The 57,671-nt window shown below is 43.4% G+C and carries 50 protein-coding genes (2 of these 50 cut by a window edge); 24 read left to right on the top strand and 26 right to left on the bottom strand.

Going from position 1 to position 57,671, the window contains the following annotated elements:
• Positions 1 to 1,560, bottom strand: the 5' portion of a protein-coding gene (gspD, locus tag EK374_RS01045) for a type II secretion system secretin GspD (RefSeq protein WP_127019357.1). Its footprint begins 534 nt before the window's first position; 1,560 of the gene's 2,094 nt are visible here — the first part of the coding sequence; its start codon is at positions 1,558 to 1,560; its stop codon lies off the left edge, out of view.
• A 26-nt stretch (positions 1,561 to 1,586) separates the two neighbouring features.
• Complete coding sequence (gspC, locus tag EK374_RS01040) at positions 1,587 to 2,495, bottom strand: type II secretion system protein GspC (RefSeq protein ID WP_127019355.1); 909 nt, start codon at positions 2,493 to 2,495, stop codon at positions 1,587 to 1,589.
• Between the two features lie 144 nt (positions 2,496 to 2,639).
• On the opposite strand from gspC, the gene hslR reads away from it, so the two are divergent.
• The 3 genes from hslR to EK374_RS01025 all read left to right on the top strand — a co-directional run bounded on the left by hslR (position 2,640) and on the right by EK374_RS01025 (position 5,670).
• Positions 2,640 to 3,050 carry a ribosome-associated heat shock protein Hsp15 gene (gene hslR / locus EK374_RS01035; RefSeq protein ID WP_127019353.1) on the top strand — a complete coding sequence of 137 codons (411 nt, stop codon included), beginning with the start codon at positions 2,640 to 2,642 and terminating at the stop codon, positions 3,048 to 3,050.
• Positions 3,051 to 3,066: 16 nt separating this feature from the next.
• Positions 3,067 to 3,915, top strand: coding sequence for an Hsp33 family molecular chaperone HslO (gene hslO, locus EK374_RS01030; protein ID WP_127019351.1), 849 nt, complete (start codon positions 3,067 to 3,069; stop codon positions 3,913 to 3,915).
• A 213-nt stretch (positions 3,916 to 4,128) separates the two neighbouring features.
• A complete protein-coding gene (locus tag EK374_RS01025) occupies positions 4,129 to 5,670 on the top strand; it encodes a phosphoenolpyruvate carboxykinase (protein ID WP_127019349.1) in 1,542 nt (513 codons plus the stop codon).
• Between the two features lie 49 nt (positions 5,671 to 5,719).
• On the opposite strand, the gene envZ is transcribed toward EK374_RS01025, so the two are convergent.
• From envZ to EK374_RS01010, 3 genes are all read right to left on the bottom strand, one after another.
• Complete coding sequence (envZ, locus tag EK374_RS01020; RefSeq protein WP_127019347.1) at positions 5,720 to 7,036, bottom strand: two-component system sensor histidine kinase EnvZ; 1,317 nt, start codon at positions 7,034 to 7,036, stop codon at positions 5,720 to 5,722.
• On the bottom strand, positions 7,037 to 7,762 hold the full coding sequence (gene ompR / locus EK374_RS01015) for an osmolarity response regulator transcription factor OmpR (protein WP_053423316.1): 726 nt from the start codon (positions 7,760 to 7,762) through the stop codon (positions 7,037 to 7,039). It lies immediately after the preceding gene.
• Positions 7,763 to 7,857: 95 nt separating this feature from the next.
• A complete protein-coding gene (locus EK374_RS01010) occupies positions 7,858 to 8,070 on the bottom strand; it encodes a hypothetical protein (RefSeq protein ID WP_127019345.1) in 213 nt (70 codons plus the stop codon).
• 302 nt (positions 8,071 to 8,372) lie between these two features.
• Here EK374_RS01010 and EK374_RS01005 point away from each other — a divergent pair, with 302 nt between their 5' ends.
• The 5 genes from EK374_RS01005 (at position 8,373) to EK374_RS00985 (ending at position 13,819) form a co-directional block, all read left to right on the top strand.
• Positions 8,373 to 8,546, top strand: a complete 174-nt coding sequence (locus tag EK374_RS01005; RefSeq protein ID WP_233280306.1) for a hypothetical protein — start codon at positions 8,373 to 8,375, stop codon at positions 8,544 to 8,546.
• Between the two features lie 181 nt (positions 8,547 to 8,727).
• A complete protein-coding gene (locus tag EK374_RS01000; protein WP_127019343.1) occupies positions 8,728 to 10,077 on the top strand; it encodes a TIGR04141 family sporadically distributed protein in 1,350 nt (449 codons plus the stop codon).
• Positions 10,078 to 10,118: 41 nt separating this feature from the next.
• A protein-coding gene (locus tag EK374_RS00995) for an IS3 family transposase (RefSeq protein ID WP_127019341.1) occupies positions 10,119 to 11,266 on the top strand; the annotation gives its coding sequence in 2 pieces (ribosomal slippage) (positions 10,119 to 10,356 and positions 10,356 to 11,266; 1,149 coding nt in all).
• A gap of 248 nt (positions 11,267 to 11,514) precedes the next feature.
• On the top strand, positions 11,515 to 12,252 hold the full coding sequence (locus EK374_RS00990) for a Mov34/MPN/PAD-1 family protein (RefSeq protein WP_127019339.1): 738 nt from the start codon (positions 11,515 to 11,517) through the stop codon (positions 12,250 to 12,252).
• Positions 12,245 to 13,819 carry an SAVED domain-containing protein gene (locus tag EK374_RS00985; protein WP_127019337.1) on the top strand — a complete coding sequence of 525 codons (1,575 nt, stop codon included), beginning with the start codon at positions 12,245 to 12,247 and terminating at the stop codon, positions 13,817 to 13,819. The genes EK374_RS00990 and EK374_RS00985 overlap by 8 nt, the downstream gene beginning before the upstream one ends.
• Before the next feature lie 1,210 nt (positions 13,820 to 15,029).
• Here the strand turns inward: EK374_RS00985 and EK374_RS00980 are convergent.
• From EK374_RS00980 to EK374_RS00960, 5 genes are all read right to left on the bottom strand, one after another.
• Positions 15,030 to 15,707, bottom strand: a complete 678-nt coding sequence (locus EK374_RS00980; RefSeq protein ID WP_127019335.1) for a hypothetical protein — start codon at positions 15,705 to 15,707, stop codon at positions 15,030 to 15,032.
• Positions 15,708 to 15,977: 270 nt separating this feature from the next.
• Positions 15,978 to 19,805 (bottom strand): hypothetical protein, encoded by a 3,828-nt coding sequence (locus EK374_RS00975; protein ID WP_127019333.1) that lies wholly within the window; start codon positions 19,803 to 19,805, stop codon positions 15,978 to 15,980.
• Between the two features lie 90 nt (positions 19,806 to 19,895).
• Positions 19,896 to 21,046, bottom strand: a protein-coding gene (locus EK374_RS00970) for an IS3 family transposase (protein ID WP_127019331.1) whose coding sequence is annotated in 2 segments (ribosomal slippage) — positions 19,896 to 20,809 and positions 20,809 to 21,046 — 1,152 coding nt in all. Because the reading frame shifts where the segments join, the coding sequence is not laid out codon by codon here.
• A gap of 782 nt (positions 21,047 to 21,828) precedes the next feature.
• Positions 21,829 to 23,220, bottom strand: a complete 1,392-nt coding sequence (locus tag EK374_RS00965; protein WP_127019329.1) for a DEAD/DEAH box helicase — start codon at positions 23,218 to 23,220, stop codon at positions 21,829 to 21,831.
• Complete coding sequence (locus tag EK374_RS00960) at positions 23,217 to 23,732, bottom strand: hypothetical protein (RefSeq protein WP_127019327.1); 516 nt, start codon at positions 23,730 to 23,732, stop codon at positions 23,217 to 23,219. Before EK374_RS00960 ends, EK374_RS00965 begins: the two co-directional genes overlap by 4 nt.
• A 133-nt stretch (positions 23,733 to 23,865) precedes the next feature.
• Between EK374_RS00960 and EK374_RS00955 the strand changes: the two genes are divergently transcribed.
• Positions 23,866 to 24,186 (top strand): helix-turn-helix domain-containing protein, encoded by a 321-nt coding sequence (locus EK374_RS00955; protein WP_127019325.1) that lies wholly within the window; start codon positions 23,866 to 23,868, stop codon positions 24,184 to 24,186.
• A gap of 206 nt (positions 24,187 to 24,392) precedes the next feature.
• On the opposite strand, the gene EK374_RS00950 is transcribed toward EK374_RS00955, so the two are convergent.
• From EK374_RS00950 to EK374_RS00940, 3 genes are read right to left on the bottom strand one after another with little or no spacing between them, the layout of a single operon-like run.
• Positions 24,393 to 25,754, bottom strand: coding sequence for an ATP-binding protein (locus EK374_RS00950; RefSeq protein WP_233280305.1), 1,362 nt, complete (start codon positions 25,752 to 25,754; stop codon positions 24,393 to 24,395).
• 13 nt (positions 25,755 to 25,767) lie between these two features.
• Positions 25,768 to 26,436, bottom strand: a complete 669-nt coding sequence (locus tag EK374_RS00945; RefSeq protein WP_127019321.1) for a response regulator — start codon at positions 26,434 to 26,436, stop codon at positions 25,768 to 25,770.
• An 18-nt stretch (positions 26,437 to 26,454) separates the two neighbouring features.
• On the bottom strand, positions 26,455 to 26,811 hold the full coding sequence (locus tag EK374_RS00940) for a diacylglycerol kinase (protein WP_127019319.1): 357 nt from the start codon (positions 26,809 to 26,811) through the stop codon (positions 26,455 to 26,457).
• Positions 26,812 to 27,087: 276 nt separating this feature from the next.
• Here EK374_RS00940 and EK374_RS00935 point away from each other — a divergent pair, with 276 nt between their 5' ends.
• The 7 genes from EK374_RS00935 to EK374_RS00910 all read left to right on the top strand — a co-directional run bounded on the left by EK374_RS00935 (position 27,088) and on the right by EK374_RS00910 (position 35,538).
• Entirely contained in the window at positions 27,088 to 28,920 is a 1,833-nt protein-coding gene (locus tag EK374_RS00935; RefSeq protein WP_233280304.1) for an LTA synthase family protein, read from the top strand.
• A gap of 273 nt (positions 28,921 to 29,193) precedes the next feature.
• Positions 29,194 to 29,991 carry a phosphatase PAP2 family protein gene (locus EK374_RS00930; RefSeq protein WP_164731791.1) on the top strand — a complete coding sequence of 266 codons (798 nt, stop codon included), beginning with the start codon at positions 29,194 to 29,196 and terminating at the stop codon, positions 29,989 to 29,991.
• A complete protein-coding gene (locus tag EK374_RS00925) occupies positions 29,984 to 31,636 on the top strand; it encodes a phosphoethanolamine transferase (RefSeq protein ID WP_127019315.1) in 1,653 nt (550 codons plus the stop codon). Before EK374_RS00930 ends, EK374_RS00925 begins: the two co-directional genes overlap by 8 nt.
• A 42-nt stretch (positions 31,637 to 31,678) precedes the next feature.
• On the top strand, positions 31,679 to 33,427 hold the full coding sequence (locus EK374_RS00920; RefSeq protein ID WP_127019313.1) for a BamA/TamA family outer membrane protein: 1,749 nt from the start codon (positions 31,679 to 31,681) through the stop codon (positions 33,425 to 33,427).
• Between the two features lie 335 nt (positions 33,428 to 33,762).
• On the top strand, positions 33,763 to 33,930 hold the full coding sequence (locus tag EK374_RS20640) for a hypothetical protein (RefSeq protein ID WP_164731790.1): 168 nt from the start codon (positions 33,763 to 33,765) through the stop codon (positions 33,928 to 33,930).
• 485 nt (positions 33,931 to 34,415) lie between these two features.
• Positions 34,416 to 35,021, top strand: coding sequence for a tyrosine-type recombinase/integrase (locus tag EK374_RS00915; RefSeq protein ID WP_127019311.1), 606 nt, complete (start codon positions 34,416 to 34,418; stop codon positions 35,019 to 35,021).
• A gap of 10 nt (positions 35,022 to 35,031) precedes the next feature.
• Positions 35,032 to 35,538 carry a hypothetical protein gene (locus EK374_RS00910; protein ID WP_127019309.1) on the top strand — a complete coding sequence of 169 codons (507 nt, stop codon included), beginning with the start codon at positions 35,032 to 35,034 and terminating at the stop codon, positions 35,536 to 35,538.
• A 96-nt stretch (positions 35,539 to 35,634) separates the two neighbouring features.
• Here EK374_RS00910 and EK374_RS00905 read toward each other — a convergent pair whose 3' ends face one another.
• Positions 35,635 to 36,063, bottom strand: a complete 429-nt coding sequence (locus EK374_RS00905; RefSeq protein WP_206099260.1) for an aldo/keto reductase — start codon at positions 36,061 to 36,063, stop codon at positions 35,635 to 35,637.
• A 274-nt stretch (positions 36,064 to 36,337) separates the two neighbouring features.
• Complete coding sequence (locus EK374_RS00900) at positions 36,338 to 36,718, bottom strand: winged helix-turn-helix transcriptional regulator (RefSeq protein WP_127019307.1); 381 nt, start codon at positions 36,716 to 36,718, stop codon at positions 36,338 to 36,340.
• Between the two features lie 82 nt (positions 36,719 to 36,800).
• Here EK374_RS00900 and EK374_RS00895 point away from each other — a divergent pair, with 82 nt between their 5' ends.
• From EK374_RS00895 to EK374_RS00880, 4 genes are all read left to right on the top strand, one after another.
• Complete coding sequence (locus EK374_RS00895; RefSeq protein ID WP_325049694.1) at positions 36,801 to 37,226, top strand: DoxX family protein; 426 nt, start codon at positions 36,801 to 36,803, stop codon at positions 37,224 to 37,226.
• Entirely contained in the window at positions 37,219 to 37,962 is a 744-nt protein-coding gene (locus EK374_RS00890) for an SDR family NAD(P)-dependent oxidoreductase (RefSeq protein ID WP_127019303.1), read from the top strand. Before EK374_RS00895 ends, EK374_RS00890 begins: the two co-directional genes overlap by 8 nt.
• Positions 37,963 to 38,024: 62 nt before the next feature.
• A complete protein-coding gene (locus tag EK374_RS00885) occupies positions 38,025 to 38,669 on the top strand; it encodes an NAD(P)-dependent oxidoreductase (RefSeq protein ID WP_127019301.1) in 645 nt (214 codons plus the stop codon).
• An 86-nt stretch (positions 38,670 to 38,755) separates the two neighbouring features.
• The gene (locus tag EK374_RS00880; protein WP_127019299.1) at positions 38,756 to 39,511 is read left to right on the top strand and encodes a GNAT family N-acetyltransferase; all 756 of its coding nucleotides are present in this window, start codon (positions 38,756 to 38,758) and stop codon (positions 39,509 to 39,511) included.
• A 33-nt stretch (positions 39,512 to 39,544) separates the two neighbouring features.
• On the opposite strand, the gene EK374_RS00875 is transcribed toward EK374_RS00880, so the two are convergent.
• The 7 genes from EK374_RS00875 to EK374_RS00845 form a co-directional block, all read right to left on the bottom strand.
• On the bottom strand, positions 39,545 to 40,762 hold the full coding sequence (locus EK374_RS00875) for an MFS transporter (RefSeq protein WP_127019297.1): 1,218 nt from the start codon (positions 40,760 to 40,762) through the stop codon (positions 39,545 to 39,547).
• Between the two features lie 367 nt (positions 40,763 to 41,129).
• A complete protein-coding gene (locus tag EK374_RS00870) occupies positions 41,130 to 42,296 on the bottom strand; it encodes an MFS transporter (RefSeq protein ID WP_127019295.1) in 1,167 nt (388 codons plus the stop codon).
• Between the two features lie 315 nt (positions 42,297 to 42,611).
• On the bottom strand, positions 42,612 to 43,046 hold the full coding sequence (locus tag EK374_RS00865; protein WP_127019293.1) for a lipocalin-like domain-containing protein: 435 nt from the start codon (positions 43,044 to 43,046) through the stop codon (positions 42,612 to 42,614).
• A gap of 64 nt (positions 43,047 to 43,110) precedes the next feature.
• Positions 43,111 to 44,268: an iron-containing alcohol dehydrogenase gene (locus EK374_RS00860; RefSeq protein ID WP_127019291.1), complete on the bottom strand. Its 1,158-nt coding sequence runs from the start codon at positions 44,266 to 44,268 to the stop codon at positions 43,111 to 43,113.
• Between the two features lie 76 nt (positions 44,269 to 44,344).
• Complete coding sequence (locus EK374_RS00855; RefSeq protein WP_127019289.1) at positions 44,345 to 45,076, bottom strand: SDR family NAD(P)-dependent oxidoreductase; 732 nt, start codon at positions 45,074 to 45,076, stop codon at positions 44,345 to 44,347.
• A gap of 97 nt (positions 45,077 to 45,173) precedes the next feature.
• Positions 45,174 to 46,331, bottom strand: coding sequence for an iron-containing alcohol dehydrogenase (locus tag EK374_RS00850; RefSeq protein ID WP_127019287.1), 1,158 nt, complete (start codon positions 46,329 to 46,331; stop codon positions 45,174 to 45,176).
• A gap of 318 nt (positions 46,332 to 46,649) precedes the next feature.
• Complete coding sequence (locus tag EK374_RS00845) at positions 46,650 to 47,807, bottom strand: NAD(P)-dependent alcohol dehydrogenase (protein WP_127019285.1); 1,158 nt, start codon at positions 47,805 to 47,807, stop codon at positions 46,650 to 46,652.
• Between the two features lie 317 nt (positions 47,808 to 48,124).
• Here EK374_RS00845 and EK374_RS00840 point away from each other — a divergent pair, with 317 nt between their 5' ends.
• Positions 48,125 to 49,006: a LysR family transcriptional regulator gene (locus tag EK374_RS00840; RefSeq protein ID WP_127019283.1), complete on the top strand. Its 882-nt coding sequence runs from the start codon at positions 48,125 to 48,127 to the stop codon at positions 49,004 to 49,006.
• 279 nt (positions 49,007 to 49,285) lie between these two features.
• Positions 49,286 to 49,567, top strand: coding sequence for a hypothetical protein (locus EK374_RS00835; protein ID WP_127019281.1), 282 nt, complete (start codon positions 49,286 to 49,288; stop codon positions 49,565 to 49,567).
• 269 nt (positions 49,568 to 49,836) lie between these two features.
• On the opposite strand, the gene greB is transcribed toward EK374_RS00835, so the two are convergent.
• The 4 genes from greB to gmtY are packed head-to-tail and all read right to left on the bottom strand — an operon-like array spanning position 49,837 to position 56,572.
• Positions 49,837 to 50,322, bottom strand: a complete 486-nt coding sequence (gene greB, locus EK374_RS00830; protein WP_233280302.1) for a transcription elongation factor GreB — start codon at positions 50,320 to 50,322, stop codon at positions 49,837 to 49,839.
• Between the two features lie 15 nt (positions 50,323 to 50,337).
• Entirely contained in the window at positions 50,338 to 50,961 is a 624-nt protein-coding gene (gene gmtX / locus EK374_RS00825; RefSeq protein WP_127019277.1) for a gamma-mobile-trio protein GmtX, read from the bottom strand.
• A complete protein-coding gene (gene gmtZ, locus EK374_RS00820) occupies positions 50,958 to 55,277 on the bottom strand; it encodes a gamma-mobile-trio integrase GmtZ (protein ID WP_206099259.1) in 4,320 nt (1,439 codons plus the stop codon). The genes gmtX and gmtZ overlap by 4 nt, the downstream gene beginning before the upstream one ends.
• On the bottom strand, positions 55,271 to 56,572 hold the full coding sequence (gene gmtY, locus EK374_RS00815; protein ID WP_127019275.1) for a gamma-mobile-trio recombinase GmtY: 1,302 nt from the start codon (positions 56,570 to 56,572) through the stop codon (positions 55,271 to 55,273). Before gmtY ends, gmtZ begins: the two co-directional genes overlap by 7 nt.
• A gap of 223 nt (positions 56,573 to 56,795) precedes the next feature.
• Here gmtY and EK374_RS00810 point away from each other — a divergent pair, with 223 nt between their 5' ends.
• Positions 56,796 to 57,056 carry a GreA/GreB family elongation factor gene (locus tag EK374_RS00810; RefSeq protein ID WP_233280301.1) on the top strand — a complete coding sequence of 87 codons (261 nt, stop codon included), beginning with the start codon at positions 56,796 to 56,798 and terminating at the stop codon, positions 57,054 to 57,056.
• A gap of 8 nt (positions 57,057 to 57,064) precedes the next feature.
• Positions 57,065 to 57,671: the beginning of an aldehyde dehydrogenase family protein gene (locus EK374_RS00805; protein WP_127019273.1), read on the top strand. 758 nt of this gene lie beyond the right edge of the window; 607 of the gene's 1,365 nt are visible here — the first part of the coding sequence; the start codon lies at positions 57,065 to 57,067; the stop codon falls past the right edge of the window.

Genomic DNA, 57,671 nt, shown 5'->3' with positions numbered 1-57,671 from the left:
AGGTGTTACTTTCAGCTTAATACCCACTTCTATCCGGTCTAAAGTGGTAAAAGGGTTAGTGCCACCCGAGCCTGGGCTAGTGGTGGTTTTAACAGGCACTTCTTCACCGACAATAAAAGAGGATTCCTGATTATCCAGAGTAGTCAGAGAAGGTGTGGCGAGGATATTGGAATTACTGTCACTGGTCACGGCCTGTAAAATAGCACCCCAATCGTTTTTCACTACGCCCAGCATCATACCGGTTACGCCACCTAAGGCTTCCCCCAGCTTGGTGTAATCACCATTCTGGTCAGGATTCACTGTGGTGACATTTGTTTCAATATTCGTAGTTGAAGTGCCTTTTATTGTTCTGGCAGCAGCAGCGCCGGCTGCAATCTGACTGATAGGCACTACGCCATTATTAAACTGAGTCATACCACCTTGGGCACTGATCCACTGCACGCCTAAATTGGCGCCTGAGTTATCCGCCACTTCGACAATAATGGCTTCAACCAACACCTGAGCACGACGGATATCCACCTGACGAATCACATCTTCCAGCGAACGTAAGACGTCCGGCTGAGCGGTAATAACTAAAGAGTTACTTTCAGAATGAGCTTCGATGCTGACATCCCTGCCCTTGCCTGCAGAGCGGGCTCCTTGCGCCTGAGTCGCTGCGCCCTGAGTTTCTGCCGCTATAGTGGCGCTAACACCCTGTAATACTTTCACTAAATCTTCGGCTTTGGCGTACTTCAGGTAATAAACTCTGGTATTGCCCTGACTTTCCAGTTCTGCGTCAAGGCGCTGCACTAAAGCAACCACTCGCTCACGGGCCTGACGTTCACCACTGACAATCACACTGTTTGTACGTTCATCGGCAACAATTTTTGGAATTAAAAATTCAGGTTGTTCAGATTTCCCCTGATTTTTATAGATATTTTCCAGAATTCTCACCACTTCAGCAGACGAAGCGTAACTTAATTTAATGATTTCCAAATCCTGATCACCGGCTTTATCGACCCGGGAAATAATGTCGACTAAACGGTTTACTGTCTCTGCCTGCCCCGTCATCATAATGACGTTTGAAGGGTCATAGTTCACCACACTACCGCCACCACTTTGATCGACAAACTGGCGTAATAGCGGCGCTAACTCACGCACCGAGACGTTTTTCACCTGCACTACACGAGTGACCATTTCGTCACCCAAAGCACCAGCGTTGTCACTGACAACCGGGATATTGGATGTTTTTGCGTCTTTTTGCCGAACAACTTTCAGCACGCCGCTTTGCATTTCAACCACAGAGAAGTCATAGACTTCCAGCACGTTTAAGAAGAATTGGTAATACTGTTTTTCGTTCAGCATTTCATAGCTGCGAACGTTAATGCGTCCACGGACCTGAGGGTCAACAATGATGGTTTTGTTCAGGTTTTTACCAACAATATTAATAAATTCGTTGATATCTGTGCCTTTAAAGTTCGGCTGATATTCAGTTGCTGTTGCAAAAAAACTCAGCAGCGCAATTGCACTCAAACCAAACCAACGGGAAATGTGCAGACGAGAAGATGTCACTGACTTCATTAGAGTTTAACCATCTTAATTAATTATTATTGTGACAGACTAAAGACGATGTCTCTGGTCTGGCCGTCACGTTCAACCTTTATAGAAGCTTGCGTTGCTTCACGTAATTCATTCATGACCATCATGGCCTGTTGCATATCATTCAATGGCGTACCGTTAATCTCAACTGCTACGTCATTGGCTTTTAAACCCATGCGTTCAAACAATTCAGGATCTTTACCCGGCATTACACGGTACCCATACAACTGCCCATTGCGGTATTGAGGCGAAGCACGAATATAGTCGAAAAACTTCATTGGCTCCGACAGCATTTCTTTGCGCACATCCGCTAATTCTTCGATCGGGGGCTGAGGGCCGTCCATCATAGGCTCAGGTTGCGGTCGATAATCAACTTCCTTTAAGCCACTATTTTCAGCAGCCATCTGCTGGTATTCGATACCATCCAGCATCAGAGTTTCAAAACGGGACGACACTTTCAGTAATACCCTGTCTTCAAACACCTGACTGAGACTGGCGCTGGTGCCTTCAATTTTGTCATCCACACCATAAGTCTGCTCAGAACCTTGACTTTCGATCACTGCAGCACCCTGTTCAGGCTTACCTGAAATAGCCACAATCCCGGTCAGTTTAACGTTAAGACTTGTTTTAGGTGCAGAGGAAGGCACTGCAACTGGAGCAACCTCTGGTTGTTCTGACGCTTTACCGAATAAACTGGCCGCCAATAAAGCCTTCAAATCAGGGGCAGCCTGACCTGCTGCAGTGACAGCAGAGTTAATAGGAGCTGCTTGCGGCACAGGCAGCAGTTGCCAGCTCAATTTTGCCAATAACCAACAAAATAACAGCGCAAAAAATCCGGTCAGCCAGAAATTCAGGCGCTGTTGCGGCAAACGTGTAAGCCAATCAATGGCTGGTCGGGTGGAAGCGAGCCAATTCATTCTTTAATAATTCTGTTACAACACTCATTGCATCTTACCCAGTTGTTTTGTACTCAACAAGCCTACATATCACAATTCAGAACCCTTACAGTACCCAAAGGGTGTCAGACTATACTTAATGATCATGTGCATTGGAGAACAGGCATGGATAAATCGGTGAACCAGCCTACCACAGTTATATTACGTTTAGATAAATGGCTATGGGCTTGCCGCTTCTACAAAACAAGAGCGCTGGCAAAAGACATGATCGAAGGCGGAAAAGTTCATTATAATGGCCAGCGTTGTAAAGCCAGCAAAACGGTTGAAGTCGGAGCGACGATAAAACTGACCCAAGGCACGGACGAACGAACTGTGATAGTGCAGGCATTGTCTGACAAAAGACTGGCTGCGCCATTGGCTCAGACTCTGTATCAGGAAACAGAAGAAAGCCAGAAGCTTAAACTGGAAAGAGCTGAACTGCGCAAAATGAATTTGCTGTTTGCGCCTCATCCGGAAACAAAACCTGACAAAAAAATGCGTCGTCAGTTGCTGCTGATCAAAGGTCAGCAATCCTAGGTCTTAAGGTACTGTTATGAATCAAGATGTGTTAGTTCGTTTTTTATTTAATCAACGTGATGTTAGGGGCGAAATTGCTTATGCTTCCGAAAGTTTGCAGCAGATGTTGCAAAATCACGATTATCCTTATCCGGTAAAGCAGTTATTGGCCGAGCTGGTTGTCGCCACCAGTTTGCTGACGGCAACCTTAAAACTGGATGGCGATATAGCAGTGCAGTTACAAGGTGATGGCCCGGTTCGTTTTGCCGCGGTCAATGGTACTGCAGAGCAGGAGTTTCGCGGTGTTGCCCGCTTGCAAGCCGAAATCGGTGCCACAGGTTTTCGTGATCTGATAGGCGAAGGTTATATGCTGGTCACTATTACGCCAAAACAAGGCGAACGTTACCAGGGCATTATTCCGCTGACAGGCGATAGCCTGACTGAGACTCTGGAAGCATATTTCGCCCAGTCAGAACAGTTGCCGACCCGTTTATACTTGTTTACTGAGTTAACCGAAGAGCAAAGTCGCGCTGCAGGTTTGTTATTACAGGTCTTGCCGGTTGACCCTGAAAAAGCCAAACAGGACTTTAGTGATTTAGTCGTAGTCACTGACACCATTACCCCGACTGAATTACTGAACTTGCCCACTGAACAAATGCTGCATCGTCTGTATCACGACGAGGAAGTTGAGCTGTTTGCGCCGCAGCAAATCCGTTTTGTCTGCGGTTGTTCAAGGGAAAAATGTGAATCTGCCATCATCAGTTTAGGAAAAGCAGTGATCGAAGAACACATTGCTGAAGGAAAACTGGACATTAGTTGTGATTACTGCAACAGCACTTACCATTTTGATGGTGCAGAATTATCCTTATTATTGAATAAGTTCTAATCAAAAACTCCTTGTGGGGCCTGTTTTATCCGGGCCCCACAATCAAAGCCCGCCCCTTGTAACCCACTTTGAAAGTTTTCATTTTTTAATGAAATTTCCAACAAAACCCGCTATTTCCGGATGTTTTGGCCATCCAAATGAAGTACAATCGGCCCGAACCCTATTAAAAACCATAAATTTACCGACTTACGTACCTCAAGGAGTCACCCTACAATGACCTCTACAATCACTCGCCACGTCGATTTAACAGTGGCAGATTTAGTTGAACACGCTATTCGTCGTAATGAAGGTGTATTAGCGGACAACGGCGCTTTGGTGGTTAAAACCGGTCACAGAACTGGTCGCTCACCTACAGATCGTTTTATCGTCAAAGAAGCCAGTACAGAGCAGGATATTCAATGGGGCAACGTCAATCGTCCTTTTGATCCGGCAAAATTTTCTGCGCTTTGGGCTCGTGTCAGCGACTTTATTGCGACCAAAGAACATTTTGTGTCTCACCTTGAAGTAGGTGCAGATCCGGAACACTACATTCCAATGACGGTGACTACTGAAACCGCATGGCAGCATATTTTTGCCAAAAACCTGTTTATCACTTCAGCACACTGGAACAAAGCCGGCAAAGAGACCTGGCAAATTCTGAACGTGCCTTCGTTTGAATGTGATCCAGAGCGTGACGGCACCAACAGTGACGGTACTGTGATGATCAACTTTGCCGAACGCAAAGTATTATTAGCAGGCATGCGTTATGCCGGCGAAATGAAAAAAGCCATGTTCTCAGTGCAAAACTTCCTGTTGCCAGCCAAAGGTGTATTACCTATGCACTGTTCGGCTAACGTTGGTGAAGCAGGTGACACCACCTTGTTCTTTGGTTTGTCAGGCACAGGTAAAACAACCTTATCAGCAGACCCTAAACGTTTCCTGATTGGTGATGACGAACACGGCTGGGCACCTAACTCAGTCTTTAACATTGAAGGCGGTTGCTACGCTAAATGTATCGACCTGTCGAAGAAAAACGAACCTGTGATTTGGGATGCGATCCGCTTTGGCACTATTCTGGAAAACGTGGTGTTAGATGCGAACCGCACGCCAGACTACAAAGACGCCAGCCTGACCCAAAACAGCCGCGCCGCATATCCGTTAGCTCATGTGGAAAAACGTGTACTGGAAAACCGTGCCGGTGAACCTAAAGCTGTAGTGTTCCTGACCTGCGATGTTAGCGGTGTATTACCACCTGTCTCTATCCTGTCAGAAGAAGCAGCCGCTTATCACTTCTTAAGCGGTTACACAGCCAAAGTAGGTTCGACTGAAATTGGTTCAACCTCTGCTATTGAATCAACTTTCTCTACCTGTTTTGGTGCGCCGTTTTTCCCGCGCCCTGCAGGTGTGTACGCAGAACTGCTGATCAAACGCGTGCGTGAATTTGGTAGCAAAGTGTATTTAGTCAACACAGGCTGGACAGGCGGTCCGCATGGCGTGGGTAAACGTTTTGATATCCCAACCACCCGCGGCATTATCGACGCTATAGTCTCTGGAGAATTAGCCACTGCTGAAACTGTACATTTACCAGAATTAAATCTGAATGTGCCGTTAAAAGTCACAGGCGTTGACAGTGCTTTATTAAACCCAAGAGACACCTGGGCAGACAAAACAGCATACGATCAGTACGCCACTAAACTGGCTGCTGAGTTTGCCAATAACTTTAAGAAATACGATGTATCTGATGCGATCCGCAACGCAGGTCCAAAAGTAGCTTAATTTTTATTGGCACCGCTTTGATGAAAAAGGCTCCTGACTGGAGCCTTTTTTATGCAGTTTTAGTCCGACTCAAAGGTAAGTAGACAGTCACCACTAATCCGCCATAAGCATGGTTATGCATACTGATTTGACCATGGTGCATATCAACTATCTTTTTAATGATAGCCAAACCTAAACCTGAACCACCACTGCCTCGGGCTGTATCGCCTTGCGCAAAAGGCTCAAACATACGCTGCATTTCGTGTTCAGGAATACCAGGGCCATGATCGCGCACCTGCACATAAACCTTGCGGCTGGCACGCTCAATCCCAGTACTGACTTCAATAGCCCCATCTGAATACTTCAGCGCATTTTCAATCAGATTATTCAGCACCCGCTTTATCGCGATACGGCGCAGTGGCACTAAGGGCAATGCCTCACAAAGCTTGGAAAATATTTCACGTTTTTGTAAACGATCGGCACTGATTTGCTCCTGCACCAGCAGGTTTAAATCTTCTTCATCCAGCGCTTCTTCTTTGTGATGGCGAATGTAATCAATAAACTGATCGATAATAGCGTTCATGTCTTCGATATCGCTGACAATACCATCTTTAATCCAGCTGTCCTGTTCACTGACCATTTCACTGGCTAAGCGGATACGGGTTAAAGGGGTACGTAAATCGTGCGACACACCGGCCATTAACAAAGCCCGGTCTTTCTCAAGTTGACTGATACCTTTGGCCATACGGTTAAAGGCTTGAGTGACAGCCACTATTTCAGTCGAACCATGTTCAGGCAAAGGGTCGGGCATTTCGCCACGCCCTACTTTCAATGCGGCTTGTTGCAAGCCCTGTAAAGGTCTGTTGAGCTGACGCGCAAATAACCAGCCGCCTGCCACACTTAAAAAACCTATCACAAAAACATAAATCTTCAGCGGTGAAAAGTCGGTTTCATCCAGCCCGGTTAAAGGCACTTTCACCCAATACTGCGGAGCCTGTGGTGGTTTAACCCAAAAAGCATAGCTGTTTTGCTGAGCGATACGCACTTCGGCAGGACCTCCCAATTCCTTCGACATTTCCTCGGAAAAATAGGGGTAATAGCTGGCATCATTTAAGCCATTTAAAGGCGCTGTGGCATCGGTATACACCTCAATGCCTGTAGCTTGCTGGAATCTTTTGGTTAACTCTTCCGACAGCAGCACATCGTTGTGCTCCACGTCGATAAAAACCACTTTAATTTGTTTGGCAATCAGATGGTTAATTTGCTGATAGCTGGGTTTAATCACGTAATAAACCACAGATAAATACGACACCAGCTGGTTAATCAGCAATAGAATACCAATCAGAAAGACGGTCTGACCAAAAGCGCTGCGCGGAAACAAACGCATTTAGCTGACTGCACCGTCAGGCACAAAGACATAACCCAACCCCCAGACGGTTTGAATATAACGTGGGTTAGTCGGGTCGTCTTCCAGCATACGGCGCAAGCGGGATACCTGTACGTCGATGCTGCGCTCCATGGCTGAATAATCGCGGCCACGGGCCATATTCATCAGCTTGTCGCGCGACAAAGGCTCACGGGCATGAGTGACCAACACTTTCAGTACCGCAAATTCACCGCTGGTTAAAGGCATCAGCTCTTCGCCTTTACGCATTTCGCGGGTTGCCAGATTAAACACAAAAGGTCCAAACTTGACCTGACTTTCTTCCACTGCAGGCGCACCAGGGAGCTCTTTTGATTTACGGCGCAATACGGCGCGGATACGGGCTAATAATTCACGCGGATTAAAAGGTTTAGGCAGGTAATCGTCAGCCCCCATTTCCAGGCCAATAATACGGTCCACTTCATCGCCTTTGGCGGTCAGCATAATGATAGGAATTTCATTTTCTTGTTGGCGCAGCTTGCGACAAATGGATAAACCATCTTCGCCAGGCAACATCAGATCCAGCACTACCAGATGGAAATTTTCGCGCTCCATTAAACGCTGCATTTGCTCGAAGTTGGCGGAGGTACGGACAATATAACCTTGCTCTACCAGATAACGTTCTAATAAAGAACGTAATCTCATGTCATCGTCGACTACTAAAATTTTTGTTGTTTCTTGTCCGAGCATACAAATCCCTCCGCAAATGATGCCCACTATAAACGAAAAACCCGGAGCATGGAGGGCATGCGCCGGGTTCAGTTGTTACAAAGTTTGTCAGTTTTTCATTCAGGTTGTTCAGGTTGCACCTTCTCTACTTTCCGCAGTGGTGGATTCATCCACACCACATGACCTGTGTGAGCGCCCAGTCGGGTGGAGTTTTCCTGTTTCTCTAAGGTCTTCTGATCAATCACATAAGCGTAATCTGGCGCTGAGCTGCACCCTGTCATTACAAGAGCCGTAGCAAGGACTATCAGACCTGTTAATTTTGCTTTCATTGTTGGCCTCCTTTATTAAGCACATTTTCACTATAGTCGGCCCAATCAAATTCACCTAACATATTTTTGTTACATCTAAATGACAGTGATGAAATAATTTAAAATATTTTCAAATCAATCAATAACCGTCTGATTAATATGAAATTATTATTTTAATTTTCTGAATTTGAAGACAGGTTTTTTTTTGCTGTTTTGTGTTAGCTGTTGAAATTCATCAGCTTCCCTTTCCACATTGCTGTGAAATGGTTATAAAGTCAGACCAGAACAGTGTTCTTTCTTTTTCAAATCAATCACCGGATAACATGAGTAAAACAGAGTTAGTCACCCGCGAAGGTTATGAAGCCTTGCAACAGGAATTAAACCATTTATGGCGGGAAAAACGCCCGGACACCACCGCCAAAGTGGCTTGGGCGGCCAGCCTGGGCGATAGATCAGAGAACGCGGACTCAGGGTTAGAGCTACCATTTTCATACTAAATTGAGCATTTAAAGGCCATTCAGAGGAGTATGCGTACTATTAATAACATACTATTCTGTCTTGAACACTGGGGTCACCAGTAAACCCATTATCTAAAACACCTACAAAAAAGGTTGAGTTTTGGCCAACTAAATGCGATACCTATTTGAAGTCTAAGGGCATAAAGAGAAGGACTTTTGAATGCCTAGTGTAATAACAGAGAAAGTATTCCAACTCACCATCTATCTGGTCAAAAATAATAATGCTGCCAATGAAGACTTAGTAAAAGTCGGAAACGCGAAACCTCCAGTGTCATTTGAAATATCTGGAGCACCCGCGACACTATATGTTCGCCGGCGGAAAACAAAAACTCCCGATTGGACAACACTACTTCTGCAATCAGAGGATGTCCAAGCTAGTCTTTTCGATGAAAACTCAAGTAGCGGAGCCCTTTTGGTTGTCCGACTGACCGATGCTACTTTTCTTGTCACTTTCGGATTAGGCCATACATTGCATAACCCTGAGGCCATTGAGCGTGATTTCGGCCTTCGTGTAGCACTAAACTCAACGAAAAGCTCTGAAATTCGTAGTATGGATAAAGCCACCAGTGAATTGACTCCGCTGAACTCCAGAACACAAAGCAGCTTAGGAGTGGACATTGAGCAACTATTAATTGATACCGAAACTGACTTGCTCTATGCCATTACAGGGATCAGTAATGTTGATATGTTCGGAAGTGTTGTTACTGGACGAGATTCTCTGACTATAAAACCTAAATTAGAGTTGGGCCACTTACCCAGAATATTACGCAAAACACTAGAACGTTACCAGGCTGGTTTACCTTCTGATTACGAATGGGTAGATAACATTCGTCGAGAAAAAGACACGACAGTGGTAACGCAGTTAGAGAGTAAGTTGCTTCAAGATATACAGAGTGGCAGCAATACTAAGATATGGCTGGGCGAACCTGAAATTGTCGATTGGGAAACAAATCTGGGGTATTCGTTCGGGATGGATAAGAGTACTTATCCTGTATTAAACCTGCATAGATTGACCACATATATATCAAATAAGCATGGGGTAATATCAATCTCAAATCTCAAGAATGAAACAATCCATTGCCTAGATTCATCCTATTCATCATTTAAGCAGTGGTCTGCTTATCGCAGCATTTACGCAGAAATCACCTGGAACAGCTGCACTTATATGCTTCGCAATGGTGTGTGGTACAAAGTTGCAGATACTTTTGTTGATAGTATCAACGATGCTTTAAGCAGAATTCCACATTACACAATCACCTTGCCTGAATTTGACCATAACGATGAGCAGCACTACAACATGTTCGTCGCATCAGCAATCTCAGATATAGAGCTGCTTGACAGAGATACCGTCACATTTGGTGGACGCTACAGCAAAATTGAAGTTTGCGATTTAATAAAAGCAAGTACAGATCTGATACATGTCAAAAAATACACAAGTTCACAGACCCTCAGTCATCTGTTTTATCAGGGTTTGGTATCTGCAGAGACTGAATCGCCACTAATTTCCTAGACACCTTTCAGTTAGATAAACTAACTCAAAGAGAGGTGCCTATGAGCAGTAAACGTTACCCCGAAGAATTCAGAATCGAAGCAGTTAAGCAGGTCGTTGATCGCGGCCATTCAGTTGCGGATGTTGCCAAACGGCTCGATATCACCACGCACAGCCTGTACGCCTGGATTAAAAAGTACGGTCCTGACAAACAACAGCATAATGATTTGGCTGACGCTCAGGCCGAGATTAAGCGACTGCAAAAAGAGCTGAAGCGAGCCACCGAAGAGCGCGACATTCTAAAAAAAGCCGCGGCGTACTTCGCAAAGCTGTCCGACTAAGATACGCCTTCATTAAAGAACACTGCGACAGCTGGCCGGTGCGCTGGCTTTGTAACATGTTGGATGTGCATCCCAGTGGATACTATGCGTGGAGTAAGGCATCGCTGTCGAAACGCGATAAAGCAAACCGGCGGCTGACAGGATTAATAAAACAGTTTTGGCTGGAGTCTGGTTGTGTGTATGGCTACCGTAAAATTCATTCTGATTTACGTGATTTCGGCGAGTCTTGCGGCATTAACCGGGTATACCGGTTGATGCAATCCGAAGGGCTTAAAGCACAGGTTGGATATCGCAAACCCAGATCACGTAAGGGGGACAGCCATATCATTACGCCGAACCGCTTGCAGCGGCAGTTTAATCCGTTAGTGCCTGACGAGGTATGGGTAACTGATATCACGTACATCCGCACGCATGAGGGGTGGCTGTATTTGGCTGTGGTTGTGGATTTGTTCTCGCGCAAGGTTGTTGGCTGGTCGATGCATTCCCAAATCAGCAAAGATATTGTGCTGAACGCATTGCTGATGGCCGTGTGGCGACGTCAGCCTAAAAAACAGGTGATGGTTCACTCCGACCAAGGGAGCCAATACACCAGCCATGACTGGCAGGCATTCCTGAAAACTCATGGCTTACAAGGCAGCATGAGCAGACGCGGAAACTGTCATGACAATGCAGTGGCAGAAAGCTTCTTCCAGTTGTTAAAGCGAGAGCGGATCAAGCGGAAAGTCTACACGACGCGTGATGAGGCCAGAAGTGATGTGTTTGATTACATTGAAATGTTTTACAACAGTAAACGGAAACATGGTTCCAATAATCTGCTGTCACCGGTAGAGTATGAAAACCGTTACCAAGAACGGCTGGGAAGTGTCTAGTTTATTGGTGGCGATTCAGACTATTTCATGACTATTTGGTTAAATCGGCGGGTAATACCCCAGCAATTTATAGCTGGTTGGAAGGATTTGGAATTGGAGGGCACGCAATCCTCGACATTCCTCGTAAAAAAGGATGTTTGAGGTGCGCATATGTTGAATCCAACACAGGGACGAGAGGCCTCGCATCTAATCTCAACTTTTTGATACCCAATCAAAATATAGTGAAGAACTATGCGGGCTGCGGAGAAATGTTTATCCCTTACGGAGCGATAAGCTCTACACAAACAGCCCTTATTGCCGCAGATTTAGCAATCAGTTATTTGGAGAAGAAACTGACTGAATCAACAAAAGTTAGTTGGAAGGGCGATAGCAAAGAATCAGAACTCCAAGGACTGAAACTTACCTCCAGATATTACACTTTTAATTCATCTTTGAAAAAACAACTGTTGCGGCACCCTCTCTGTGATATCTGTCACCCTGAAGAGCCAATTAAGTTCTTAAGCCCATCCGGCAAACGTCTTTATTTGGCCGAAGCAGTTTATCAAAAGATGCTTGGCTACAAACAAATAGAACCATCTTCAGTGGAATCTGCTGGTCTTCTTATTGGATGCTATCTTCAGAATGGTGATGTGCTAGTCGATGAAATAACAACTCCTAAAGCATCAGATACAAGAACCAGAACCACTTTCACATTAGATGCTGAAGCTCACCAAGCAGACATTGATACTGCCTACGATGAATCAGATCGGTTACTTGGATATATAGGTACATGGCATACTCACCCACAGGACGTACCTGTACCATCCGGCATAGATAAAATGGATTGGCGAAGTCATGAGCGTGATAATCCAGATCGCCCATTGTTCTTTATAGTCGTTGGTTTACAGAAAACATCTGCGTATACGCTTCATAAAGGTAGTATCGTTGAACTATCGCTGCAGATTGAATCTGTCTTAAATGAGGAGCCAGGGAGCAAACATGATTGAGCAGAATATAAGTATTCACCAAGCTGCATTTGAGCCGATAGAGACTCTTGATGAATTAAACAAATTCTTATCGTCGTTAGGGACATTACCTGAATCAGCTCGACTAGGTGTACTGACCGATATGAACGGCCAGAATCAAGTTTTAGTTATTCTAGAACCGAACTTTAAAGTGAGTTTGCGCCTAAATCTTCCAATAAATGAAAAACGTAGAGCACTTTTAAAACTCGGGGCCGTCACGGGCATTGAATTACGTCATCTACAGGGAAAGCAATTAACAACGAATGATATTAATACGTTAGAAAATTTGGTGGGTGTGTGGAACCAATGTGAAGGTCAATCCACCGTCTTAGCTATTGATGAGTTAGAGGCATTTTTGTTACGACTTGTAGATGGTCGTAATGAAACGGGGAGAGGAAAGGGATTCACTAAACCAACGCTTGATAGAGTGGCACAGGACAGCCATGGATACTGCATGTTTGAAGGTTGCGGGGAAAACCTTGTGGTTGATGATCTAACTGGGTACTTAGGTAATTATGGCTACAATGCTCATAACGTTGCTTCATCGGAATCAGGGCCAAGAGGAATACCCTACTTATCTGCACTTTTATCAGATGAACCAAATAATGTCTTGATGCTATGTGATAAACATCACAGGTTAATAGATAAGATCGCGACTGTTGATTTTAATGCGTCTAGGCTAACTAAAATGCGAGAGGAATTTACCAGGAGTGTGACAAGACTGCTTGAAGGCCTGAGTTTTCGACCAGTACCCGTCTTTTCGATCCTCTGGCCAATTGGAGGTCATGTCGCATCAGAGCCAGACGAGCGCGACATAGCCAACTGTCTTTCTCATATCAAGGCTCGTATTGCTGGAACACTAAATGTCTTAAGTAGTAATGATAAAAGCTATCGAAGGAAACCAGAAAGTTTTCTAAATGATATGAATGAGGTAGTGGAGCATGAAGCCCTTTCCATAATTCAGCAAACTCAAAAAGCATCACATAAAGCAGCACTATTTGCGTTTGGCCCGATGCCTGCATTAGTGGGTTTAGGTGCTTGCTTAGGTAACAAATGTGAAATCACCCCAATGCTTCGTTACAGAGATGGTAATTGCTGGATGTGGCCACAAAAGAGAAAAATTGATAAGCCGTATGAGATTAAGTGGGACGGAGATCAATTATCTGGCACACAAGAAGCTACGCTGTGTATTGGAATGACAAATTACACTGATTCTATGAGGCGGCAGGAGCTGAAACTTGGGCTGCCAACAATTAAAGTATTAGCTAAACAGATGGGGAACGCAGCGATTCCACATCCACACAATGGGCTTGAATTGAAAGCAGACCTCCATACCTTAATGCAAACACTTTTTGACAAATATGCAATACAAAGACTGCATGTATTAATATGCGCCTCTAACGCCGTATGTGTCTTTTTAGGGCAAGCGTTTGATTTATATCAACCTGACTTACTAGTTTATGATTTTTCGGGTGATGAGATGGAACCAAGACTATTAATAAGTTACAAGAAAACAAAAGTTGAATTATCTGTGCCTAAATCGGTTTAAATCCGTGCTCATTTAGTTAACTTCTACATTTCAATGTAATAAACATGCTTACATATGACACATTAAAAAAATGTTTGATTGCAGCCATATGTTAAAGAACATCTATCAAGCTGTAGTATCTAAATATATTTTTAGGATTTCATCCAATCACATACATCAACTGCACATTTTTTAAATGAAAAATTGACATTCAAATAAAAAACAATCCAGACACATGTTTCCATAAAAAACATATACGCATATTCCCTATTTACATAAATTAAATTAGGATCAGATGCACCAACAAAGAACGCATCTACCTACTCAATAGACCATTATCCAGCATCGAACACCAGATAAAAATCTAAAGGGCTAGACAGAACATACTAAGAGTTTATGTATAAAAATGATTAAGTACATATTAGCCTTTATGATGGCCATTTTTTTAATTGGCTTAATATACTATGCAGGCAGAGTGCTTCGAGCAAAGCACGATTCAGACATTCGTATCGTATGGTATTTTTATGCCCTTACACTTGTGGTCTCTCATCTAATCGGCTTCTGCGCTGTTACGTATGGCGCCATTGATAGTACTGGGGAATTTAGAGGTGAAGCTGGCAACCTAATTAATGATCTAATTATAGCGTCTCTAGACATAAATCTAAGTCTTTCCATTATTTTTGGGGCATTATTACTGATATTAGGCCCTCAGTTTATTTCTTACATTTTTAGTGGATTGCTAGGAGTTGCTGCATCACCAATCTACATTAGTGAAAGTTTAAGCTTTTTAGTGTGGGGCATTGTAAAAACATTCATCGTAGTGTCCGGGATTTTAACAACAATCCTCCTATTCGGGTTGTATTTATCTTGGAGCTATTTTCAGTCGAGCAATATCATAGCTTGGATCATACATTCACTAATTTTTTGTTTATTTTCTTTTTTTGTGCTTATGGTTTATAGAGAATCCGAAGAATTTTTGAGTGATGTCAGAAATTTCATACCTAATAAGGTAGTTGAATTGTTTAAACATGTACATTACTGGTGTACAAGACATGTAAATAATGAAAAATAAGAGGATTATACAAAAGGTGCATAACGAGTTGCCGCCGCTAATTACTATTAGTTGGACAATTTTATCTGTATGGCTTCACTGGCAATAAGGCAGCGAACTAGGGGGCGATAATAATAAGAGCTGTTGTTCAGTAGGTAACTCTAATTAACGAGCAATAGATCAATCAGCTTTTAACCCAGATCGATGATTGATTTCTTTGCGAATTTTTATTGCTGAGTCTAGTGGCAGATTTTGTGCAATTGAGAAAATTGCTACACCTATAGACAAGCACATCAACACCAGAAAAAAGATAAAATGGAGAATACCTTTATCAGACTGGGTTGCAACTAAAAGTAAACTCGCTACTGCGAGAAATAAAAAAAGCCAACAAACGATAATATTATAATACCTACCCAGTTGCTGCCATAAAGTTGGTTCATCAATTGTCACCGAGTCATCCTCAGCAACCTTAATATAAGCATTAGCTCGCCTTATGGAGATCCAAGTAATATTACTTGAGCTACTATTATATAAATTTATTAATGCGTCTCTCCTTTTCTTTTCAGCATAAATACCTGTGGCAACTTTAAATATCCTGGTTGTTCTAATTTCACCTAAGACTTTTTCAGTAAGTCCATCAACATTATCTTTATTTGATAGATACTTTTCGATTTCCTCTGATTTTCTACTATATTTCTCTTCTCGCAACTTTATAAAAAATAAAATATTATTATTAAATGCAATCCAAGCAAGCATCCCCAATAGAATAAACCATCCGTAAGGTGTTTTAATTAGATTATTTATCGCTTCCATGAGTTTAGGAATACTATTAATAGTTTCAATAAATTCTGCAATCAATCTTGAATCCTCTCTAAGATTTTACTCTTTATTAGCCATTGCTAGATATTATTATAAATAAATGGGATAAAACTCGCCTAAGCACAGAACTGTAATTTATAAGTTAGCATTTGGTTCAATGCGCAGGTAATTAATGCTATTTACAAACCTGGTCTGCTCACCAACAGCCCCGTGACAATTGGCGAATTGTGTTACTAATATTTAGGTGTCAGAAGCGGATATTTCCAGATTTTACGAGTTCACGTCCGCTTTCGAATGTTAAATACTTTTCTATTCAAACGTTTGCTCCAGCTCGGCAAATCGATATGCTTCGAATTTCCTTTCCTCACGAATTGCTTCTTTGAGAATCAACATTTTAGATTCTGCAAACCGTCTTATTTCCGGTATAGAGTAATCTGTGAGTGCAGAAAAAGCTGCAGCGCGTTCCTCCATAATATCTGCTCTTGAGCCTGACCAGGAGTTTGGACAAATGTCTTCATATATTTCATTTGCAATAGCCAGTTTATCTTTGGCCACGTCAAGTAACACTAAAGCATGTTCAGTCAGAGTTACCACTCTATGCTTTTCATCTTGGCCAGGATCTTTAGGCAAATATTTGAATGCAGAGATGGATTTAGCGACAGCCTGAAGACGCAACTCATCTTTGTTACACCACGCAAGTAAACGACTGGTTGGCACATCATTTAGATAAGAAACATGCCTCGAAAAGTTATCTCTAAACAAGCGGGATGCAAGATATTCTTGCCTATCGTCACCATTAAATACTCTATTTAAGACAAGCTCGGGGAAGTTATTAACTAATATCGAAATTGTTTTGGTGAGATCTGACCTGAATAGCCGATAGTTACCTATTCCTTCACATAACAGATCGATAATTTCATTAATTTCCGTTTTTGGAGCTGTTTTAGTTAGGCACGTTTCAATAATTTTATCCAAACCAAATTGCTGATGATTATTAAAGTCATCTTTATCTACTGACAGCAAGCTAGAAATAGATTTACGGCCCAATTTTCTGAGGATTTCTTTAGGTACATAAGTGCTATTTTTGTCAATGAAGAATCGCATACCAAGTATTTTAATTACTGAAAACACGCCATTATCTAAATTGTTAACTGCATTTAGAATTGCAGCTAAATCATCGTCATTAAGCGTCTCATGAATACGGCCCAATCCTATGCGTTCAAACCGCGATGCTTCCAGAAATCCAGCATTTGCCACCTCACGCAGTTTATTGGCTCCCCATCGGTCTAATGGTGTTGTGCTAAGTAAATAGACAAAGTGCAGCCGTAATTCTGGGATCAATAGTGTTTGTTCTTGTAGTTGTTTTGCCAGTTCACGATTTTCTAAATAAACAGCTTTGATAAAGCCAGCAAATAAGTCTGGATAAACTACCGTTAACTTTTGTTTCTGCATCAACGAGACTAGTGAATAAAATGCCTTGAGCTTGTCCCAGCTTCCTTGCGCAAGTCCTTTGCCAAACATCCACATTGAATCAGTATTTACGCACCAAAGCTTCGGAGCCAGATATTCCAAAGTATCTGGTTGTTTTGCAACAATCTCACCGAACTTAGTGATTTTTTCGCTGATAACCTCATAACTTTCTGAGTAACTTTCGTCACAGTATTCAGTAAGAGCATGAATATTAGAGAAAATATGGTTTTCTAAGTCTTGAGTAAAATTCGAAGGAGCTAGTTCTTTTTCTAAGCTTTCCAATAAGGTGAGTAGTTCTGGTGTATGAGTTTTCCCGTCATAATGCAGAGTCTGTTTTACCGACCGCCAAATCTCAGGCCAGTATTCTATAGCACTCTGCTGTCTTATTAATTTAACTAGAGTTTCGAAGCAATGTGCTTTTGACCAAAGACCGCGGAAGTAAGCTGATAAAATACTCCGGTTGCGATTCCTGATCTTCTCCTCAGTAGACTCAAGACCGGATTTTAAGATATCAATAAATCCCTCATACCATACTTTTACTTCCGCGTTCGTCTTGGGTTGCCAGCCCCAATCTCGTTTACGGGCACCAAAGCTAAAACCGCCAAAGGAAGACCAGTTGTATGCTTCAAAAGCGGAACTGAATAGTTTTTCTGCGATTTCTTGATGCTTTTTGTTATCGCTATAGTGTAAACGCCGCAGAAACTTCTGTCTGCGCTCTGGAGTTGCCTGAGTACCTGAGAGATATAGTGAGAATAGCTGGTCTAGCTTGTCTACTATACTGTCGTTTTTTTCATCTTTATCTTCTGTTTCAGCGAATTTCAGCAACATCGCCGCAGCTCTATCAAACATTTCATCTTCATACGCCAACTTAACGAGTAGGCTTACAATGCTGGAAAAATCATCATTTTTTTTTCTAGAAGCAAAGTTTTCATCTTCACATGCTTTTTCTATAGCTGAAAGAGCTGCTGCGGGTAAGACAGGTGCAATATAACTCAGTATGGTTAAATGTTCCGGGTCACCGGCTGCGATGTTGTTTAGCGGTGATCCGAGCTTTAGCCAGCTACTTGCTAGTTCATGTGCCGCTTGGCAGTCATGCAAATAGCCCAGCCTGTGCGCACACGACTTAAGTAAGCGGTTATTCTCTGGTTTAAACAGCTCTGAATTGATTTCATCTGGTGCGATATTTTCCAATGCTCTACTTGCCAACCGGTTAGCAAGTGCATGTGGTAAAACTGCCCGCCAGTTACCCCGTTGTTGAATAAGCTGACGGCGGAGCAATTCGGCTTGATCTTTGTGCAGCGAGGTCCGTTTAACATCCCCGATCTTTGCTAACACGCTAAGTTCGTCGTTAAACTCTTTAGATGACACATTAAATGAATAAACCAGAGACAAAATCTCAGCGTTGATCAATAAGCTGTCAGAGTGCTCTTTCCTCTGACTGAACAGTCGTTTGAAAAGTGCATCATCAGAAAACTTAGTCAGTGTTTCATCGGCGTTTACCCGATTAGCCAAAGCTATTGCCACGCGAGCGTTACCACCAGCAAACTCAGCGATCCTATCAGCATTGAGCTGCCCCAGCTCCGGAAAGAGTCTTTGAATAAGCGCAGAGACGGTTTTCTCGCTGGATGGTTCAAGATGGATGACACCTGTTTCCTCAGGCTTATCGTCTGAAATATCATACTCAATCGTCAACAGGCTTAATCTTGCTTTGCTCTCTGATAGCTGTTTCTGCAACTGCCTATGCACTTCCGGGTTACAGTTATCCAGTACTACAAAGGCTGGATAATCGTTGGCGATTAAATAGGTCAGCAATTCCGCAGCAGAGGGTTTTAAGTCTTCGCCTAAATCAGCATAAATTACGTCGGTTGATGGCAAAGCATTCTCACCAGTTCCGGCTTCAAATAATGCTTGGGCAAACCTTGTTTTTCCAACACCTGACAATCCGGTAATTCTTACTGCGCTGCGGGGATTACGGAATTTATCTCTGGCCAATTTTATTCCGTCGAGAAGTGCAACTGCGCTTTTATCTGGGGAATTTAGATCTCTTACGCAGGGATGATCGTCGAGGAGTAATTCATCTTCTTTGTTAGTCGGTACAGACGTCCAGCGTCCAAATGGTTTCCAACCAGCGAGCGGTTTGCCAAGTTTTATTCTTGTCCAAAGCGCAACACCCGGATGCTGCCTCAACCAATTAGAAAGCCTATCACTGCAATAAAAATCAAGTTTAAGGTTTTCCTCATTTGGCAAACCTCTAATCACTGATGCCATACCTGAAATACGATCAGCAAGCATTTTATCTGAGCAACGATCCTTCCCGCTGACAATAATGTAAGCGCCGTGATTGTCTGCAAGATGGGAGATGATTTTTTTAACATTGCCGCGCTCCTGCATCTCTTTAGCGCAGGCGGCTTTACTCATACTATTTTTCTTGACTTGAATACCAGTGTTTATGCGGGGTACAAAGCCTGGGGCCGCCAATGAGCCGATTTCTTGCACGTAAACATCAAGACCACCGTCAGGCGCTTCTTGCGCTCCGCCCCATTTTATATGGACTGGTGATATTCCTTGTCGGCTTAATTCAGCTTCACAAAGGCGAGCGACTAACTCTCTTAAATCGCTATCGTTTAAATTCGAAATATCTGCCGGCGTGAGTTCAAAAAGTATCATTGAGCCCTCAATTGATTCTTTGTCATTATTTATGGAACGGAAAAATAATTGATAACAACATATCAGGCTTTCTGAATCGACCAGACTTTCTTAGACAGTTTGTTGCCTCATAAAGTACTGCTTTTCAAATACAGCAGGAGGCAGATCACCACTGTACCCATGTTTGCGTTTGATGTTATAGAACATTTCGATGTAATTAAAGATATCCGACTTCGCTTCTTCTCTGGTTACATACACTTTTCGCCTGACCCGCTCTCGCTTTAACAACTGGAAAAAGCTTTCTGCACACGCATTGTCATGGCAATTACCGCGACGACTCATACTGGCTTTGAGGTTGTGTTCTTTTAAAAAGCCTTGCCATTCGTAGCCAGTAAACTGGCTGCCTTGGTCGGAATGAACAAGGACTTCCTGCTTGGGTTTTCTGCGCCAGATCGCCATTAGTAACGCTTTGAGCACCACATCCGCATCCATTCTCGGCTGCATCGACCAACCAACAACCTGACGCGAGAACAAGTCCAGTACGACCGCCAGATACAGAAAGCCTTCATGGGTTTTGATGTAAGTTATATCGGTGACCCAAACCCGATTCGGTTCTGTGACATCAAACTCGCGTTGCAACACATTCTGCGCCACCACCGCAGGCTTGCCATGGTAGTGGCCTTTCCGTCTGCGGTATCCCACTTGCGCACTCAGCGTTTCCTGCTTCATCAGCCTGGCCACGCGGTTTTTACTGCATCGTTCGCCTAAATCTTTCAAATCGCTGGTGACTTTGCGATAGCCATAAACACAGCCACTTTCCAGCCACGAATGCTTAATTAACCCTAACAAGCGGTTGTCTTCCAAGGTCCGGCCAGAATGTGGCTGTTTTAACCATGCATACAACCCGCTGCGCTGAATATTCAGCACCTGACACATCAGTTGCACCGGATAGTGAGCCAGTCTGGATTTTATGAACGTGTACTTTTCTTTGACTCCACGGCAAAGTACACGGCGGCCTCCTTTAATATATCGCGTTCCATCGTCACCCGTTTCAGTTGTTTCTCTAACTCACGGATCTTGGCTTCCTGCTCAGAAACCTGTTGATAATGTTCGCTGTTGCTGCCGTATTTTTTAAGCCACAGGTAAAGACTGTTTGTAGAGATGTCTAAACGCTTCGCAACGCTCGCCACAGAATGGCCGCGCTCCGTAATTTGCTTGACTGCTTCAATCTTAAATTCTTCTGGAAACCGTTTTGTCGTCATTTGTCCCCCTTAACACACTGCATTGTAATGCTATTTTGTGTCTAGGAAACTCTGGTCGATTCATTCCTTGGCGTAGCTAACGATTAGAATGTTTCTTGTTTAGGTTGAGAAGTAAAGGGTTTTAAACGATTGCTTGATCTATTAATTAAGAAATAATCCGAGGTCCCTGCAGCTTCCATCGGACCATAGATATTGTTTTTAAGGGCAAAAGGATGATTTCATGGGTGTCTGAAACAGCAGCAAAACGGACAACGCATTTTGGCAAAATTGCCTGCGCGGCTAAAGTCAGCGCGGTCTTTGGACGATTGAACATTTTTGTGGCGCACAAACCGTAACCATTGGAGTGCTTGTTATCAAAATCATGGTAAATTGGGATGGGATTTGAGGGAAATATAACGAAGACTCAAAAGTACCTTCTGGAGTTGATTTGTATCAAATTTACGGTCTTGCCAGGCTGCTTTTTGTTCATGTTTTTTTAGAGGAAAGCCTCAATGTCTATTAAAGCAATAGGTATAGTTTTGTTGTCTTTAAACGCTATCACTCTTTTCGGAGGACTGCTGTTCATTAAGATTAAGAACAAAGCTAAAAGTAATTAACGCCCTAACCCTTGATTGGATGCTTCAATTTTTAACGTGAGGTGTGCCTAACTTCACAGATTTCATACGAAGCCGACCCAAATTGCTTAAGCAGCGCTGACTTGTATCCGTGCATAATTCTTGTGTTTAGAAAGAACAGCCAAGACTGGTTGCTCAACATCTCCCCAAGCCTTTTTTAAGTAGCCGTCAACCAATCAGTGCCAGTACCCGCTCTGTAAACTTACCTTGCATCCAGACGCTTAGCAGTTCTTCCCCGTGAGTCGTTTTGATAGTTGCAGCCTGGGGCATAAACTCTCCCTCAAATAACAACTCGTCCGGTTGCTTTGCAAATTCACTGCGCAGCTCTAACGGTACCTTGCGATTTGAACCGTTGGATGGTTCACCCGCCACTACCTGGAGCATGTTCAATCTGCTTGTCACTTGCTGCTCAGGTATTTCTTGCCCCAGCTGTTCTGCATATCTGACGAGTCCAGGCTCTGCAAGGCAATAGAGCCAGCCTGAATGGTTAGATTGATCAGGTTGCAGACGAAGCACACGACCAAGCACCTGCCTGAAGAAAAGCTCGGTTCTTGCCAGACTTAACAAACAACAAACGCGCAGACGTGGTATATCTGTGCCCTCGGCTATCATTCCAACACTGATAATCCAGCTCGTCGAACTTGTTCTGAAATGTTCAATTTTTTGCTGTGCTGATGAATCATTGTAAGTGACCACAACACAGCTTTGCTGAAATTCATTGTTCAGCAACTGAGTCAGCTGGTGAGCGTGTGCAATGTTTGCAGCAACCACTAATCCGGCAGCTGATGGCTGCTCCTTTTTAAGCTCCATCAGTTTTAGCAGTGCCTGTTTGAGCACAAAACGTTGTGTATCTATGTTCAGCAACATTTGCTGGAACCGAACTTCGCCAGAATTGAGCGCACAAGCTAATGACGAAAATTGCTCTGAGCCAGAATCACGTTTGACCGTGATTTTATTGTTATCAATCAGCACAATATGCGGACTTCGACAAACCCCATCGCCGATAGCCTGACGTAGGCCATATCGATAATCCAGTAAAATCTGGCCTTCAGGATCTGAATATTTCGCCATGGCGATACGCAATTGATCGGAGCGCCACGGAGTACCGGTCAGCGCCAAAGTAAAACGTGCATGCTCCTGAATACGGCGCAAGATAACTTGCCCCCAGGCGTTAAAACCTGTTTCATCGCCTGCACAGTGATGAATTTCGTCAAAGACCACAAATACCCGAAACCGCTTCAGTAATAACCAAAACTTCTCCGGCAGATTCAGCATTGCTTGATAGGTCAGAGATGTTCCAATATCACCTAGCTTGCCATCAAATCCACTAGCAAATTGCGACTCAAAGGTCTCCTTCAAGCCTTGAGCAATCGTTAACGATGGTGAAAAACAAAGAATAAAATCAATTTGTCTCTGTTGTAACAATCGTTTAGCCAAAAATGCGGCCATCAATGACTTGCCGGCACCAGGCGTGGCCAAACAAAGAAAATGTCTGTTGCCGTCAGCATAGTGGTTCAATGCCGTTTCGATACTTTTCTGCTGCCAGGAACGCAGTTTCATGGTTGTTCGCATTCAATAAGCAGGCGTCTGAGCACTTCAACCTCACCCAATTTACTCAGGGACTTTTCCTTATACTCCATGTGCATCTTGCTGAGCTTTTGACGCAATTGGGGGTAAGTCTGCATTTTTTGTTGGCACTGATCTGCAGCGCTGCTGCTGACCCAGAGTTCGCGCTCGGCTCGGACCAGCTCGTCCCGCAACTGTTCTTTCAGGGCAGAAACCGCAGAATTCTCAACAACTTTGCTCACGCCAACATCCAACTCACGTAATACATTAGCTTGCTGAAAAACAAGATTACCATCCGACGTATTCTGTCTCACCAGATGGCCCTTTTTTACAAAACGGTCGACCACTCGATAGAGCGACTGATAGACAGTTTTTGTACTTTGTGTTGGAAAGTGACGTTTGAATTCCTGAAGTAAATCCGAAAAGGAAAATTCAGGAAAGCCATTTGCAAGCAGCGATTTAACGACGAGCGTCGGAGATAACTGCTGATCCGACAATGTATGCATGAGAATGTCTGCCTTAACACCGCACTCCCTATGGGAGTAATTAGATGAACATAGAAATACTGAGGATTCCTAAGTATACTCCCCTTGGCATTCCTTAGACAATCTAAGTATTCAGAGCTCACCGTATGAAACAGTGTCGCAAATCATCCCTTTTACCATCCGACTTAAGGAAGCCAGAAAAGCTACAGGTATCAGTCAGACTGAGCTGGGCTTGCGTATTGGTTTTGAAGCAGGCTCAGCGAGCAGCCGCATGAATCACTATGAGAAAGGCCGGCACCTGCCAGACTTGGAAACTATGAAACGGATGGCGAAGGAGTTGAATGTCCCTTTGGCTTACTTTTTCTGTGAAAGTGATGATGAGGCTGAACTATTAAAGTTATTCAGCCAGATGGGGTCTTTGCAAAAAGCAGAATTACTTATCGATTTGAAGAAGAAAAATTTAACCGATCAGTAAACATGTACTACCAGCGTCGCTGAAAATATTATGTAGCTGGAGCGTAACTCAGTGCCAGATATTGAAAGCTGTCTGGCTGTTGTTGAACCACAACTTTTCACTGAAAGCAGACAATCGGCTTGACGTACTCATAGTCCATTTCGAAGCACTTCAAACAAAATCTGAACCAACACAATACTTCTGTGAGACTTCAGAAACATCTAAACTTAAGCACTAAATATCACAGTGGTGATAACTAATCTGGACTCAAGCGAATAAGACAGCTCAGCGTTATGCAACTCCAGTATTTTTGTGGTAATGGAGATACCAAGACCTGCGCCACTGATGTGTTGATTGCTCTGATGGCGATAAAAACGTTCTCCCATTCGTTCTAAATCAACGTCTATGCCTTCAGGTAGTTCGTTGCATATCGTTAATACAAGTTTGTTTTCAACTACGTGAGCAGTGATCCTGACATGACTTTGTACTTTCGCGTACTTTGCAGCGTTATCCAACAGATTCCGAAGGGCTGCTACCAACAAACCAGGTTCAGCGCGAAGCTCAAGTGAGGGGTCTATATCAAGGTCCCATTCCACTTTGTCCAATAAGCCAACGTCAACCAGAGCAAGGCTCTCTTCAATAAGTGAAATCAGTTTAAGACTGGTAAGTTTCAGCTGCCCTGAGTGTTCCAGCTTTTCCGTTTCCATCAATTGGCTGACCAGATGTGACAGACGTTTTGTGCTGATAAGAATGGCATTAGCAGCGGCGTCGGTTTCTTCTTTGGACGTCGATTTTTTAATATTGTCTGCATGAACCAACAAAATACTGAGCGGTGTTCTGAGTTCATGCGAGGCATCGGCTATAAAGCGTTTCTCTTTGACTAAATAGCTTTTTAAGTCCTTCAAAAGCTGATTAATCGCGATTTGAAAGGGCCTTAATTCGACAGGTAAGGTTATATCTATGGGAGTCAGCATAGACGGTTTAGTTATGGCCAGTTCCTTCGATAAATCCCGAATGGGTTTAATGCCCCAGTAAACAGCTATCCAAATCAGGATGGTAATAGGGAGCAGCGCGATACTCAGCGGGATCAACTGATCTAACGCCAGATAAAAACTAAGTTCTCCACGAATATCTTCTCTCTGTCCTGTGAATATCCAATAGCCATGCTCTCTGTTGTAGGTGCTATAACAAATCCAGCGCCGGTTATCATGAAACACTTCGTGATAGCCTGATGTTCTGGGAGCCAGCTCCCGATCACTGGCGTTCGCTGACTTCATCAGCAGTTTCCCATCTGTTGACCACACCTGAAACGCCACTTTGTTTTCGTATTTGTGCCCCTCTGGCCTGCGCTCCTCTGCGGAAGTTCGCTCAATACCATCTTCGGCAATCTGAGGGACATAAACAATCAGGGGATCTGTGTGGTCAAGAGAGAGCGAGTTTTGTATCAGCAGTTGGTCTAAAAGACGTGCGTATTGAGTCAGTTGGGCATCAAAAAGCTCATCCAATTCGTGGTGAGTGCTGGAGTACGTAATGAACCCGGTAATCACCATCAGAAGTAAAACAACGCTGTTTACACCGAGTAAAATCATTCGGCGTATGCTGTTAATCCTCATACTGATTTACCATCATGTAACCAATACCCCGTATCGTTTTAATACACTCAGGCTTAGTTTTTTTTCGCAGGTTGTGAATATGCACCTCTATCGAATTACTCTCTGTCTCTCCGGTCCAGCCGTTGCTCAGCTCTTCCAGATGCTGGCGGGATAGAATTTTACCCTGATGCAACATAAACTCTTTTAGCAACAGAAATTCGCGGGTGGTTAGGTATATTAAACGGTCTTGGTAGCGGCATTCATGCACGGTTAAATCCATCGTTAAGTCCGCGCATTGCAACTGATCCAATTGGCGCTGTTGATGACGCCTTACGAGCACACGCAACCTTGCTTCAATTTCCCTGCTATCGCAGGGCTTTAGCACGTAATCGTCAGCACCCGCGTTTAATGCTTCTATTTTTGTTTCTAAATGATCCCAGGCAGTCAGGATCAGTATTGGGATGCCGTGCTTTAAATTCCGCAACGATTTAATCACATTGAGTGCCAGACCATCTGGCAAACCTAAATCCAAAATCATCAGTTCAAACTGACTTTCACTGGCCGCCTGGATCGCTTGTTTTCCGGTCGTGCATAGCTCCACGCGGTAGTTGATTCGTGTCAGCGCCGTACTCAGTCCCTGAGCCAGTAATAGGTCGTCTTCTACCAGTAAAATTCGCATGGCAACACCTGTTGGTACTTAGTACAGAATAATAAACCAGACGAGAGCGGTTGTGATAAGGCTGGCAAGGACTGCCGCAGAGCCGATATCTTTCGCTTTACCGCTAAGTTCGTGGTACTCACTGCCAATTCTGTCCACAACAGCTTCGATGCCAGTGTTCAACAGCTCCACAATAAAGACCAGAAACAGACTCAATACCAATAAAGCTCGCTCGGCAGCGGATACCTCAACCAGCAAGGAAATGGGAAGCAGCAGTGCTAAAGCAATAACTTCCTGCCTGATGGCTGCTTCAGAGGCCCAGCTGCTGCGAAGCCCCTGCCATGAGTACAGCGTCGCAAAATAAAGTCGGTTGAATCCAGTGGCTTTCGATTTCATGTCAGGGTCCGTCAATGTCGGTATAAAGAAACTCACAATAACTTTATTTTCTTAAGAGACTCTTAAGTTTCGCTCGTTATTCTGCATTGCGTTTTAGGATGACAAGGCGAAGTAATGACCAACACTAATAAAAAACGACCTTCTTTCTTTCCATCTATTGTCTGTGGCCCGTACACCTATTTATTGAGGATGCTCGTGCTTGGCATTGTATTGTTGAGTGTAAGTCGCCTTGGTTTAGTGCTGTGGCATTATGATCGGGTGTTTGCGACCGGAAAAGTGGCAGAGATTTTATTGCAAGGTATTCGGGCTGATCTCATTGTCTTGTGCCTGTGGGCAGCTATTCCCTCCCTGTTGGTACCACTGTTTGCAAACCGTTTTTTACAACACAGTTGGTTTAAATTCACCTATCTGTGGAGCCTGGCTGGTTTAATTGGTTTGCTCTTTATGGAGCTTGCATCTCCGGCATTCATACTGCAGTACGACGTCAGACCTAACCGCTTATTTATAGAGTATCTGAAGTACCCCAAAGAAGTCTTTTCTACCTTGTGGCATGGTTTTCGTCTGCCTTTTTTAGCTGGTTTTTTGATGACCGCGCTGTTTGGGTTTGCTCTGGCTCAACTACTTAAGCTTCCTTCTGCAAAGCTTCGAGTCTGGTCAATCAAACACACCATTGTGTTATGGCCTCTGGCCGTATTTTTGGTCTTTGCTGGGATACGCTCAACCACAGATCATCGACCTGCGAATCCAGCTCTGTTTGCTATTACCGGAGATTCTATGGTGAATTCTTTGGTCATAAGTTCGGGATACTCGGTGCTTTATGCTCTTTACAGTATGAAGCACGAAGCACGGTCGACGGAAATGTATGGCAAGTTGTCGACTGAAGAAATGGTGAACTACAGCCTGGATTGGCCCTGGTTAAAAACCTACAGGTTTACCCATCCCGACTATCCGACGTTGCATTTTCAAAGGGCTACCAGAAAACGGGAAAAACCGCTCAATATTGTTATTGTTTTGCAAGAAAGTCTGGGAGCAACCTTTGTTGAATCCCTGAGAGGTGAACCTGTTACACCGCAGCTTGAGCAGCTGAAAATGCAAGGTATGTGGTTTCAGAACCTCTATGCAGCGGGCACTCGATCTGTGCGTGGCATTGAAGCGGTCGTTGCAGGATTTCCGCCCACCCCAGCACAAAGCGTGGTGAAACTTTCGAATAGCCAACAAAATTTCACAACTCTTGGCTCTGTATTAAAGGCTCATGGATACCACACCCAGTTTATTTATGGTGGCGAAGCACATTTTGACAATATGCGAAGCTTTTTTACCGGTAACGGCATTGATGACATTGTCGATATTAGCCAAATTAAAAATCCGGCTTTTGTAGGTAGCTGGGGAGCCAGTGACGAAGACTTGTTTAATACAGCGCACCAAAGGCTTAACGTTTTGCATCAAGAGGGAAAGCTATTTTTCAGTCTTATCTTTACGTCAAGCAATCACGAGCCATTTGAGTTTCCGGATGACCGGATCACACTACATGAACAACCCAAAAACACAGCAAATAATGCAGTCAAATACGCAGATTGGGCCATGGGAAAGTTTTTCGAAAAAGCAAAACAAAGCGACTACTGGCAAGACACTGTATTTTTAATTGTTGCGGATCATGACAACCGTGTTTATGGCAATAACCTCATCCCTGTAGAGAAGTTTCGTATTCCTGGATTAATCTTAGGAGCCGATATCACACCTGAAGTCGTCGAAACTCTGAGTAGTCAGATTGATTTAGCACCCACCTTGCTTAGCTTGGCAGGTGTATCTTCCTGCCATACCATGACAGGCCGTGATTTAACTTTGGACAAAACAAGTCCTGGCAGAGCCTTACTTCAGTTTGAAAACTACTTCGCGTTGATGCAACCAGACTCGCTAACGATTTTGAAGCCCAATGAAGAGACGGCCATGGCGCACTATGATGAACCAGCCAAAGAGCTTCATCTACTAGATAGCCCGGCTTCAACTGACCAATACAAAAAAGCCTTAGCTCAAGTGCAGTTGCCATCGTATTTGTACAGAGAAAGAAAATATTCCAGTCAGGTTGCTTGTCTGCCGCCAACGAAATAAGGAAAAGTTGAGCGAAATTCTGGAACTCAGTTTTGGGGCACTATCTTCTAGCTTAAAGTGCCTCAGAACAAAAGTCAGTTTGTACACATCAAACGATGTCGCCTGCATGATAGATGGTGCATCTACTCCTTTATTGATTGAAAATAATAAATAAATACAATAACTTAGTTTGTTTTTGAATGAATTGGTAAATTATTTTCAGACTTAAGTCTCTCTTAAGTTTCACCCGTTAGTCTAGCCATACTTACCTATTGTATTGAAAGCAGGTTTAGAGTGGCAGAACCAATACGACCCAGCCTATTCACCCATCTGATCGCGCCTATTGCTGGGGCCTCTGTGCTTTTTATTCTGGCTTATGGCACTTCATTCGATTTTGGTTTGGCTTCCTTGCTGTTTGATTGGCAAGGCGGAACCTGGGCTTTACAGCATCACTGGTTGACAGAAACTTTACTGCATCACTCTGTCAGAACCATCAATGAAATTCTTGTTCTGGGTTTACTCGGCTACTGGGTATGGCTACATGTTGTTGTACGCAAACGTAGCGAGAACCAACGTGCTTTAGGTGTGTTGTTACTCAGTTTGGTGGTGAGCTTTGTCTCTGTAGCCGTGCTTAAACGGTTGCTCCCTATGGAGTGTCCATGGGATTTGCTGCAATTTGGTGGCAGCAGCGAGTTTTGGGGATTGTTCGATACGCGCCCAGAGACGATGTCTCCTAACCAATGTTTCCCTGCCGGACACGCCAGCATAGGCTTTGCGTGGTTAGCGCTCTATTACTATTGGCGAGAGCTAAAACCAGAGCTGGCAACGCGAGGCATAGTGATTGGCTTAACTCTGGGTCTTTTACTTGGCTTTGTTCAACAGCTACGTGGTGCTCATTTCATTTCTCACGATATCGCTACGGCGGCTGTGTGCTGGACTGTATCGACTGTGCTGCATGGTTTATTTCAAAATTCCTGCACCTCTGAATTGTCAGTCCGATCAAAGCCAGCACGGACAATTTCAGCCAACCTGCCAGTGGAACCATCTCAACCTGTACTCTTGACTACTTCTGTGGAGTCCCCTGATGTTTGAAGCTATTTTGTCGCAATCAAAATCAACTGCTGTGGCTTTGAGTGCTGGGCAAGAACGATTATGGCATCCACTATGGTTTGCTTTGATTTCTGCTCTTGGCATGACGTTACTGCTCAATGGTCCTTTTTTGGCTGCCGTACAGGCCAAAGTTCCGGGCCAATATGCTTTGCAGCTGAACTTAATGGCGATTTTATTTTTACTAAACCTGCTGCTTCTGGTGATCTTTAGTTTTCATCGTCTACAAAAGCCCGTCGTGGTGGCACTCTTTGCCATCGGTGCTTTTAGCTATTACTTCATCGACAGTTTTGGCATCGTTGTCGATAAATCCATGCTGCAAAACGCTGTAGAAACAGACGCCGCTGAGGCTATGGGAGTATTAACCATTGGTATGCTGTGGCAAGTGATTGGCGTCATGCTCTTTCCTTTGCTTTGCATTGGCCTTATGAAGGTTCGAACACTGCCTTTGAAACAATTTTTCCGGCATTGGCTCCTTGCTCTGGTTTTAGTGACGCTGAGTCTGTTTAGCCTGGTCGCTTCTGGCTACTCCGAACTCGCGCCTTTCTTTCGTAACTACAGAGAAGTAAAACATTTTGCTTTACCGGTCAGTCCTGTGGCCGCTGCGGTATCGTTGTCATCCGATTTGGTCAAGAAACAATTCCCAACCGAGTTTATGCAGTTGGGGCAGGATGCAATTCAGCCTTTGTCCGTGAAAACGGAGAAGCCACGCCTTATCGTGATGGTATTGGGAGAAACAGCCAGGGCCGATCACTTTCAGCTCAACGGCTACGCTCGCTCAACCAATCCGCAACTCAGTCAGCTGCCAGTCTACAGTTTTAAAGACGTAAGCTCATGTGGCACAGCGACAGCACATTCTGTGCCTTGTATGTTTTCCAATATGGGCAGAGATCTCTATAACGAATCTCAGGCTAAAAACAGCAGCAATGTGCTGGATATTCTGCAATACGCTGGCATTGAAGTGAGCTGGCTGGACAATAACTCAGGCTGTAAAGGGGTATGCGATAGGGTTCCTACTCAGTTTGTATTCGAGCAGCAACAAAATCCATTGTGCCATCAAGGACAATGCCTGGACCAGGTACTGTTGGATGCATTGGATCAGCAACTGAAAACACCGCAATCGTCCGATAAGCTGATTGTATTACATCAGTTGGGAAGTCACGGTCCTGAGTATTTCAAACGCAGCAGCGCTAAAGACAAAGCCTTTTTACCGGAATGCACTGATAAACAACTTCAGCTCTGTGCACCTTCAGACATAGTTAATGCCTATGACAACAGTATCGTTGCGACAGACCATTTGTTGGCTGCAGTTATTGCGCGCCTGAATAGCCAAAAGAACTACCAGACCGCCATGTTTTACGTTTCTGATCATGGCGAATCTTTAGGTGAAAATGGCATCTACCTGCACGGCTTACCTTATTGGATGGCTCCTAAAGCGCAAACTCAGGTTCCGCTGCTTTGGTGGATGTCTGAGCCTTATGCATCATCTGCAAAGCTGACACCAGAATGTGTCGCGTCCAAACAGCAGGATAGCTTCAGTCACGACAACGTATTTCATAGCTTACTCGGGATGTTTCAGATCAAAACCAGTTTGTATCAGGCAAGCAAGGATATATTCCGTTCTTGCTAATCCCTAGGTGTCCATTACAGGCTCGGTGCCAGTGGAGTTGGTATGCATAATTTAAGTCGGCTTTGTCTCGCTTTACTGGCCGCGTTAACCGGTAACGCAGCACAGGCTCAGGAAGTCACCTTTGAACACTTATGTGAGTTTGTTAAAAAAGACTCCGGAGCTGAAAAAAATACGGATGCGAAGGCAGAACCGACAGAACCTGCTGGACCACCTTTTCAGGTGTATTCGATTGAAATCGTCTCCAATCCTATTTTTGATGAAAACGCCCCCGATGCAATTTGGTTGCACCACTTTGCTAACTGGCTACATATCAACAGTAAAGAATCTGCACTGCGAAAAGAGGTAAGTATTAAACCTGGCGAACAAGTCACAACAGATGATTTAGCAGAAGCGGAGCGGCTACTGCGTGAGAAATCCTATATTCGTGATGCGCGAGTCAGTGTGGTTGAGCCGTGTCATCCTGATGGCAGTAAAAGTGTAAAAGTAGAAACCTGGGATAACTGGAGCTTGCTACCAAACCTCGGTCTGGGCCGCACCAGTGGTAAAAATAAGTACTCTTTTGGCTTTAAAGAAGATAATTTTTTGGGGTATGGAGTTCGTACGTCTGTAAAATATCAATCCGATTATTTACGCCAGGGCTATGAATTTAAAGTATCGAGTCCGTTGTCTTTGCTTGGCTATCCTGAACTGGATCACAGCTATATCGATCTTGAATGGACAGAGAATAACGATGGCCGTCGAACTCAGTTCCAGCTTGAAAAGCCCTTTTATCAGGATAGTACAGAGCGGATGTATAAAGCAGGCTGGCTAAGCGATGAAAGACTAGACCAAATTTATCACAATGGTGAACTTGAGAACCGATTCATTACCCTGCAAAAAGAGATTGATCTTCAAACGGGTTGGCTGCTGGATTATAGGGAGCATACCAGTTTAAGGCTATTGGCAGGTTATAGTTCGCAGCAATGGCAGTTTACAGACGACCCGTTTCAACCTTCGTTGGCTTTACCAGAGGACAGGAGTTACCAGTACCCCTGGATAGGTCTCGACTACAAAGAACATAAATATCAGGTGCTGTCTGATGTGTATCTGATTAATCACAGTGAGGATATCAATTTAGGCTGGCACCATCAGGCAAGGATTGGTGTCCAAACCTCTGATTTGGCAAAGGATGAGACAGTTGGCTATCAAGCACATTGGCTCTCTGAAAAAGGCTTTGGCGACTCAGAGCACTTAACATTACTCTCTTTGCAATTGGATGCGATGTTAGGTGTACGCGGCGGTGATCAAATCATCGCCTCAGCAAAAGCCGAGGACTTTTATCGTCTGAGTAAAGAATTTACCTTTTACACTAAACTTCAATACGATCAGCGCAGCCGCAACTACCTGGATCAACCCCTTGATTTGGGTGGTGAAACAGGGCTTCGTGGTTATCCTGTGCAATATCAGCAAGGTACCCAGCGCTGGTTAAGTACAGCAGAGCTTCGCTGGTATCCACAGATCAATATCTACCAACTACTCGATATGGGATTTGTGGCGTTCGCAGATGCAGGGCGAGCTAGTGGTGGCGATATAGAACAAAATGCAGAGCTGAATGGCCTCCGCTCTAAGGCGGATTTACTGGCGGAAAACTACACAGAACAGTGGATTGGTTCTGTAGGCATTGGTGCTCGTTTTTATTCCTCACGCTCGAGCAATAATCATGTCATTCATGTTGACCTGTCAAAACCTGTAGGCGGTGCAAAAGATGTGAACTCGTGGGAAATTCAGTTGAAAGTTGAAGAGAGGTTTTAATTGATTTGTATTTTTCAGGTTAATGTTACATAGCTGAAAATTTAAGCACAGTAGATGCTATCTTTGCACTGAAGCACACGTTGTTTTCTGAACGTTAGACTTTAGAAACAGGTGGATTCGTCCATTACAGTGATCAATACGCTTGTAAGCCCCCAAAAAAATCGAATGTCCGCAAATAAGGCAAATCAGACAATTATCTTGTAAGATTTTGCCGCATTGAACCGCCCAAACTACATTGTGTTCGTTCGACGTTTTCCGCATATTAACTTCTCGAAAGTTGGCAATTCACAAAACGCATTCTAAGCTTTGGTAAGTGGGATAAGGAGAGATGGAAAATGAATAAGAAATCTAAACCAACGGCGATTGAACCTAAACTTTCAAAAGCACAGGTGGTACAACTAGTAAAAGCTAATTTGCCTCTTGTAGAAATAAAAAACTTGGGATTGAAACATCTGTCTATTAACATGACTCATTATTACGTAAAGCCTGCTTCAAAACTGTAAGCTTTGATGACTTGTTTGAAGCGCCGCAGATTCATTAGAAACATGATAACTTCACTTCTGTGTGAATTAGTAGCACACTGAGTTTGGCCGTCTGACTGGGGTTTTGCTGGGTTCTCGAAAAATCGAATGACTGTAAATAAGGTAAAGCGGACTTTCGCTTTCTGAACATCTATTTTTGATGGTCCATAATTATCGGTGAATAATTGCATTTAATTTACAACCTCATTGCAACCTGTCCTTACCACGTGTTGTAAATTAATCGCACCACCACTTTCATGGAAAGTAACACTTCGTCGAAATCTCGGCTTTGTGCCAATTGCTGACATTGCAGTTTTTCACAACGAACGTCCGCTTTCGGATGCAGAGCGGAATTCACTGAAAAAGCCTTCCTCATTTTGTGTGTTTTTTGAGCTTTATTTTCGAGAGCTTTGCATCTATACCAAGTGACTTCACCCTGTGGTTTCTCAAAAAATCGGGAGGTCATCATGGAAAAACGTGTTGCATGGAATAAGGGCCGGATCATCGGTCAGAAGGCTCCTTTGAAACAGCAAGAGATCTGGGCTATTCGAACCAGGCTTGAAATTGCAAAGAACACTCGTGAATTGGCGTTACTGAATTTAGCGATAGACTCCAAGTTGCGCGGCTGTGACTTGGTATCGCTTAAAGTGTCTGATGTGATGCGTTCTGGTGAGGTAATGGCCAGAACCAGCATTGTGCAACACAAAACTGGCACGCCAGTGCAATTCGAAATCACCCCACAGACGCGGAAAACCGTTAAGACATGGGTCGATTTGAAAAAGTTAAAGTTCGATGATTGTCTATTTCCATCGAGAAAACACAGTATTCCTCACATGACGACTCGTGCTTATGATCGAATAGTCCATAAATGGGTCGAATCGATCGGATTAGATTCAAGTCTCTATGGCACGCATTCCTTGCGAAGAACCAAAGTATCCATCCTCTATAAACGCGATAAAAATATCCGGGCAATTCAGCTGTTGCTTGGTCACAAGAAAATCGAAAGTACGGTGAGGTACTTGGGAATTGACGTTCAGGATGCTCTTGAGGCATCAGAAAACTTAGATATCTAAGGTGATGGCAATGAAACAAACCGAAAAAAAGGAAATTTTGAATTTTATCCAAGCGACACTGGCAGATGGCCACCCGAAGACTGGCACTCAATTAATGGAGTTGTTTGCGGGGCATGCTGGATTACAGGAGTACAATCGTAAAAATCTAAAGCAGGTTTTTCATCGGGTTAGTTTGAGTTTGGCTGATGAGGGTAAGATAGTTGTCACCCGTCAACCAGGAACAGCTCCGTTGCTATTTTCAATCCCTACAGATAGTGCTCAGCAGGGCCAACAGCAAGCTGCGCCAGAAATCCCACTATCAACGCCTGAACCGAATGCCATCATTACTCAAAAGCTAGAGCAGCTGATTGACCAAGAGGCCATGCTGGCTGGCAGAGAAAATGGCCTGCAAATTTTATTGGAGTTATCGCCTCAGAAGGAAAGCTATATTCGTGAAGAATTGAGGAAGCTACGTTACGAGCGTTTGGCACTTCAATCTTGTAGGCAAGTGCTTAGTGAATTTGGCTTCAGCAATTAGGTAAATTGACAGGAAATTAACGCGGCAAAATTGAATTATTTTGCCGCTTTCAAAAATAATTCTTACCGTCTCACAGAAATTCACCAATACATGTGCTTAAAAGTTTGAAACACCAATAGCCTTCAGCTTACCTTCTTCGTACGCATCTTCAAGAGCGCGCCAAGCACTAAAATAATCCCCCATGGCTTGGTGCAACAGATAGAGATCAAAATACGCTAAACCAGACTTTTCCAACGATGCTTCGATTCCAGCCTTCGCCTGATCGTATGTAGCCATGTCTTGCACCCACAACTTTGAAGTAATAAATAACTCCTCCCGAGCACAGAGACCTTCATGAATAGCCAGACGAACTGCATCACCAACAGCATCTTCATTGCCATAGACAGCCGCCGTGTCTATAAGACGATATCCAGCGCGAATTGCGCTGATAACCGACTGTTTGCACTGGGTTTTGTCAGTTACTTGGAAAACTCCGAAACCGGCCATAGGCATCTTAACTTTATTACTTAGTACTGCATATTCCATGGTTGAGGATCTCCGCGTCGTTTACTAGGCTCAATTCTAAATGAAGATGATTTACTGAATAAAGGCGCAATATTACAAAGTCCTTGTGAATACATTTCATCAATTAGTAAGGCTTGACTCGATAAAAAATCAATTTTGAGGCCACCTGAAAACCCACTCCTGCGGCAATATAACGATTCAGTCGTCCACTAGGGGAAGCAGGAGATATCCTTACTTTTTTGAGTTAATTAATGACAATGTGAGCTCAAGTGCCAGCGTTACCTCATATCTGCATTTAATTGTCATTAGGTTTACGCCCTCTAACTTGCTTTCTTTCTGGTAACGTATGCCCATATTTTTGCCACCATTCAGTCAGCGCTTGCATGGTTGGACCTAGCCCTCTCGCTTTATCCGTTATTTCGTACTCCACTCGCGGAGGGACTTCCGGATAAATTGTACGCGACACTAGACCATCAGCTTCTAGCTCTCGAAGCTGAGTAGTAAGCATATGTTGAGTTATTCCAGGAATGGCTTTTCGCAGCTCACCAAAGCGGAAAATTCTTTGGTTCAATAACCACATAATTTCTAACTTCCATTTTCCCGACAGTAACGCAAATGCCCTGCGCATTTCGTCATGCATATTCACTTCATCATGCTCAATAGTCTTATTATTCATACTAACCACCAAAAATTCATCCTACTTGTTAATTTTTGTATTACATAACAACATTACGTCCTAGTCGAGCAATTTAGGAAATATGATGATCTATATCTATGCATACTGGATAAGTACCACCTTACTCTCGTTGCTATATCTGACATCTGCCGGTATGTACGTGCTGAAAACAGATTGGGTAAAGCAACAATTCAATGAACTTGGCTATCCCAGCTATTTAGTTATTCCCTTGAGCTTTTGTAAAGCGCTGGCAGTTTGCTTCATCCTCTCACGGTTCAACGTGACACTGAGTGACTTCGCTTATGCCGCAATGACGCTCCATTTAATTCTGGCCTTCGGTGCGCATGTTGGAATTAAGAAATCCAAAGACGCACTTCCAGCTCTTATTGGGCTGTTACTCATTACCGTGTCATTCACAACGCAAAACTTTGTGCGAAATTTGCCATCACCGAATAGTGTCGGGGTTGATGAGATTATTAATCTATCGAGAGGTATGAATCATGAATAGACTTACAGGTAAAGTTGCAATTGTTACTGGCGGTAGCCGAGGAATAGGTAGAGCAACAGCGAAACTATTTGCCGCCGAAGGCGCGTTGGTTGCCGTTGTTTCCCGAACACAGCAAAACGTTGAAGCAGTTGTAGAGGAAATAAAAGCCGAAGGAGGTAATGCACTTGCCATCGCTTGTGATATTTGCGACCCAGAGCAAACACAAAATGCAATCAAAAGTGTCGTTGATACTTTTGGCGGTATAGACATTCTGGTGAACAATGCATTCGATCCTACAGCCCCGTTTTCTTCAGTGCTTGAGCTATCCGAGGAACTACTGCAACGAAACTTTGAGATTGGTCCGATTGCTTATTTGCGATGGATGCAAGCAGCATACCCGTATCTAAAGGCAAGTGGTTCAGGACGCATCATCAATTTTGGTTCTATGGCAGGTGTCGCCGGATTAGTGGGGTATGCGCCGTACAATATGGCAAAAGAGGCTGTACGAGCATTAACCAGGACAGCTGCACGCGAATGGGCGAAAGACAAGATTACAGTCAACAATATGTTACCAGTAGCGAAAACCTGGGGGGATGATATTGAGCTTCCGCCTCCGTCATGCCCTCTCGGACGCTATGGCTCTCCAGAGGACGATATTGCCCCAGTAGTATTATTTCTAGCCAGCCAAGATTCCCAATATATGACGGGTTATAGCATGACCCCTGATGGTGGTTTGCTGATCGATAGCGCCCGATGACAGTGCCAACGGAATCGACCATGTCGGTTCCGTTACCCTACAACATACGATTTGGATAAACTATGAACATAACCCTGTTTGGTGCGACGGGAACTACAGGCCCATATCTCATTGAAGAAGGACTAAAAAGAGGACATCAAATTACGGTGTTTGCTCGCTCTCAAAGTTCCTTTTATCATCCTAATGTACGAACTGTTCGTGGAAATATCACTGACATTGAAGTACTTAGAGAAGCCATCCGTAATGCCGATATCGTGATCTCAGCATTAGGCCCGACCCAAATACCTCACCCTAAAAACATGCCCATTTATGAAGCTACACAAGCCATAATTCGTGCAATGAAGGAAGAGCAGGTAAACCGCCTTATTGCAGTTTCAACAGGTACTGCGGCTGATCCTGATGATGGCTTTGATTTTAAGATCAAGCTCCCAGCAGTCATCATAAAATATGCACTCCCCGCTATTTATAATGATATTGTGAAGCTCGCTGACGCGATTCGAAAGTCAGATTTAAACTGGACAATGGTCCGTGTAGGTTTTTTAAATAATAGTCCTGCGTCACCTCATTTGAATGTTGGTCACTATGGCAAAACCAAGCACTCACTGTCGTTGAGTCGAGAAGACCTTGCCAAATTTATGTTTGATCAAGCAATAAGCAGCGAATACCTGACACAGGCTCCAGGTCTTAGCTCCGGCTTGCGGAACTAAATACTCGTAGAAGCAATAAACTAATTGTTTTACTGTGCCGGGATTTCATTTTCTGGCGTCAATTACCTTACGGGATGATTACCCCAATGAGCGTGATACTGAACGAATTTCAACAACCCATAGGTCAAGCATTGACTGATTGGAAGCCGGCCAAACAGCCCTCAAAACGCAATATGGATGGACAGTATTGCCGGTTGGAACCTCTGAATGCAGAACGGCATTCCGACGAACTTTATCAAGCATTTGCAGACTCCCGCGATGCACGAGATTGGACATATCTGCCATATGGTCCTTTTAGTTCCGCAAATGAATATCGAGAGTTCCTGACACGAAATTCTCAGCTTAATGACCCGATCCATTATACAGTTGTAGCCCAATCTACAGGCAAGGCTGTCGGAACAGTATCATTAATGCGTATTGACGCCGCTAATGGCGTCATCGAGATTGGCCATGTTGTGTACTCTTCAACGATGCAACGTACACCGCTATCAACTGAAGTCATGGCTTTGTTACTGAAGTATGTTTTTGAAGAACTTGGATATCGCCGAGTGGAGTGGAAATGTGACTCTTTAAACGGACCATCAAGAGCAGCCGCTAAGCGCTTTGGATTTACGTTTGAAGGCATCTTCCGTCAATTACAAGTCACGCAAGGTCGAAACCGCGATACTGCATGGTATTCCATTCTGGATTACGAATACGCTCAGTTTAAATCAGCCTATCAATTGTGGCTTGCCCCTGACAACTTTGATGAAACAGGGCATCAACTAGCTAAGTTGGCCAACTTAATTGCCCCATTTCGTAATCATTTAGTAACTCCGGAGCTCAAGCCAACTGTCAATTAAATACTAATTTCACTCTGACCTTAATCCTATTCCTTAGCGCGTCTTATCCGCGGCGCGCAAAGTGAAGTAGGTCAACGCGGCCGAAAGCAACAACATGGCCGCACTGGCAAAGAAGGTCAAGCGATGACCTCCTGCATCGAACAGCAGTCCTCCAACCGTTGACCCCAGGGCAATCGACATCTGGACGATAGCGACCATCAGCCCGCCCCCTAATTCGGCGTTCTCAGGCATAACTTTGGCAATCCAAGTCCACCAGCCGACTGGCGCAGCTGTAGCTACCAAGCCCCAGACTCCCAACGAAGCCGTGACGACCACCACATGTGCACCAAAAAAAACCAGACAGATTGTGATCACCAGCATCACCATAGGGATCACTATTAACGACTGATAGAGATGCTTCTTCAGAAACCGTCCTATCAATGCTGTACCAATTAATCCCATGACTCCAATAGTCAGCAAGATGAGTGAAATGGTCGACACAGAGGCATGTGTTTCAGTCTCTAGAAAAGGGCGTACGTAGGTGTACAGCGAAAACTGCCCCATGAAGAACAGCCCGCAACCCGCCATTCCCAAAGCGATTGTCCTAGTCTTCAGCAACTTCAATACATTATTGGAGGATCTGTTGTGAGGAATTGCCTTCATCGAAGGCAAACTTATCCATTGCCAGGCCAGTACGATAACAACAACTGGTACTAGGCATAAGAAAGCCCCACGCCAGCCAATTATCGAGCCCAAATAACTGCCCAACGGGGCAGCTACAACCACAGCCAGTGCGTTCCCTGCATTGAAAATTGCGAGAGCCTTTGGTACTTGGGCTAGAGGAACAAGACGTATAGCGACGGCAGCCGACATCGACCAGAACCCACCGATAACCACGCCAATCATCATGCGGCCGATCATATAAACTGGATAATTGGCAGCAAACGCCACCAGCACGCCTGAGAACGCCATCAGAGCAGTAAAGGCCAGTAGCAAAAGCTTGCGATCCTTAGCTCCCGCAATTGCAGCAATCGACAGACTGGTAAATACCGCGAATAAACCCGAGATCGCGATACCTTGTCCCGCTTCCCCTTGGGTTACGTGCAAATCCTGCGCAATGGGCGTTAACAGACTAACTGGCATGAATTCAGAGGCAACCAACGCAAAGACGCACAGCGACATCGCGACAACACCACTCCAATACGAAGGTTCCGATACATCATCCCGCACAACTACAGCCTGTTGCTGGATGGTTACTGTCTCACTATTCATTAATACTTACTTTATGCTTGCTATATTGTTCGGCAACACTGTCTGTATCCAAATCCCGCGGAACGGAGCTCGCACACATGTGTCAGCATTGAGGTGACTGATTCCCGTCATTTAGGTTTCGATCTCTGTAACGTCGAAAAGCGTGATGAATGTATCAACGTGTTATTGCCAGCAGATATCAGTACGAAAATGTCGAACAATAGTCACCGTTATTTACACAACGGCAATTTAACAAGAACATTTGGGTTTATTAATAGCTAATAATTTCATTTATTTGTTAGAAAAATTCAGCAATGATAGACCCATATCAAACGCCGACGCACCATCCTACATACGCTGCAAGCGTGTAGTACAAACCTCAGAGCACTCAACGAGTCTTTGGAAAAGCATATCTCGAATTGAATTTCACCGTTAGAAAGCTAATCGTTAACAACGCCAGCAATGCAATAGGCAGTGAAGCTATTCCATAACTTTGGAGTAGCACCCCGCCTACAATTCCGCCTAGAGAAATGGCGCTATTCCAGCTCACGACAGTTAATGACATCGCGATTTCAGCCCACTCTCCTGCGGCATCGGCAAGAGCGGTATTCAGTAAAGTTGCGGCTCCACCAAAAGTAAGTCCCCAAATCGCCGCACCAATAAACGCAACACTTGGAATATTAATAGCTACCCCAAAAGCTAACGACACAACCCAAAATATAGACAGAGAGATAAGCACTGCTGTACGCAGATGTTTGTCGATTATTTTCCCTGTAATCAGAATTCCTAACAGAGAGGCCAGTCCAAAAACCATTAAAATAACATCGACATTGCTGCCTAAACCTGAAGCCTCAACGAAGGGGGCGATATAGGTATAAAGAATGTTATGAGCCAGCATCCAGGTGAGGACAACAGCTAATACAGGTTTAACCCCTTTAATAGTTAGTACCTTTCCAAATTGGAGATTGACCTGTTTTGACTGCCCGGCCACATTTGGTACACACATAACAATCCAACCAATCAGCAATATAGACAATATGGACATTGCACCAAACGTTAAACGCCAACCCACAACATGGCCTAGCCAAGTTCCCAGCGGGACTCCTGCTGACAACGCTATTGGCGTGCCTATCATCGCAATTGCCATGGCTTTGCCTTGCTGAGATGGATCAACGATGCGTCGCGCATAACCAGCGAGTAAGCTCCATGCTAGCCCGGCACTCGCCCCAGCCATAAAACGAGCAACAAATGTAAGAGTTAGATTGGTCGATGCAGCAGTTAACGTATTGAAAAGAATAAACCCCCATACGGTAGCAAGCAGTACGTTTCGTCTTGACCACAATCGAGTTGCGATCGTCAGCGGGATAGCAGTCAACAATGAACCTAAAGCATATGCAGTAACCAACTGCCCGGCTGTTGGCAGTGATATTGACATGTCATCGCTAATCTCAGGCAATAAGCCAGCTGGAATGGTTTCTGTCATAATGCAGATAAACCCAGTCATAGCAAAAGCCCACAACGCCTTATATGGCATCGCTTTTTCTTTAGTTGTCATTGTTGTCTCTATTAAAATAATCGTTGCCCACAGAGCATGGAACCGGAGCTCTCTGAAGCTAGACTTATGGTTAAGTGTCGAATTTATTCAAAATGGAACGAACCGATATCTTTGTGCGTCAATTTTCGGCATTGAATATTGCTTAGGAGGGCGTCCTCTCAGGTTGCCCCTTATATTTAGGTCATTTGAATTGTGGTTGCCAAACTTTAAATTTTCGTCCATTCGATATAGACAGCTAGGCTTCTCCGATAGCATTGACGAAACTATTGAAACCTCGCCGCTATATCGACGCTCACGAATACGAATTAATGACCGCTAATAACGATCATAGGTCACTCGCCATCCTTCTTTTTCGTCTAGGGGAGATAAAATCATTCCCTCAGCAGTAACTTCAAACTTGCGTTGCATTTTCTTTCCAATCAGATCACGTACCAATGATGATTGGATTTCCACTTCAAACTGGTTTAACGAATCATCGATACTAATCTTTCCATAGAGAGCCTCGTAACCATTTGCAGTAAATGGCGTTGGAGCTGCTTTTGGATTTGCATCCATGGCTTGAGCAGACAACGTTCCTGCGTCAGTGACGATTAGTTGCCCTGTATACGGAATTGATTGGAGTTTCCCATCAACAAGCACCTCTAATTTCACCATTCGCCATGCTCCAACTAACGGAGAGGTTTCTTTAGCGAAAGCCGACAAAGAGAAGGTGAGTAACACACACAAAATTGCTGAACTAAATTTTGACATAAGATTTTTCCTTCTTGATGTTTGTGATAGTTAAATAATATTTTTTTTGTTACAAAACAAATCATTACAGTGCTAATGCAAGAATCTCTTTGACGTCTTTAAGCGTAATATCACCATGTTCCCCTAATTGGGTATGACCATGAAGTTCCAGCTTTTCCAAAACTGCTGGAATGTGTGTTGCATCCATATGATAAGCAGATAACGTCGTTGGATTTCCCATGAGGACGAAGAACTCCTCAGTTTTGGCAATAGCAGCATCAGCTATCTCTTCTTTTGTGCTGCCAGTAATATTCCAAACTTGTTGACCAAACTGGACCAACTTATCGAGCTTTTGCTGCTTCTTATACTTCCAGAGCGCAGGAATCACAATGGCTAAAGTTTGCGCGTGATCGAGTCCGTATAAGCCTGTCAATTCATGCCCTATCATATGAGTTGCCCAGTCTTCTGGGACCCCATTGGAGAGTGTGCCATTCAGTGCATTAGTTGCTGCCCACATTAAATTGGCTCGAACATCGTAATCCGTCGGACGTTCTAATGCTAAAGGCCCCTGAGAGATGATGGTTTTCAATATAGACTCGGCAAAGCCGTCTTGTACTAGAGCATTGACTGGGTATGTCACGTATTGTTCAACGGTATGAACAAAGCTATCTACAACGCCATTTGCAATTTGTCTTGGAGGTAACGAAAACGTGGTTTCAGGATCGAGAATAGCAAATCTAGGTATCACGGTATCTGAGCGGAAAAACAGTTTGTCCTTTGTTTTATCTTTTGTTACAACCGCCCCACTATTCATTTCAGAACCTGTTGCAGGCAAAGTCAACACACAACCTAAGGGTATTGCACGCTCCACACATGCTCCATAGGTAGTTAGAATGTCCCAACTATCACCTTCATAGCAGATGGCTGCCGCAATAAATTTACTGCCATCAACAACAGAGCCTCCGCCAACGGCAAGGATATAGTCTATGCTTGCATCTTTGGCTAAAGAGACAGCTTTGATCAGTGTTTCATGGTGTGGGTTTGGCTCAATACCTCCAAACTCAATCACCTGAAAGTTAGCCAATGCCGACTTTACCTGTTCATACACACCATTCGACTTGATGCTGCCGCCACCAAAGGTAAGTAATATTTTGCTTCCAACTGGGAATTCGCCCGCAAGCTTTTCAATTTGACCTTTACCAAAATGGACACGTGTTGGTGAGTGATGGGTAAAATTATTCATCAAATTCAGTCTCTCTCAATACAGGGTGTTAATTTCAATTGCAATAAATCCAAGATTTCTATGTTTTGTCTGCTCATCATCTGGAAGGAAATCTGATTCCGGTAACCTTGACTAATTCTTCCATTAATTGGTCTTGAAAACGCACGTCCAGTGACGCTCGATGAGGCACTAATTGCTGCCTGTTGTGCCAATAGGTACCGCTTCTAGGCGTTGCCATTTCGTTGGCTGTAGCAAGCCATTCCTGAGTTTGATACCCTTCAACCAAGTCATCTGGAGCATCCTTTCCTCCCATTTTTGTTGGGACCCAGCCCGGATCAACTGAAAAGCAGGCTACGTCATTCCATCGTTTTGAAATCGCATTTGCGAGTGTCGTGACAAACAACTTACTGTCTGAGTAGTCATTAGTGTTTATTAACCAGTCATCATTTGTCAGCGTAGCGCTTCCGCCAAAATGCATGCTGCTGCTGAGGTAAATGAGTTTTGAGGGTTTTGTTATTAATGCAGTCAAGGTGTAGGGTGCGACTACATTTACTGAAATCACATCTTTACCCGATACAATCCCCGCATTATGAATAATTGCATCCACTTGACCCAATTGATTCACTTGATCTGCAACAGCACATTGCTCTTCAAACGCCGACAGATCACCTATGACTGCCTTTGCGCCTTTATCTACCAGATGCTGAACAGCACTTAGTCGATGCTCGTTACGGCTATGGGTAATAACCTCGTGTCCCTTATCAATTAGACTATTCGCTGTTGCCAAGCCAAGACCGTCTGTAGATCCCGTAATAAATATGCGAGCCATAGTGGGCTTAACTCCTGAAATGTCGACTATTTCTCGATGGCGTCTAAAGTGGCACTCAGTACTTTTAGTAAAAGCACTGAGTAAATCATTTGAATGATTAAAGAGCTAATCGAAGAATTTCTTCGGCACTTTTAGCTGTAATATTCTGTTTTTCGCCGATATTCACATGGCCATGTTCTACGAGCTTTGTAATCACCTGGGGAATAATTTCTTCGCCCAAACCATAGTGGGATAAACGGGTTTTCAACCCCATGGACTCAAAGAAGTCAACGGTATATTCAATCGCTTTATCCGCCATATCAGCTTCATTTGCTAAAGGTACATTCCACACATTAGCCGCGTACTGAGCAAGTTTGGCTGACTTGTCCGCTTTGCAGAACTTCCAAAGAGCTGGCATCACAATCGCTAATGTTTGTGCGTGGTCCAAGCCATAAAGTCCTGTGATTTCTTGACCAATCATGTGAGTGGCCCAGTCGGCAGGCGTGCCAGTAGCTAATATGCCATTAAGGGCCATTGTTGCTGACCACATGATATTTGCACGAGCACTGTAATCATCCGGAGTGTTCAGAGCCTTTGGACCTTCTTCCTTTAGAGTATTAAGTAAAGCTTCCGCAAAACGATCTGGGACCTTAGCTCCAACAGGAAAGGTGATGTACTGCTCCAAAATATGAATGAACGCATCTACAACGCCATTCGCTGTTTGGTTTTTAGGCAAAGTAAATGTAATTTCCGGCTCTAAAACAGAGAATTTCGGCAGAACGAACGGTGAACTGAAAAATAGCTTATCCTTGGTCTCGGCTTTCGTCACAACTGAAACATTGTTCATCTCAGAACCAGTAGCTGCGATGGTAAGAACACAACCTATAGGAAGTGCATCTGTAACAACGCCACCGTAGCTTTTAACTATTTCCCATGCATCGCCTTCATACATAGCAGCCGCAGCAATAAATTTCGTACCATCGATAACAGAACCACCACCCACTGCGAGTAAATAGTCAATTTTTTCAGTTTTAACGATGTCCACCGCTTTCATAAGCGTTTCGTAATGAGGATTGGCTTCTACACCTCCAAATTCGAAAACAACATCATTTTCTAACGCATCTTTTACGCGCTGTAGTACGCCTGTTTTGACGACACTACCACCACCGTAAACAATCAAAACGCGTTTGTCTTTTGGAATTTCCTGACTAATTTGAGCAATTTGATTTTTACCAAACAGCACTTTTACTGGATTGTGGAATGTGAAGTTTTCCATTGAAGAGCCCTTTTAATATCTATATGAGCAGCAAATTTCTACGAAGCTAACTTGCCGGTAATTTGTTCGATGGGCGACACTCTATCAACTAATGGCTCGATAATTAATAATAGAAAACTTCATTCATTATTGAGCTTTACTCACAAATCAAGAGTTAGAAAACTCTGTGTAAGAATGACCTTTCCACAGAACGCCATTCCTAAACAGAGCTTAGAATTTATCTGTTTCAAGCAAACCATTGCTCTTCGTCTAGGTAACTTATGTGATTTACTAAAATGAGGATAAGAAAACTTATCCTCATATAGCAGAGCGAATGAGTTAGAAGGTTGCAGCATCAATTACATAGCGATAACGAGCGGATTTATTGACTACGCTTTCCCACGCTTCGTTAATCTGCTCTGCTTTGATCATTTGGATTTGGGGAAGTACCTTGTTGTTGGCGCAATAATTGACCATATCCTGAGTTTCTTTCATGCCACCAATCAGTGATGCATTAAAGTTAACTCGAGAAAAGGCCAGATTTAACGCACTCATTGTTACTTCTGAATTAATTGGCATACCAACTTGGGTGAAGGTGCCATAAGGTTTAACTACAGATGCATAAGCCGCAACGTTGTAATCGTAAGGAATTGTCGAGATTAAGTAATCCAGTTGACCACGATATTGGTTTAAAGCTGCAAGTTCATCATCAACAACGATTGCCTCCTTTGCTCCAAAAGCTAAAATGTCTTTCACTTTGGATGGAGATGTTGTGAACGCGTAAACTTCCGCACCTTTAGATACCGCAATTTTTACTGCCATATGACCTAAACCGCCAATGCCTGCGACGCCAACCTTCATACCAGGTTTGATATTTGCTCGCATCAAAGGAGAATAGGTTGTGATGCCAGCACACAGCAGAGGCACAGCTTCTTGAAAACTGACATTTTCCGGAATATGCACTGCAAAGTGATCTTCAACAACAATATTATTGGAATACCCGCCTTGAGAGATCCCAGTTGGTGAACGTTTATCCGGATAGCCATAGGTAAAAATAGTATCCGAATTGTATTGCTCTTCATCGTTATTATGGTGATGGTGATTATTGCCCACCATGCAACCAACACCAGCACGATCTCCAACCTTAAACTTGGTTACATTCTTACCTACGGCAGCAACGATCCCAACAATTTCGTGACCAGGCACCTGTGGGTACTGCTGTTTCCCCCAATGCCCTTTTTCTTGGTGAATGTCGGAGTGGCAAATGCTCGCGTATTTTATGTCGATAAGAATGTCGTTATCACCCACTGGACGACGTTCAAATGACCAAGGCTTAAGAATGCCTGACTCGTCAAAAGCTGCATAACCACGAGACTTTATTCTAGGATTTGCTTCACTTGCGAAGACATTAAGAGGACTAGCAAACATGGCCCCTACACCAACAGCACCGGTAATTTTGATAACCTTTCTTCTGAGATGATCGATATCGTCGCACATAGTAATTTCTCCGTACAAATTTTGCTCACGGTATTGATTCAACAGTGCAACTAATTAATTAAGGCTTAAAAGTTACGCCTTCATCAATCAATTAACTCACCTTTAAATCAATGTTATTTATGATAAATAATTGGTGTAGGCGAATACCAAGGAGCGTGATGATCACCATACGAATGCCAATTTAACAAGCGAATCCCATTTAATTAATAGCGTTTAATTTCATTTACTTGTTAAATTTATTCACAAATCTCATACTTCTAAGACATCTTGTGAGTGTTACTCTTGGCCAATCTAATGAAGAAAGTCGGGGATTTTGAATGGATGACCTAAAAGCATTCCTTGCCGTAGCAAGGCTTAACAGTTTTACTAAGGCAGCCGCAGAGTTGGGAGTTACGCCTTCAGCACTCAGTCACTTAATCAAGGCTCTCGAAAGTAAATTAGGGGTAAGGTTGTTTGCGCGAACAACCAGAAGCATTTCGCCGACGGAAGCCGGCAGGCAATTAATTGATGATTTGGCTCCACTATTTGAGAAGGTCGACGACGCAATAAAGAGACTTAGTGAGTTACGGGATAAGCCAGCGGGTCATATTCGAATTACAGGTGCAGATGATGCCATTGAGTATATTCTACGTCCTGCGCTCACACGCTTTTTGGTCAGATATCCGGACATCAGCGTAGAGGTAGGAATTGACTACGGCTTTACTGATATCGTGAAAGAGCGCTTCGATGCCGGAATTCGTCTTGGTGAAGATTTGAACAACGATATGATTGCAGTGAAAGTTAGCCCCAATTGGCGACAAATAGTTGTCGCCTCTCCCCAGTATTTAAGGACCCATCCAGTCCCTAAAAAACCTGATGACCTGCTTAAGCACAACTGTATAAATATCCGCTACTCAGAGAAAAGTGGTTTATACGCATGGGAGTTTGAAAAGGGGGATAAAAAGCTAAACCTCAAAGTAAAAGGACAATTTACTGCAAACACTAACACCCATGTCTTAAATGCCGTACTAGATGGTATTGGCATAGCCTACCTTCCAGAGTATTACGTAGAGGAATATGTTAAAGAAGAAAAGTTAGTTGCCCTCATGCTTGATTGGTGCCCTTATTTTGACGGCTATTATATTTATTACCCACATCGACGGCAGGATTCTCCAGCTTTCACAGCACTTCTTGATATTTTGAGGTATGAAGAAGCGTAAAAGTCGCGTTCCCCCCCTAGAGCAATGACAGAGTTACAGTGGACTACTGCTTAACCAAGCTAGCACAAGAAGGCACAATTAATAAAAAAACCACTTGAGTTGCCTCTAAGTGGTTAATTTAATTGGCGCCCCCATCAGGATTACTCGGCGCTTCCTGCACCTCGCCATTACAGACCGGCTTCGCCGTTCTGGTGTGTTCCAGACACACCAGGTCAGCTAATTAAAAATGCCGACTGGAGTACTGGGGCCCTGTCTAGTCAAATCTTATCTCAGGCTCAATTGCCAAGAGTCATACAGGCTGGGAATAAATCGATTAGAAAACCAATTGAATGGTTTGGTGAATCAAAACTCGCATCCGAAGTTTTCGAAATACTACTTGAAGGTTTAGTGAAGCGTAATTCTGTTTATAAATGGCTGGAGCAAGATCCAGTAGCAGCTAATTTACAAGGTTTGCCCAATCTTCATAAACCAGCAATTGAGATGCTTGATACCAAAGATGAAGCCAAACTTGTACTGGAGCACGCGAAGGCATACATCAGTTACGTTAAAGCTCGAAAATAGTTTGGTTATGACTTACCTCACAAATTTTTTTGTGAACTATGTCATAAAAACGAATGTCCGCTATAAATGAGTATCGAACATTCGGTTTTTGCACAAATTTGTCGGGCCATCGTCTGCTATTCGCTCTGAGCTGACGCTCAATTGAATGGATTGATTGCTGAAACTGGTGGTTACATGAAAGTGCAACTGGCGGTGGGTAGCCAGTGATCATGGCGGTAAATTGAGGTGACGTTTTGCATTATCGGCACGTTTAGATAGATACTCACTAGTCAATCATTAGGGCCTAGGTAACTTATCTCAGTGACAAACCAAAGATGCTCTCCAGTTGGTGTTCTAACAAGTACTTCTGAGTCTACTTCTTTTTTGAGTAAAGCCCTAGCCATTGGAGAGTCAATCGAGATGTAGTCGTTTCGGCCATAGATTTCATCTGGGCCCACGATGCGGAATTTACGAATTTCACCATACTCATTTTCAATATCGACCCAGGCACCAAAAAACACCTTACCCTCTTGAACTGGGGAGTATTCGACTACCCGAAGCACCTCTAAACGCTTTCTTAAAAAGCGGATCCTAGAGTCCAACTGCCGAAGTAATCTCTTATTCTCCTTGTAGTCGGCGTTCTCTGATCTGTCACCTAAACTCGCTGCCCAAGCGACTTTTTGCGTAATTTCAGGACGATACTCACGCCATAAGTAGTTCAATTCTTTCGTTAATTTCTCAAAACCCTCTCGGGTTATCAAATCAGTTCTCAACACAAAATCCTGTATAGTTTATAAATGCAGTAAAGCTTTGTTCAGAGCGTCCAAGGTCGCGACTGGGAAGAAAGTTTTCTGAGTGTCGATTCGCACTATACAGCCCCTTGGGCCATGTTCCAAACCTTCAATTCTGCGAAATTCATCAGATAGTAGGTACTCAAATGCTTCGCGCTCAAGATCTGTTAATCTTGAATTGGTAGAAGTTGCGCCAATGTGATCATGGATCTCAATATGCTGATCTATAGGAACCACAGCCTGAAGTAAGCGCTCTGCCTCTTTTTTTTGCGAATACAAGATATTGACCTGCAACTTAAGAACCGGATCTGTGATTGCATCAATCCAGGCTAACGTTTTAGAAACGTTGCATTTAACTTGGGCTCCGCAAGTTGTGCTTGTTACCAAAGCAAATGCAGCAATAAGAGTTTTGAAGTGATCTCCTGTCTTATTGCGAATGCTTTGCGCTGCTGGCACTCCTCTACCTTTACCTAGCCTTGCAATAGTACTGAAACTGAAATCGGTAAGGCCACGTTCTTGCTGTTCTCTACAAACCTGATAGACAGATTTTAGAGATTCAACGGTACGTTCCGAAGCATTGACGCAAAGCTGTTCCAAAACTTGTTCAGGAGTGATTGGTATCATTTTATATCTCCTATTGCAATTGGTCTGGCTCTAGCAAAGACCTTCTTAATATCGCTGGCAGTCAAATGCATATCACTGTCTAGATCCTTTAGCGTCAGCTCGCCAGAAATTAACCGGTCAATTGTTTCCCAGCTATGAATCCTTGCATACATCAACTGAGTTAGCTGATTCCCAACAGTTATCTGCTCCCGCTCACTTAACAAAAGTAAATGAGGAGTCATACCGTTATTAATCATCACTCTATCGAGAGCCTGACTCCGTTTAACTACTGCTAATTCGCTGCTACAGCTATGAAAAAGTTCAGCATTTTCACAAACTTCAGATAGCAAGCGGAATTGCGTGCTTTCTTCAAGTTCAACTTCGAAATCAATTTGCTTGGGAACAATAAGCTGCAGCTTTGTTTCGTCTGAAGTTATGTTTTGGGTGATAGCTCTGCTGTTTTGAATATGTCGATACAAGAAATTGAGATCTGTCAGGAACATATCCATCTTTTTAGCTCTGGTCTCTATTTCTGAATTAAGTTTTCTTCTTGCGGCTTGAAGTGATGCCTTTTCGGTAGCCAGCTCATGGTTAACTGCGGAGATTTTGAGGTTTTCATACTGTTGATGTGAAACAAGTTCGATTTTGTAAACAATCTCTTGAAGCTCTTTCTGCAGTTCACTATGTCGCGATGCTTGCACGCTCAATGCCAGAGTTAACTCATTGTAAAGCGCTGCTAGCCCCATTAAGAATGCAGGACCAGTAACAAAGAATCTGCAGCGTGGGCAGTTTTGTTCGCCAATGTATCCTGCAGGTACAGCGTTATAAAGGTTTGAACCAATTGCAACAACATCACCGCCACTGTTACAACTGTTACCTCCGACTGGGCAAATACCAAAATCTTTCCATAGGTAAACACTTGATGGATTTTGGTTGCTTAAGACATTTAGGATCTCTGGGTTGTTTGAAGTTAACTGCTGTCGATACTCTTCTATTCCATAATCCTCGAGGAATCGCCTCGCATTTTCCTGGGCGTTGGTAAATGCCTGTTTTTCCCCGAGTTCGACTTTTTGTCGCACCAAACCACTTTTAAGATAATACACAGACATGACTATGGAAGCATGACCGACAAGTTTCATGATTACTTCTATGGGCAAGCCAAATTCAAACGCATACGCGTTGATTAGACTAACTCGCATAGAATGCGGGGTAAAATTAGAGCAAAACCGGGATAAGGTAAGAGATTGCTCATCAGCAAGCTGCAAACCAATATCTTTAAAGTTAAGATCTTTGTATGTGGAAAGAGCTGCCTCATCACCAGCAGAAAAAAATAGCGAAGCAGCTAATCGGTCGGTGAGTCGTCCACCAAAGCTTCCTGGTTCATTGTCATACATATCTCTGAATAAAAAGCAGTTAACTCCTTTGTGCTTTCGTTGGATTTCATTCAAGTTAGTACGCTTACATTCTAACCAAGGTGTTGGTTTCGCGATTGAGTTATACTTTTGTTGCCACTTGCGTAGTTTTACAAGCCAGTAAGCAAGCTCTGTAGGCATATATGGTATAGAGTAACCCTCACCATATAATTGTGTCTTGTTTGACGTGTAGTGAACTCCAAAATCGCCATTTTCTGTTTTATATATCATTCCTTGTTTTCTGGTAAGTCCCGCATTTTTTGATGGATTCTTCAGCCAAATCAAATTTCCATGCTTGAAGTCGGGAATTTCCTCATCCATTTCACCCGAGTCGCAGTAAACTATTTGCATACCTCGCGCTGGCAACTGCATTAATGAGTAGGTATATGTCCAGAATATTGGATTCCACAAGTAAACCCTGCCACGCTCAGTTTTGATCACACAGTCTGAATCGTTGCAGTCAAGTACAGCGGGGTCTGAAATTGGAATCCAATCAGCAGCAAATTTGTGTAGGTGATTTAAGTCACCGTACGAGGTAGCTTTCAACGCGGAATCAACTGGAAAAATCCAATCTCGACCTGCCTTCACAAACTGATAGGGCAATGCTGGTTTGGCCGTCTCATTGACTGTTGGTACGTATTGCTCGTCATCAAAGTTGATGTGTTTAAAGGGGTTAGCTGCGTTTTTTATTCGCAGGATTTCTCCTGTATGTTCATCTTCAATAGTTAGATCCGTCTGAATAATCCAATCTAAAAATTCATTTATTGAATATAGTTGCCGTTTTTTCTTCTTGACAGATAGTTGGTTAAGTAAATCAATTAACGGTTTAATATTTACTTTAGTTCTGACGAGGAAATCATGAGGTGAGTAATCAAGCTTTTCCGCCTGAATATACTCTCGTACGAATTGGCACAGCTCTTGTTGCTTTGTTGTAGAACCACGAGCCTGTTTGAGAAACTCAGTTATACAAATTGCCCATGGTTTCCATTCACTCTCGAAATACCTTGTTTGATATGGTCTAGGTTTTCCGAAGAAATCATATGTATTAGTCCAGCCTGATTTCTCATATGTTTCAAACGGTGAAGATGGTATTCTAGGATCACAAGCTTCTGCTCTATATTTTTTATAATCTCCTAAGTTCTGGCATCCCGCGCTTCTGATCAAGCTCACTAAGTGAGAATATTCATAAGGAATCGGTATATCTAGTAATTCATACCAGTCACTCCAGTTATCGAGTCGTTCTGGATGTGAAGGAAGTAGTTTTGTCTGTTTTCTAGCCTCCCTATATTGCTGTGAGTCTTTTATTTGTAGAACTTTACAAGCCTGCTTAAGTTGCTGAACTGTCGATATTGTGTCTGGCAAGCACGTATCTATCCATGATTTCCATTCTGACGCATAGTAAACGTCAGGCGCTCTAGGTAATCTGGGATCTTCTTTATATTTTCGGTAATAATCGGAGCTAGATATTATACTTAAGCGCAAAATTGCTTGGCGAGCATCCGCTAACGAACTATAAAAATAGGCTTTATTTTTACCTAAAAAGTGATGCCACCCTTGCCATTCATCCTTGTAATATTCTCTTGGATTTATTGGTAAACGAGCATCTTCTTTGCAACGATTAAAATAATCTCTACCGGATATTATTAGAAGCTTATGTGCTGCGAGACTTGCGTCAGATAATATACTATAAAATTTAGGCTTTTTTTTCTGCAGAAAATGATGCCAACCTAACCATTCGTTTTTATAAGATAGATTTGGATGAGCAGGTAGACGGTTGTCCTCTTTGTATCGCATGTGATATTCGTTACTCGACTGAATTTTCAGCCTGAACGATGCATCGCTTGCTTCTACTAAACTTGTATAAGGCGTTGCTTTATCTAAGAAATCACGCCAACCTAGCCATTCGTCCTTATAAACAAGATCAAGAGACGAAGGCAACCGAACATCTTTTTTATAATTCTTGTAATATTCTGTACTTGTCTTAATGCCTAGTTGTTCAGTTGCTTTCTTCACTTCAGATAACGTACTATAAAAACTCGCTTTTGAATCACGAAAAAAATCATTCCAACTACACCATTCATTTTTGTAGATATCGCTGAGCCGTGATGGTAATCGAGCGTCCTCCTTGTACCTCCTACCATAATCGGTACTGTTTTTAATGCCCATCCCTAGAACTGCTTCGCGTGCCTCAGCTAGCGTTTTATAGAATGTTTTACTGTCTTTGCCTAAGAATTTTAGCCAACCGGACCATTCATGTTTATATGTATCTCCTGGAGAAGAAGGTAAGCGAGCATCCTCTTTGTATCGCCGATTATACTCAGTACAAGACCCTATACCGAGTCGAAGAGCTGATAGACTGGCCTCGGCTAAAGAACTGTAAAATGGGACTTTTTCTCTAAGAAAAAAATGGTCCCAACCAAGCCATTCTCCTTGATACGTTGCAGCGGGATTGGCGGGTAGGTAGGGATCACTTTTATACTTTCTTTTATATTCTGTAGTGGTTGTTGTACCAAGCCTAAGCGCAGCTTGCTGCGCTCCAGCCAATGTGCTGTAAAATCTGGAGTCCGGAATACCTAAGAAGTCAGCCCAATGCAGCCAATCGGACTGATATGCTCTAGTTGGTTGTGATGGCAAAAGCTTGTCTTCGTTATATCTTCTTTGGTATTCAGTCTTTGATTGAATACCAAGTCGACGGACGGCTTGCTTAGCTTCTCCCATAGTTGCATAGCATGTGTGGTTGTCTTTACCGAGAAAATGACGCCACCCAACCCATTCACTCGCATAAACTCGGTCAGGGAAGGCTGGCAAATATGAGTCTTCTCCGAATCTTTTGGAGTACTCTTTTTTAGACCTGACATTCATTCGAATTACTACATTCATGCATTCAGAGAGCGTCGGATAAATCGGGTGTGTTTGTGTCAACATCGAATTCGCCTGATTTTATCTCTTACTTCAGATTCAGTTGGCTTGATGTAAACCAAGCAGCTCTCTGGGCTTTTGTGGTGCATGGCTTTCTGTATTTCTATTTGTGAAAAGCCAGCTTCAGCCAAACGATAACCATAAGAATGACGGTGCCCATGAGGCGATAACCCATCATGTTTAGCTATTTTGAGACCTATACGGCTTAGAGCAACTTGATACTTTTTTATAAAATTTCTCTTTGTATCCGGCCTTCCCGAACTATTAGATATCAAATACGGATGATTAATTTCTGGCAGATTATTCAGATAAAGTTGCAGATATTGTGTAAAAAGCTGTGCTGCAGTTTCTGGAAAAAAGAGGACAGTAAAGGAATAGTCTTTGTTTGTTAGTAGTGGATTCTTCCAACCTGAATAGAGTGTGTGGGTTCTGTGATAATCGTTTCTTGGTTGCATCCGATACTTAGTGATTAAATATTGCCTACGATTTCCGAATAGGGGATCCGGGCTTGCTCCTGCGCTCGGGTGAAAAACCTTTACGGTTGATGCCTGAGTTGAAAGATTTATCGAAATATCATGAGTAAAAATTTGGAAACATTCAGATAACCGAAGTCCCCCAAAGTGCATCAACAGTAAAATTAATATGCTGCCATAGTCAGCAGAGCCATCTTGATGCTGGAAGCCATACTTTAATAATTTCCCAAACACTTCCTCTGGAAATCGGAAAACTGACTCGATCTGAATTAACGGATTTGCCAGGGAGTGAACAGACCTTACCCTTCTCATCTGTTCTTTATCCGGCTGATACAAATAATTAAGAAAGCAGTTTGCTGACCGACGATAATAAGCGCACCACAGCATTTTTTCTTCAGCGGTAGTGGCTTTTCTCCACGGATTTAACTTTGGTAAATCTTGTCCATTTACTTCATCCAGATAATCGCAATAGGCATTAATATGGCCAAGTAAGGTATTTGAGTCATCTACTCGACGTGCCAACCAATAAAGTGCTGTTTGATCTGTTCCATCGGTCTCAATAGTGCCAAAGCAAAGGCAGTTAACAAAGGAACGAAGTAACTCTGTAGCGGAGACTGCGTGATTTTGTTGCGTTTGTATAAAGCGTAGTAAAAGCTCAACTGCAAAAGCGCTCCTCTCATGCCAAGAAGGTGATTTATAACGGTTCCGTTCTAAAAAACGAAGGTGAGATAACAACAAACCTGAATGAGTAAAAATTGCATGCACTATGAGGGGTTTGCTGGAATCATAGGCTCGATATCTAACTCTGCGCTTAATTACGTATTCCATCTGCAACAAAAGCCGATGAGTATTAGTTATAGTTATATAGTTTATGGCTCTATTAACTGCAAATATCAGTTAGAATTAGGTAAAAATAGCGTAGATCGGCGATATCACCTGCTTAATAGTATGTAAAACATAGTGGTACTAATATCAATACAACAAGAAACTGCTACGAGAAATAGACAGAAGAGTCCGGTATTTACGTAAACGCTTAGAAGTCATCAAAGTTGTGGATTATTCACCTGAGCAAAATGGCCGGGTGTTTTTTGGTGCCTGGGTTGAAATTGAAAACAGCGAAGGTGAACAACTGACCTTTCGTATTGTTGGGCCTGATGAAATTTATGGCCGCAATGATTACATTTCGATAGATGCACCTATGGCCCGTGCTTTGATCAAAAAACAAGTAGATGATGAAGTGCAAGTGCCCACCCCCACCGGAATGAAAGAATGGTGGATTAACAAAATCTGGTATCCACAAGCCAAAAGCTAAGGTGTGTTATGTATCAGCAAGTATTGAGTCAACAACAGCAGTATTTTGCCAGCGGCGTGACTAAAGATCTGAACTGGCGTAAACAACAACTAAAACAGCTTCAGTTGTTACTGAGTACACATGAAAGCGAGCTATTACACGCCTTGCAACAGGACCTGGGAAAACCAGCCTTTGAAGCACTGTTGAGTGAAATCAATTACCTGCACACCGACATTAAACACTGCCTTAAAAAACTAACCAGTTGGGCCAGACCTCGCAGGGTTGGCACTGGGCTTCGCACTTTTCCTGCTATGGCTTTTATTCAGCCTGAACCTTATGGGTCAGTGCTTATTATCAGCGCCTGGAATTACCCGTTGCAGCTGGCCTTAGCGCCTTTAGTTGCTGTGTTATCTGCCGGTAACTGTGCTGTGGTAAAACCCTCAGAATTAGCGCCTGCTACATCAGCCATAATTGCTCGCCTGCTGCCTTTGTATCTGGATAAAGAAGCTGTAGTAGTAATTGAAGGCGGCGTAGCAGAGACCACAGAATTATTGAAGTTGCCTTTTGACCATATTATGTACACAGGCAACGGCCAGGTCGGCAAAATTGTATTACGCGCCGCTGCCGAACATTTAA

The organism is Rheinheimera mangrovi, assembly GCF_003990335.1.
Taxonomy (GTDB): domain Bacteria; phylum Pseudomonadota; class Gammaproteobacteria; order Enterobacterales; family Alteromonadaceae; genus Pararheinheimera; species Pararheinheimera mangrovi.
This window is presented reverse-complemented; position numbering and strand designations above follow the sequence as displayed.

Excerpts from the sequence above, each read along its gene's own strand:
- EK374_RS00860 (WP_127019291.1), bottom strand. The coding sequence starts at position 44,268 with ATGAATAATTTTACCCATCACTCACCAACACGTGTCCATTTTGGTAAA.
- envZ (WP_127019347.1), bottom strand. The coding sequence starts at position 7,036 with ATGCGTTTGTTTCCGCGCAGCGCTTTTGGTCAGACCGTCTTTCTGATT.
- EK374_RS00960 (WP_127019327.1), bottom strand. The coding sequence starts at position 23,732 with ATGCATACATTGTCGGATCAGCAGTTATCTCCGACGCTCGTCGTTAAA.
- EK374_RS00875 (WP_127019297.1), bottom strand. The coding sequence starts at position 40,762 with ATGAATAGTGAGACAGTAACCATCCAGCAACAGGCTGTAGTTGTGCGG.
- EK374_RS01010 (WP_127019345.1), bottom strand. The coding sequence starts at position 8,070 with ATGAAAGCAAAATTAACAGGTCTGATAGTCCTTGCTACGGCTCTTGTA.
- EK374_RS00905 (WP_206099260.1), bottom strand. The coding sequence starts at position 36,063 with ATGGAATATGCAGTACTAAGTAATAAAGTTAAGATGCCTATGGCCGGT.
- EK374_RS00910 (WP_127019309.1), top strand. The coding sequence starts at position 35,032 with ATGAAACAAACCGAAAAAAAGGAAATTTTGAATTTTATCCAAGCGACA.
- EK374_RS00990 (WP_127019339.1), top strand. The coding sequence starts at position 11,515 with ATGTTTATCCCTTACGGAGCGATAAGCTCTACACAAACAGCCCTTATT.
- EK374_RS00895 (WP_325049694.1), top strand. The coding sequence starts at position 36,801 with ATGATGATCTATATCTATGCATACTGGATAAGTACCACCTTACTCTCG.
- EK374_RS20640 (WP_164731790.1), top strand. The coding sequence starts at position 33,763 with ATGAATAAGAAATCTAAACCAACGGCGATTGAACCTAAACTTTCAAAA.
- EK374_RS00885 (WP_127019301.1), top strand. The coding sequence starts at position 38,025 with ATGAACATAACCCTGTTTGGTGCGACGGGAACTACAGGCCCATATCTC.
- gmtY (WP_127019275.1), bottom strand. The coding sequence starts at position 56,572 with ATGGAATACGTAATTAAGCGCAGAGTTAGATATCGAGCCTATGATTCC.
- EK374_RS00985 (WP_127019337.1), top strand. The coding sequence starts at position 12,245 with ATGATTGAGCAGAATATAAGTATTCACCAAGCTGCATTTGAGCCGATA.
- EK374_RS00940 (WP_127019319.1), bottom strand. The coding sequence starts at position 26,811 with ATGAAATCGAAAGCCACTGGATTCAACCGACTTTATTTTGCGACGCTG.
- gmtZ (WP_206099259.1), bottom strand. The coding sequence starts at position 55,277 with ATGTTGACACAAACACACCCGATTTATCCGACGCTCTCTGAATGCATG.
- EK374_RS01005 (WP_233280306.1), top strand. The coding sequence starts at position 8,373 with ATGAGTAAAACAGAGTTAGTCACCCGCGAAGGTTATGAAGCCTTGCAA.
- hslO (WP_127019351.1), top strand. The coding sequence starts at position 3,067 with ATGAATCAAGATGTGTTAGTTCGTTTTTTATTTAATCAACGTGATGTT.
- ompR (WP_053423316.1), bottom strand. The coding sequence starts at position 7,762 with ATGCTCGGACAAGAAACAACAAAAATTTTAGTAGTCGACGATGACATG.
- gmtX (WP_127019277.1), bottom strand. The coding sequence starts at position 50,961 with ATGATACCAATCACTCCTGAACAAGTTTTGGAACAGCTTTGCGTCAAT.
- EK374_RS00920 (WP_127019313.1), top strand. The coding sequence starts at position 31,679 with ATGCATAATTTAAGTCGGCTTTGTCTCGCTTTACTGGCCGCGTTAACC.
- EK374_RS00850 (WP_127019287.1), bottom strand. The coding sequence starts at position 46,331 with ATGGAAAACTTCACATTCCACAATCCAGTAAAAGTGCTGTTTGGTAAA.
- EK374_RS00880 (WP_127019299.1), top strand. The coding sequence starts at position 38,756 with ATGAGCGTGATACTGAACGAATTTCAACAACCCATAGGTCAAGCATTG.
- EK374_RS00945 (WP_127019321.1), bottom strand. The coding sequence starts at position 26,436 with ATGCGAATTTTACTGGTAGAAGACGACCTATTACTGGCTCAGGGACTG.
- EK374_RS01025 (WP_127019349.1), top strand. The coding sequence starts at position 4,129 with ATGACCTCTACAATCACTCGCCACGTCGATTTAACAGTGGCAGATTTA.
- EK374_RS00840 (WP_127019283.1), top strand. The coding sequence starts at position 48,125 with ATGGATGACCTAAAAGCATTCCTTGCCGTAGCAAGGCTTAACAGTTTT.
- EK374_RS00870 (WP_127019295.1), bottom strand. The coding sequence starts at position 42,296 with ATGACAACTAAAGAAAAAGCGATGCCATATAAGGCGTTGTGGGCTTTT.
- hslR (WP_127019353.1), top strand. The coding sequence starts at position 2,640 with ATGGATAAATCGGTGAACCAGCCTACCACAGTTATATTACGTTTAGAT.
- EK374_RS00915 (WP_127019311.1), top strand. The coding sequence starts at position 34,416 with ATGGAAAAACGTGTTGCATGGAATAAGGGCCGGATCATCGGTCAGAAG.
- EK374_RS00975 (WP_127019333.1), bottom strand. The coding sequence starts at position 19,805 with ATGATACTTTTTGAACTCACGCCGGCAGATATTTCGAATTTAAACGAT.
- EK374_RS00855 (WP_127019289.1), bottom strand. The coding sequence starts at position 45,076 with ATGGCTCGCATATTTATTACGGGATCTACAGACGGTCTTGGCTTGGCA.
- EK374_RS00925 (WP_127019315.1), top strand. The coding sequence starts at position 29,984 with ATGTTTGAAGCTATTTTGTCGCAATCAAAATCAACTGCTGTGGCTTTG.
- EK374_RS00950 (WP_233280305.1), bottom strand. The coding sequence starts at position 25,754 with ATGATTTTACTCGGTGTAAACAGCGTTGTTTTACTTCTGATGGTGATT.
- EK374_RS00965 (WP_127019329.1), bottom strand. The coding sequence starts at position 23,220 with ATGAAACTGCGTTCCTGGCAGCAGAAAAGTATCGAAACGGCATTGAAC.
- EK374_RS00865 (WP_127019293.1), bottom strand. The coding sequence starts at position 43,046 with ATGTCAAAATTTAGTTCAGCAATTTTGTGTGTGTTACTCACCTTCTCT.
- EK374_RS01000 (WP_127019343.1), top strand. The coding sequence starts at position 8,728 with ATGCCTAGTGTAATAACAGAGAAAGTATTCCAACTCACCATCTATCTG.
- EK374_RS00900 (WP_127019307.1), bottom strand. The coding sequence starts at position 36,718 with ATGAATAATAAGACTATTGAGCATGATGAAGTGAATATGCATGACGAA.
- EK374_RS00845 (WP_127019285.1), bottom strand. The coding sequence starts at position 47,807 with ATGTGCGACGATATCGATCATCTCAGAAGAAAGGTTATCAAAATTACC.
- EK374_RS00890 (WP_127019303.1), top strand. The coding sequence starts at position 37,219 with ATGAATAGACTTACAGGTAAAGTTGCAATTGTTACTGGCGGTAGCCGA.
- gspC (WP_127019355.1), bottom strand. The coding sequence starts at position 2,495 with ATGAATTGGCTCGCTTCCACCCGACCAGCCATTGATTGGCTTACACGT.